This window comes from Flavobacterium piscis, from assembly GCF_031457575.1.
GTDB lineage: Bacteria > Bacteroidota > Bacteroidia > Flavobacteriales > Flavobacteriaceae > Flavobacterium > Flavobacterium piscis_A.
The window spans coordinates 1-57,494 of the sequence record NZ_JAVDWQ010000006.1; the positions used below are offsets into that span (position 1 = coordinate 1).

The 57,494-nt window shown below is 31.6% G+C and carries 61 protein-coding genes and 1 pseudogene; 15 read left to right on the top strand and 47 right to left on the bottom strand.

Going from position 1 to position 57,494, the window contains the following annotated elements; genetic code table 11:
* Positions 1-56: 56 nt before the first annotated feature.
* The 23 genes from J2W48_RS10060 to J2W48_RS10170 all read right to left on the bottom strand — a co-directional run bounded on the left by J2W48_RS10060 (position 57) and on the right by J2W48_RS10170 (position 19,765).
* A complete protein-coding gene (locus tag J2W48_RS10060; protein WP_310280859.1) occupies positions 57-617 on the bottom strand; it encodes a DUF3307 domain-containing protein in 561 nt (186 codons plus the stop codon).
* On the bottom strand, positions 605-1,210 hold the full coding sequence (locus J2W48_RS10065; RefSeq protein ID WP_310280861.1) for a transcriptional regulator: 606 nt from the start codon (positions 1,208-1,210) through the stop codon (positions 605-607). Before J2W48_RS10065 ends, J2W48_RS10060 begins: the two co-directional genes overlap by 13 nt.
* Before the next feature lie 378 nt (positions 1,211-1,588).
* Positions 1,589-1,933 carry a cupin domain-containing protein gene (locus tag J2W48_RS10070; protein WP_310280863.1) on the bottom strand — a complete coding sequence of 115 codons (345 nt, stop codon included), beginning with the start codon at positions 1,931-1,933 and terminating at the stop codon, positions 1,589-1,591.
* 304 nt (positions 1,934-2,237) lie between these two features.
* Positions 2,238-3,041: a helix-turn-helix domain-containing protein gene (locus J2W48_RS10075; RefSeq protein ID WP_310280865.1), complete on the bottom strand. Its 804-nt coding sequence runs from the start codon at positions 3,039-3,041 to the stop codon at positions 2,238-2,240.
* A gap of 83 nt (positions 3,042-3,124) precedes the next feature.
* On the bottom strand, positions 3,125-4,678 hold the full coding sequence (locus tag J2W48_RS10080) for a glycerol-3-phosphate dehydrogenase/oxidase (RefSeq protein ID WP_310280868.1): 1,554 nt from the start codon (positions 4,676-4,678) through the stop codon (positions 3,125-3,127).
* Between the two features lie 256 nt (positions 4,679-4,934).
* Complete coding sequence (locus tag J2W48_RS10085) at positions 4,935-5,774, bottom strand: alpha/beta hydrolase family protein (protein WP_310280870.1); 840 nt, start codon at positions 5,772-5,774, stop codon at positions 4,935-4,937.
* A 546-nt stretch (positions 5,775-6,320) separates the two neighbouring features.
* On the bottom strand, positions 6,321-6,941 hold the full coding sequence (locus tag J2W48_RS10090) for a hypothetical protein (protein ID WP_310280872.1): 621 nt from the start codon (positions 6,939-6,941) through the stop codon (positions 6,321-6,323).
* A 126-nt stretch (positions 6,942-7,067) separates the two neighbouring features.
* Positions 7,068-7,742 (bottom strand): signal peptidase I, encoded by a 675-nt coding sequence (gene lepB, locus J2W48_RS10095; protein ID WP_310280874.1) that lies wholly within the window; start codon positions 7,740-7,742, stop codon positions 7,068-7,070.
* 166 nt (positions 7,743-7,908) lie between these two features.
* The gene (locus tag J2W48_RS10100; RefSeq protein ID WP_310280876.1) at positions 7,909-8,805 is read right to left on the bottom strand and encodes a hypothetical protein; all 897 of its coding nucleotides are present in this window, start codon (positions 8,803-8,805) and stop codon (positions 7,909-7,911) included.
* Positions 8,806-8,919: 114 nt separating this feature from the next.
* Complete coding sequence (locus J2W48_RS10105) at positions 8,920-9,591, bottom strand: hypothetical protein (protein ID WP_310280878.1); 672 nt, start codon at positions 9,589-9,591, stop codon at positions 8,920-8,922.
* 205 nt (positions 9,592-9,796) lie between these two features.
* On the bottom strand, positions 9,797-10,444 hold the full coding sequence (locus J2W48_RS10110) for a DMP19 family protein (protein WP_310280880.1): 648 nt from the start codon (positions 10,442-10,444) through the stop codon (positions 9,797-9,799).
* 122 nt (positions 10,445-10,566) lie between these two features.
* Positions 10,567-11,124 carry a GrpB family protein gene (locus J2W48_RS10115; RefSeq protein ID WP_310280882.1) on the bottom strand — a complete coding sequence of 186 codons (558 nt, stop codon included), beginning with the start codon at positions 11,122-11,124 and terminating at the stop codon, positions 10,567-10,569.
* Between the two features lie 170 nt (positions 11,125-11,294).
* Positions 11,295-12,026, bottom strand: a complete 732-nt coding sequence (locus J2W48_RS10120) for a hypothetical protein (protein ID WP_310280884.1) — start codon at positions 12,024-12,026, stop codon at positions 11,295-11,297.
* Positions 12,027-12,459: 433 nt separating this feature from the next.
* Positions 12,460-12,843 carry a hypothetical protein gene (locus J2W48_RS10125; protein ID WP_310280886.1) on the bottom strand — a complete coding sequence of 128 codons (384 nt, stop codon included), beginning with the start codon at positions 12,841-12,843 and terminating at the stop codon, positions 12,460-12,462.
* Between the two features lie 174 nt (positions 12,844-13,017).
* Positions 13,018-14,478, bottom strand: coding sequence for a serine hydrolase domain-containing protein (locus tag J2W48_RS10130; RefSeq protein ID WP_310280888.1), 1,461 nt, complete (start codon positions 14,476-14,478; stop codon positions 13,018-13,020).
* Between the two features lie 101 nt (positions 14,479-14,579).
* On the bottom strand, positions 14,580-15,119 hold the full coding sequence (locus J2W48_RS10135) for a helix-turn-helix domain-containing protein (protein WP_310280890.1): 540 nt from the start codon (positions 15,117-15,119) through the stop codon (positions 14,580-14,582).
* A 173-nt stretch (positions 15,120-15,292) separates the two neighbouring features.
* On the bottom strand, positions 15,293-15,676 hold the full coding sequence (locus J2W48_RS10140) for a hypothetical protein (protein WP_310280893.1): 384 nt from the start codon (positions 15,674-15,676) through the stop codon (positions 15,293-15,295).
* A 41-nt stretch (positions 15,677-15,717) separates the two neighbouring features.
* Entirely contained in the window at positions 15,718-16,089 is a 372-nt protein-coding gene (locus tag J2W48_RS10145) for a hypothetical protein (protein ID WP_310280895.1), read from the bottom strand.
* Positions 16,090-16,309: 220 nt separating this feature from the next.
* A complete protein-coding gene (locus tag J2W48_RS10150; RefSeq protein ID WP_310280898.1) occupies positions 16,310-16,645 on the bottom strand; it encodes a hypothetical protein in 336 nt (111 codons plus the stop codon).
* A complete protein-coding gene (locus J2W48_RS10155) occupies positions 16,632-16,952 on the bottom strand; it encodes a hypothetical protein (RefSeq protein WP_310280900.1) in 321 nt (106 codons plus the stop codon). Before J2W48_RS10155 ends, J2W48_RS10150 begins: the two co-directional genes overlap by 14 nt.
* A 5-nt stretch (positions 16,953-16,957) precedes the next feature.
* Positions 16,958-17,701 (bottom strand): hypothetical protein, encoded by a 744-nt coding sequence (locus tag J2W48_RS10160; RefSeq protein WP_310280903.1) that lies wholly within the window; start codon positions 17,699-17,701, stop codon positions 16,958-16,960.
* Between the two features lie 142 nt (positions 17,702-17,843).
* On the bottom strand, positions 17,844-18,398 hold the full coding sequence (locus J2W48_RS10165) for a HEPN family nuclease (protein ID WP_310280905.1): 555 nt from the start codon (positions 18,396-18,398) through the stop codon (positions 17,844-17,846).
* 473 nt (positions 18,399-18,871) lie between these two features.
* Entirely contained in the window at positions 18,872-19,765 is an 894-nt protein-coding gene (locus J2W48_RS10170) for a LysR family transcriptional regulator (RefSeq protein WP_310280907.1), read from the bottom strand.
* Positions 19,766-19,846: 81 nt separating this feature from the next.
* Here J2W48_RS10170 and J2W48_RS10175 point away from each other — a divergent pair, with 81 nt between their 5' ends.
* Positions 19,847-20,467, top strand: coding sequence for an NAD(P)H-dependent oxidoreductase (locus J2W48_RS10175; protein WP_310280910.1), 621 nt, complete (start codon positions 19,847-19,849; stop codon positions 20,465-20,467).
* Between the two features lie 369 nt (positions 20,468-20,836).
* On the opposite strand, the gene J2W48_RS10180 is transcribed toward J2W48_RS10175, so the two are convergent.
* From J2W48_RS10180 to truA, 17 genes and pseudogenes are all read right to left on the bottom strand, one after another.
* Complete coding sequence (locus tag J2W48_RS10180) at positions 20,837-21,613, bottom strand: MBL fold metallo-hydrolase (protein ID WP_310280912.1); 777 nt, start codon at positions 21,611-21,613, stop codon at positions 20,837-20,839.
* Positions 21,614-21,669: 56 nt separating this feature from the next.
* Positions 21,670-22,239 (bottom strand): Crp/Fnr family transcriptional regulator, encoded by a 570-nt coding sequence (locus J2W48_RS10185; RefSeq protein ID WP_310280914.1) that lies wholly within the window; start codon positions 22,237-22,239, stop codon positions 21,670-21,672.
* Between the two features lie 169 nt (positions 22,240-22,408).
* Positions 22,409-22,846, bottom strand: coding sequence for a hypothetical protein (locus tag J2W48_RS10190; protein WP_310280916.1), 438 nt, complete (start codon positions 22,844-22,846; stop codon positions 22,409-22,411).
* Positions 22,847-23,055: 209 nt separating this feature from the next.
* Complete coding sequence (locus J2W48_RS10195) at positions 23,056-23,766, bottom strand: hypothetical protein (protein WP_310280918.1); 711 nt, start codon at positions 23,764-23,766, stop codon at positions 23,056-23,058.
* Positions 23,767-23,902: 136 nt separating this feature from the next.
* Positions 23,903-24,502 (bottom strand): annotated as a pseudogene (locus J2W48_RS10200) (tyrosine-type recombinase/integrase).
* 263 nt (positions 24,503-24,765) lie between these two features.
* Positions 24,766-25,002, bottom strand: coding sequence for a phage integrase N-terminal SAM-like domain-containing protein (locus tag J2W48_RS23090; protein WP_409025172.1), 237 nt, complete (start codon positions 25,000-25,002; stop codon positions 24,766-24,768).
* A gap of 246 nt (positions 25,003-25,248) precedes the next feature.
* Positions 25,249-26,205: a DUF6620 family protein gene (locus J2W48_RS10205; protein WP_310280920.1), complete on the bottom strand. Its 957-nt coding sequence runs from the start codon at positions 26,203-26,205 to the stop codon at positions 25,249-25,251.
* Positions 26,206-26,223: 18 nt separating this feature from the next.
* A complete protein-coding gene (locus J2W48_RS10210; protein ID WP_310280922.1) occupies positions 26,224-27,162 on the bottom strand; it encodes a hypothetical protein in 939 nt (312 codons plus the stop codon).
* An 11-nt stretch (positions 27,163-27,173) separates the two neighbouring features.
* Entirely contained in the window at positions 27,174-27,416 is a 243-nt protein-coding gene (locus J2W48_RS10215) for a hypothetical protein (RefSeq protein WP_310280924.1), read from the bottom strand.
* 1 nt (position 27,417) lies between these two features.
* The gene (locus J2W48_RS10220; RefSeq protein ID WP_310280926.1) at positions 27,418-28,359 is read right to left on the bottom strand and encodes an SPFH domain-containing protein; all 942 of its coding nucleotides are present in this window, start codon (positions 28,357-28,359) and stop codon (positions 27,418-27,420) included.
* A 294-nt stretch (positions 28,360-28,653) separates the two neighbouring features.
* On the bottom strand, positions 28,654-28,914 hold the full coding sequence (locus tag J2W48_RS10225) for a DUF4180 domain-containing protein (protein WP_310280928.1): 261 nt from the start codon (positions 28,912-28,914) through the stop codon (positions 28,654-28,656).
* A 220-nt stretch (positions 28,915-29,134) separates the two neighbouring features.
* Positions 29,135-29,635: an SRPBCC family protein gene (locus J2W48_RS10230; RefSeq protein WP_310280930.1), complete on the bottom strand. Its 501-nt coding sequence runs from the start codon at positions 29,633-29,635 to the stop codon at positions 29,135-29,137.
* The gene (locus J2W48_RS10235) at positions 29,625-29,951 is read right to left on the bottom strand and encodes an ArsR/SmtB family transcription factor (RefSeq protein ID WP_310280932.1); all 327 of its coding nucleotides are present in this window, start codon (positions 29,949-29,951) and stop codon (positions 29,625-29,627) included. Before J2W48_RS10235 ends, J2W48_RS10230 begins: the two co-directional genes overlap by 11 nt.
* 269 nt (positions 29,952-30,220) lie before the next feature.
* A complete protein-coding gene (gene lpdA / locus J2W48_RS10240) occupies positions 30,221-31,609 on the bottom strand; it encodes a dihydrolipoyl dehydrogenase (protein ID WP_310280934.1) in 1,389 nt (462 codons plus the stop codon).
* 378 nt (positions 31,610-31,987) lie between these two features.
* Positions 31,988-32,572: an NUMOD4 domain-containing protein gene (locus J2W48_RS10245; RefSeq protein WP_310280936.1), complete on the bottom strand. Its 585-nt coding sequence runs from the start codon at positions 32,570-32,572 to the stop codon at positions 31,988-31,990.
* Between the two features lie 129 nt (positions 32,573-32,701).
* Positions 32,702-34,456, bottom strand: coding sequence for an ABC transporter ATP-binding protein (locus J2W48_RS10250; RefSeq protein WP_310280938.1), 1,755 nt, complete (start codon positions 34,454-34,456; stop codon positions 32,702-32,704).
* Positions 34,457-34,543: 87 nt separating this feature from the next.
* A complete protein-coding gene (gene truA / locus J2W48_RS10255; protein WP_310280940.1) occupies positions 34,544-35,284 on the bottom strand; it encodes a tRNA pseudouridine(38-40) synthase TruA in 741 nt (246 codons plus the stop codon).
* Between the two features lie 287 nt (positions 35,285-35,571).
* On the opposite strand from truA, the gene J2W48_RS10260 reads away from it, so the two are divergent.
* On the top strand, positions 35,572-36,069 hold the full coding sequence (locus J2W48_RS10260) for a metallophosphoesterase family protein (RefSeq protein WP_310280942.1): 498 nt from the start codon (positions 35,572-35,574) through the stop codon (positions 36,067-36,069).
* A 4-nt stretch (positions 36,070-36,073) separates the two neighbouring features.
* Here the strand turns inward: J2W48_RS10260 and J2W48_RS10265 are convergent, their stop codons facing one another.
* From J2W48_RS10265 to J2W48_RS10275, 3 genes are all read right to left on the bottom strand, one after another.
* Entirely contained in the window at positions 36,074-37,759 is a 1,686-nt protein-coding gene (locus J2W48_RS10265) for a tetratricopeptide repeat-containing sensor histidine kinase (protein ID WP_310280944.1), read from the bottom strand.
* Between the two features lie 183 nt (positions 37,760-37,942).
* Complete coding sequence (locus J2W48_RS10270) at positions 37,943-38,854, bottom strand: bifunctional metallophosphatase/5'-nucleotidase (protein ID WP_310280946.1); 912 nt, start codon at positions 38,852-38,854, stop codon at positions 37,943-37,945.
* 27 nt (positions 38,855-38,881) lie between these two features.
* Entirely contained in the window at positions 38,882-39,670 is a 789-nt protein-coding gene (locus tag J2W48_RS10275; RefSeq protein ID WP_310280948.1) for a 5'-nucleotidase, read from the bottom strand.
* A gap of 47 nt (positions 39,671-39,717) precedes the next feature.
* Here J2W48_RS10275 and J2W48_RS10280 point away from each other — a divergent pair, with 47 nt between their 5' ends.
* The 13 genes from J2W48_RS10280 to J2W48_RS10340 all read left to right on the top strand — a co-directional run bounded on the left by J2W48_RS10280 (position 39,718) and on the right by J2W48_RS10340 (position 52,116).
* The gene (locus J2W48_RS10280) at positions 39,718-40,230 is read left to right on the top strand and encodes a DUF6913 domain-containing protein (RefSeq protein ID WP_310280951.1); all 513 of its coding nucleotides are present in this window, start codon (positions 39,718-39,720) and stop codon (positions 40,228-40,230) included.
* 16 nt (positions 40,231-40,246) lie between these two features.
* Positions 40,247-41,140, top strand: a complete 894-nt coding sequence (gene dapA / locus J2W48_RS10285) for a 4-hydroxy-tetrahydrodipicolinate synthase (protein WP_310280953.1) — start codon at positions 40,247-40,249, stop codon at positions 41,138-41,140.
* Between the two features lie 124 nt (positions 41,141-41,264).
* Positions 41,265-42,059, top strand: coding sequence for an outer membrane protein assembly factor BamD (locus tag J2W48_RS10290; RefSeq protein WP_310280955.1), 795 nt, complete (start codon positions 41,265-41,267; stop codon positions 42,057-42,059).
* Between the two features lie 9 nt (positions 42,060-42,068).
* Positions 42,069-42,386, top strand: a complete 318-nt coding sequence (locus J2W48_RS10295; protein ID WP_008463064.1) for a DNA-directed RNA polymerase subunit omega — start codon at positions 42,069-42,071, stop codon at positions 42,384-42,386.
* Positions 42,387-42,397: 11 nt separating this feature from the next.
* On the top strand, positions 42,398-43,645 hold the full coding sequence (coaBC, locus tag J2W48_RS10300; RefSeq protein WP_310280965.1) for a bifunctional phosphopantothenoylcysteine decarboxylase/phosphopantothenate--cysteine ligase CoaBC: 1,248 nt from the start codon (positions 42,398-42,400) through the stop codon (positions 43,643-43,645).
* 64 nt (positions 43,646-43,709) lie between these two features.
* On the top strand, positions 43,710-44,594 hold the full coding sequence (gene porD, locus J2W48_RS10305; protein WP_310280967.1) for a type IX secretion system protein PorD: 885 nt from the start codon (positions 43,710-43,712) through the stop codon (positions 44,592-44,594).
* Positions 44,595-44,638: 44 nt separating this feature from the next.
* A complete protein-coding gene (recN, locus tag J2W48_RS10310) occupies positions 44,639-46,291 on the top strand; it encodes a DNA repair protein RecN (protein ID WP_310280969.1) in 1,653 nt (550 codons plus the stop codon).
* A gap of 13 nt (positions 46,292-46,304) precedes the next feature.
* Positions 46,305-46,826, top strand: a complete 522-nt coding sequence (locus J2W48_RS10315) for a hypothetical protein (RefSeq protein ID WP_310280971.1) — start codon at positions 46,305-46,307, stop codon at positions 46,824-46,826.
* Between the two features lie 19 nt (positions 46,827-46,845).
* A complete protein-coding gene (gene fabV / locus J2W48_RS10320; RefSeq protein ID WP_310280973.1) occupies positions 46,846-48,036 on the top strand; it encodes an enoyl-ACP reductase FabV in 1,191 nt (396 codons plus the stop codon).
* A 114-nt stretch (positions 48,037-48,150) separates the two neighbouring features.
* Positions 48,151-49,149, top strand: coding sequence for a glycosyltransferase family 2 protein (locus J2W48_RS10325; RefSeq protein WP_310280974.1), 999 nt, complete (start codon positions 48,151-48,153; stop codon positions 49,147-49,149).
* A 1-nt stretch (position 49,150) separates the two neighbouring features.
* Complete coding sequence (coaE, locus tag J2W48_RS10330; protein WP_310280976.1) at positions 49,151-49,747, top strand: dephospho-CoA kinase; 597 nt, start codon at positions 49,151-49,153, stop codon at positions 49,745-49,747.
* Between the two features lie 59 nt (positions 49,748-49,806).
* Positions 49,807-51,393 (top strand): sensor histidine kinase, encoded by a 1,587-nt coding sequence (locus J2W48_RS10335; RefSeq protein WP_310280978.1) that lies wholly within the window; start codon positions 49,807-49,809, stop codon positions 51,391-51,393.
* Between the two features lie 3 nt (positions 51,394-51,396).
* A complete protein-coding gene (locus J2W48_RS10340) occupies positions 51,397-52,116 on the top strand; it encodes a response regulator transcription factor (protein ID WP_310280980.1) in 720 nt (239 codons plus the stop codon).
* 69 nt (positions 52,117-52,185) lie between these two features.
* On the opposite strand, the gene J2W48_RS10345 is transcribed toward J2W48_RS10340, so the two are convergent.
* The 4 genes from J2W48_RS10345 to J2W48_RS10360 form a co-directional block, all read right to left on the bottom strand.
* Entirely contained in the window at positions 52,186-52,602 is a 417-nt protein-coding gene (locus J2W48_RS10345; protein ID WP_310280981.1) for an OsmC family protein, read from the bottom strand.
* 168 nt (positions 52,603-52,770) lie between these two features.
* Positions 52,771-54,756, bottom strand: a complete 1,986-nt coding sequence (locus J2W48_RS10350; protein ID WP_310281340.1) for a DUF349 domain-containing protein — start codon at positions 54,754-54,756, stop codon at positions 52,771-52,773.
* A gap of 259 nt (positions 54,757-55,015) precedes the next feature.
* On the bottom strand, positions 55,016-55,765 hold the full coding sequence (locus tag J2W48_RS10355) for a shikimate dehydrogenase family protein (protein ID WP_310280983.1): 750 nt from the start codon (positions 55,763-55,765) through the stop codon (positions 55,016-55,018).
* Positions 55,765-57,162 carry a tetratricopeptide repeat protein gene (locus J2W48_RS10360; RefSeq protein WP_310280985.1) on the bottom strand — a complete coding sequence of 466 codons (1,398 nt, stop codon included), beginning with the start codon at positions 57,160-57,162 and terminating at the stop codon, positions 55,765-55,767. Before J2W48_RS10360 ends, J2W48_RS10355 begins: the two co-directional genes overlap by 1 nt.
* Between the last annotated feature and the right edge of the window lie 332 nt (positions 57,163-57,494).

Genomic DNA, 57,494 nt, shown 5'->3' on the forward strand with positions numbered 1-57,494 from the left:
AAAACAACTATTTTTCATAAATCCATAGAAAGAATGGTAAATGCCAAACCGATATATCAAAAAGACATAAAACAGATATTAAGTGTGTAACTCAAAAAAATAAATAAGCGTTCTAGCATTCCTATGTATTTTCCAGCTTCTTTTATTCCGTCATTAGGAAAGGGATAATCAAAGATGAGCATTATCTTTTTCATTAAAATAGCAGAAACATACGTAATCGCTACTAAAGAAATAAGGAATAGATAGTTTTCAGTACTAAATATAAAATTATAATCTATTCTATAATCATGAAAATAATTAATAAATACCGCTATTGCAATTCCATGCAGTATTTGGTCTATCAATAGATTATTTATAGCATTGATTTTATCCTTGATTATTATTTTTGTAATTATATCTATTGCCAGATGAGAAACAGTTAATACAATCCCAGGAAAAATATATTGTTTTTCAAAACTTGTAACTATTAAAAGCAGCAATAAATGAATTATACTATGTAGATATAAGTATTTAGATTTTAGTTTTTTAGTATCAATATCTGCAACCATTTTATTGGTTTGAAATACAAAATCCCCTAATAGATGCGCCAAAGTAATTTTTAATATCAGTTCAAGCATTGCAGTATTTTTTTAGAATATAAGTTTATAATTTCTATTATTTCGTCATAACCACCCCTTTTTAAAGCTTTATTTATTGTTGTACTGTCTTTGGATAATTTTTGAGCTATTTCTTTCTGCATTAACTCTTTGTGGGTTAAGGCATAGAATATGGTTTCTGATGTTACTGGTTTCCAGTTATCTGTTATAAAACTAAGCAATTTTAGTGTAGGATTAAAATATTCATCAAAAGCATCAAATGGACTTTTTAATATCAAGGTATTATTTTTGATTTTTTCAAAACTTTCACCGGAATGAATAAAGGCTGTTCCGTAGGATTCTGTAATTTTTTTTCCTTTAAAATCTTTTTCCCCTATTCCAATTGACATTCTTGCATCAATGATAGTGTTAGATTTTATTAACGCTTTTATGCATAATGCAATTTCTAAAGCATTTTCAACAGGAACTTCAATCTGAAAGCTGTCGCCTCTGTAGATTTCCCATTTTTCTGAGTCAGATATAATTTCCAAAAAATATTCTTTAAGTTTGGGAAGCCAAATTTCAGAATTTACTTTTCTGGAATTAACAATATCGCCTGTAATAACTGCTATCATATCATAAGTTTTATACAAATATAAATAAAATGGTCAAAAAAAGCCACTTTTGTTTAATTGTCCTTTTTTGACCAATTATATTGATTTATAAAATAAGATTGGCTTATTTAGGCCAATATGCATAAACTGGTTTAAAGAAGCCAATTTAGGATCTTTATTTATTGAGTTGAGATGTTCGTTTACCGGATAGGAAAAATCAAACAAGGAAACCAACCCAATTATAGTAAAACTAATTATATTTTAATCAGCTCTTTCTGGTTGTATTTAAACCAACTATTTAGCATTACTTGTAATACAAAGTGGTTTCATTACACAAAAAAAGCCATCAAAAACAAATGTTCTCAATAGCTTTAAAATTCTAAATCTAAGTAAATCGTTCTACTTCAAAATGATCACTTCTTCCGGAACCCTGAACAGCAAAGTACAGCCTGTTTTAGAAAATACAGAATGTGTACTTCCCGGTGGCATATACAAATAATCCCCTTTTTTTAATTCATCTTTTCCGGAGCGAACTTTACCTTCCAGAACATAAATTTCTTCTCCCGCAGGATGACTGTGCAGCGGGTAGGAGACACCGGCCTCAAATTTTAACAGGAATGTAGCGGATCTGTTTACTGCTTCATTAAAATATAAGGTTTTTACAAAAATGCCATCTGTTTTTACATTTTCTTCAACCAGAGGTTTCCAATTTATTTCGCTGGTTTTTGTGATTTGTTTTTCCATTTTTATTAATCTTTAATTAGTTGTTATTTTTTAAAATGATTTGGTCTAAACTCCATCTGTATTTTTCTATAGTAGACAAAAGAAAAACTGCCATAGAAAATACAAACATGGAATAATCTAAAGGTTCTTTTTAAACCAAAGGAAAATGACATGGCCAGTGCAAATAGAAAAGTTAGAACTGCTACACCTAAACGACAAAATCCTGATATCTTTTCATAGACTATTTTGTTAGTAATTATTACTGATACAAAGATCTTACAAGTAATCTTGCTAAAGAATAGAGAATCCTGGAAAAAGCATGTAATTAAGAATTCAGCGCTTTTTCTTTGAAAGATTTTGGAGAGGTATTGGTGTGTTTCTTGAAAAAATTCGAAAAATAAAAAGGGTCATTAAAACCTAAGGCATAAGCGACTTCTTTTACTGATAACTTTTCATAGGTAAAAAGCCGTTTTGCTTCAGAAATGATTAATCCGAAGATGACATTTTGTGCCGTTTTGTTGGTGTGTAATTTTGAAAGTTCATTTAACTTAGATTCTGTTGTACCAATCAAAGCAGCGATTTCAGCTACAGAAAGATTCTTTTCGAAATTTTTTAAAATCGCTTCTAAAAAATGAAGAAAAACGGCATCAGGTTTGTAAATTTCATCGCCCCGATTAATTTTAGTACGGTTGATTTCAATTAATATCAATTCTATTCGGCTATGAATGGAGATTAGATATTGATAAGGTATTTCAATCAATTCTTTTCTGATCTCTTCTAATTCGTTAATAATCGTTTGACTGTTATCAATACGTATCATTTCGTTCATTGCAAAATGGCAAAACAGACCGTTGTGAAAAATCAATTCCATATCATTGTCATCTTTACAAAAGAAATTATAGGTGAATTCCAAAATATATCCTTTTGCATTATTACTGTTTTTGAAAAAATGAACCTGTCCGGAAGTAATCGTCAAAACCGAATTTTCTATCAGTATAAATTCATTTTCATCTACAGAAATAGTGGTTGCACCACAAGTACAAAAAATCAGAACGTATTTTAATACGCGTCTTGGCTTTGCCAAATCTGCAGCCTGATCAAATGTTTTTAGGGTAATCATTTCCTGCATACAGCTTTGTGTTTGAAATTGATACTATCAAAAGTAAGAATATTTTTTTGCTTCAGGTTTTGAAAGTCAGGGTTTCAAATGTCTTATTGTATCAAATAACCCTGAGCTAATTTCTGAAAAGTAACTACTTGTTCTTTCTCCCATTCCGTATTTTTTCCTAATAAAGAAGCCATAATTCCCGCAACAGTTGGTGCAATTTCTATTGCTGCTCTTGCATCAAGAAAAAGCAATCTGATTCTTCTTGCCAAAACATCTTCAATAGTTAAAGCCATTTCGTTTTTTACAGCCCAAATTACTTCTGCTTTTGTATATGGATATGAAGAATGAATTTTTTCAGATAAAGAAACATCTGCAGCAATCATTTGTTGAATCAAACCAGCATCAGAACCATAAACAGCTAAATGAGATTTGATTTTATTATTAGTAAAACCATGAATTTTCAGACGCCGCGTTTTACAGCGAACAAATTTTAAATTCGAAACCTGTATTGCCTTATTGATGGTTTGTTCAGCCATGTTTCTATATGTAGTCCATTTGCCTCCTGCGACATGAATTAAACCCGAAGGAAGCACTTTAATGATATGTTCCCTTGATAACAAGGCTGTCTTTTTTTCAGAACCTACTTTTACCAACGGACGTAAACCTACAAAAACACTATTAACATCAGCATAATCAATTTTATGCTTTGCGTATTTATTAAAATGATTAGTAATAAAATGGATTTCCTCTTCCAAAGGTTTCGGCTCTAATACTACCTCTTTTACAGGAGTATCAGTAGTACCTAACACTACTTTGTCATGCCAGGGGATCACAAATAAAATTCTGCCATCAGATGTTTTAGGAATCAACATAGCAGATAAACCTTCAAAATACGACTTATTGAGTACAAGATGAATCCCTTGCGAAGGTGCTATTGTTATTTCTTCATGTCCTTCTGCTTTTTGTAATAAAACATCTGCAAAAACACCAGTTGCATTAACAATAGTTTTCGAATTAATAACAAATTCCTGATTTGATAATTCGTCTTTTGCTTTTAAACCAATTATCTTATCATCCTTTTTTATAAAATCAGTGACTCCACAATAATTTAACACCAAAGCTCCATGTTGAGTTGCTGTCTGAGCCAGGTTGATTGCCAGGCGACTATCATCAAACTGTCCGTCATAATACAGGACACCTCCTTTTAAATCAGTTGAATCCAGATCAGGTAAATGCTTTAAAGTATTTTCTTTAGAAAGGATTTTTGTTTTGCCCAAACTAAATTTAGCCGATAAAAATTCGTAAATCCATAAACCAAAACCATAATACCATTTGTCCCACCATTTATATACAGGCACTACAAAGCCTAATTTATGACAAACATGGGGTGCATTTCTTAACATTCGGCCACGTTCCAATAAAGCCTCGCGTACCAAATGAATATTGCCCTGCACCAAATATCTCACCCCGCCATGAACTAATTTAGTAGTTCTGCTTGAGGTTCCTTTAGCAAAATCGTACTTTTCCAAAAGCAAAGTCTTATATCCACGACTGGCTGCATCAACAGCACAACCAAGCCCTGTAGCTCCTCCGCCAATTATTATAATATCAAATTCGGTATTTTCACGAAGGTGATTGATTTTTTCTTCTCTATTCATTAAAAACAACAACTTTAAAATGTGCAGCGTAAATGTAAAGTAATAAAAGTTCTGCAGGAAAAATTCATATTAGATTTGCTATAAAATTAGAAGGCTTTGCCAGAGTAAGGGTGAGATATTTATTATTTTAGGGAAAAATTGCGCAGGGTTTGTCACAATACCTATTTTGTCCTTTATTTGAAATTAGCAGGTCGCAAATAGCTACTTCTAAAAACTGGCAATTTTTTACAGGTCTTTAAGATGGGGCTGGGATTTGTTATTTTTCTACTTCGTTAAGAAATAATTTCCATAGATCATTCGCAAACTTTTCACGAAATATACCAAAATGTCCTATTTCTTTTGTAGCGTAGTCTTTCGACATTAAGTGTACCCTTTTAATTTCTGAATTTTCATATTTATAAGCAAGCCAATCTACGGCTTCTTTAGGTGCAAATGCGTCATTTTCTATACTTATTGCAAGTATTTTTACTGAAATAGTTTTAAAAAACAATTCTTGCCCAGAGATATCATCAAACAGATAATTGGGTGTTCTGCCCCATTTACTCCATTGTTTTGCTACATTTTTAGGTAGATTTTCCATACCGCTTACTTTCTTAGACGGCAAATATCCAAAAGTGTTGATAAGTAAAGGGAAAAGAATATGCCAATTTACCCACATCTTGAATTTACCACTATTTTTCCAAAACTTCCAGTAGCCACTTTGTGCAGAAACTAAAATTATTTTTTGAACTTCTGATGAAGATTTTGCCAATCCAATGAGTTGTCCACCGATACTATGACCTAACAAAGTTAATTTTGAATTTGGATAATGTTCTGTGGCGTATTTAATGATTGCTTCCAAATCCACTTTGCCCCAATCAGAAGCATCATTTTGTAATTGTTTTATCGGTTGTTTCAACGAAAGCCCAATACCCAAATAATCAAACGTAATTACCGAAACGCCATTAGCAGAAACAAACTCTGCAAATTTTCTATAGAACGCTTGTTTTACACCTGTCGCAGACGAAATGATAAGTACAGCACCACTTTGTTCTGCCTCATATACATTTGCAGTAATAGTGTGTTCTTTGTCGGTTTTAATTTCTATTGTTTTCATATTTATTACTTTATTAACTTTGATGCGAATCCGACTTCTATATTAAGATTTTTGTGTTTATTGGTCTCAGAGATAGTTTAAAACTGCATTTTACTTTAGCTTCTAAAAAAATATTAGCCACAAATTACACAAATTTCACAATTTAATTAGTGCTCGTGTAATTTGTGGCTAATAAATAGAGTTACAACCTTGCTGATTTTGAGTCTGCCAGCCAAATCTATGGACTTTCAGTCCGTTTAGTTATTTTTTAGTGTCATTTGTTGGTCGGGTAGAAGACAATGCCAATGACTTGTAAGCTGTTGTGTTAAGTAGTCGTCTAACATAGCTTATAACGGTTTGTGGTTTGGTGCAGATGGGGATTTTATCACCAAACTTGCTATGATGTTTGCTTATTTGTTGGGTGTTTGTTAAAGTTCTGACTAATGTTTCACAGCTTGACGATGTGGCGAATTAAGTAAGCCTAAATTTCGGCTAATGACTAATTTCAAGTACAAAACCAACTTTAAATTAAGCCGACTTATAGCCAAAGGCGGTTAGCAATAGTTATTATTCTTCAATAGATAGGTAGATTAAGAAAAACTCAGAAATTTTATATTTTTCGTACCATTCAGCAACATTAATATTTCCTTTAGAAACTTCGCAATAACCTAAATTACCTTTGTTTGGATTATCATTTGGCGGAGTGATTAAACCAATTTGTGTTTCTTTTCCAATTTCGAACTCAATTTTTTCATCACCACCAGTGACTTCCCTGAGTAAGATTGTTCCATCTTTAAATTTTTTATTTACCTCAAAAATCTGTTTATTATAAAACCCCGGAAAGAAAAAAGCTATTTTTTCATTGTTTAATATATGTTGGGCAATTAAAGAAAATTTAAAATCTTTTCTAATTGTAGGTAATCCTTCTTTCTTAGTGTCAATAACAACTTTTTCAATTTCAATTTTCCCTTTTTTATATTTACGTACAGTGACTTTGAAATTTTTTCCAATTAATTTTTCTGAATTTATAAAACTAAAATCGAGTTTTTCGATTCCAAGAAAATTTTCCATTATATACTCCCGATTATCTTCTGAATAATCAAATTTAGAAATCATTTCAATTTTATTTTCTTGACAATAAGATGATATTGAAAATAAAGTCAATACTATAAAAATTATTTTTTTCATTTTACGCGTTTTTCATTTATAATTATAGTTACCGGTTTTTGGTTTGGCGATGGGGCGGATTTCTCGGTGGTGTGAGAGGTGTACTCCGTCAGTTTCTGGCGGAGCCATTTACTCGATTGTGCGTCGTTATTGATTCTCAACTACTGTTCCTATAATTTGGGTAAAGTCTATCAAACCAATATATCTCGAATCTTCAGAATTATGCCTGTTGTCACCGATAATAAAAATTTTTCCTTTTGGAATTGTTAAAGGTCCAAAGTTATCTTCATTCCAGTCTTTATGGTATAACTTTTTTATGTAAATATCCGCAATTCCTTGCTTTTTTATTTGCCTTTTGGATTTCAAGTTATATTTTTCTGCTACTAGGTCAGGAAGTAACGCGTTAACCGAATCCTTGCCAACTGGAACCGCATAAAATTGGTCAATTATGTTTTCTTTTTGTTTAATATCTAAGTAGTGATATTTTGGTAATTTGTAGAAATGAACAAAGTTTTTACCCTGATCTATGTCCTTTTTATTAACGTAGACTATGCCATTCTTAATTTCGAGAACATCATTTTCTTTAGCAACTAACCTATGAATACGTGTCTCCTTACCAAAGATTTCACTTTCATAATTATATGATATAAAATCATTTTGCACAGGAACTTTTGATTCTGAAATAAACACTGTTGAATTTAGTTTCAGTGTTGGTTCATTTGCGATTGAGGAATTTTTAAAAGCCTTAACTTCTTTTTGGCAACTTAAATTTGTGATGGCAAGCAATGCAATAATAAATGGTGTAATCTTTTTCGAGTTCATGGTTTGCATGGTTATAATGACTCACAACGGTTTTCGGCTTTGCGATGTTGGGGAATTCAAAATACAAATGTTCAATTCAGTGCAATAGTTCAATAGAATTCCAAATGCTCAAATTTAGTACATCTGCCCCAATATTGCAAAACCGATGTTGTGCGTTCGCTTTTTTTTACGTTATATATTTTCCGAAATAATTATTAATAGCTTCTTCGTTATACTTGTCTTCTCCACGCCAATATTCAACAAAAGTCCAATCATTTTTTCCTCTACTTGGTCTGTCATAAGTTGTTGGTTTAAGAATGTCAATACAAGCTAAAATTTCAATTAATATTTTTCTTTCGTCTTTAGTTGATTTTATTGCCGTTGTTAAGTTTTCCTCTAATGCACTTGGATAATCATTTAGTTGAGAATTTTCTATTATTGCTAAAATGTTTTTAAAAATCTCAATATCTTCTGTTGATGGTTTTGAGCTTTCTGTTGTTTGAAGTTGTTGTAAGTCAAATAGTGTATAGATAAGTTGTCCGTGTCTAACTCCGCCCCATTTTATTCTTTCGAAATTCAAAACATTTAGGTCTTCATTTTTATAATTTTCTGCCCCGATGATTCCATATTTTAATTCCCTACAAATTCCACAAGTATGACTTTCGTGTGTTACTTCTCCATTTTTTCCAAAACTTTGTCCGCTTAATGTTTTTGTATATTTATGAGGAACTAATTGTTTCGCAATAAAATATGAAGCCAAACTTGAACGCCAATCTAAACGTCTATTGGAAAGACTACTTAAAAAAGCTGTTGCAACTTTGTCAATTGATATTGTCGGAAGAATTTCAAAAATTTTGTCTAAACATTCGTTGTGAGAAATTGTCAAAGGTTCAAACATTATACCTTTTGATTTTGCATACTCAAAGTCTTCTGGATTTGTTTGCCTTTCTTTGTCGTCTATCCAACCGTTTTTCCAATAAGTATTAAATAGTATGTTTTTGGCTTTTTTGTCCATAGATTTTCTTACGTTTTTGTTTGTCAGTGTGTTGTTCGGTAAAGTGACGCACAACTCTCTGGTACTCATCGTGTTTTGGATTAAATTAAGCCTTATTTTCGGATTTGCCCAATCATCCCAAAAAAAACAACTTCCCATTAAGACAATTGCCCAAATCCGTTGTAGTAGCTGTTACCAGAGGTTTTATTCTCGGAACTTATATTTGTAATTGTCTTTTAGTTTTTTTTGTTCAGTTTCAGTTACTCTCATAAAAGCAATATTTTGTCCATATCCATATTCACTTTCGCCAAGACATTCAACAATTCTCGTTTTCTTTGCTTTTATTTTTTCTTTACAAATTTCAAATATTTTTGAGTCCAACCAATCGTCTAAATATTTTGGATTAAATTTTATAATTTCATTGTCTAGTTCAAATTCTATTGTAATTGAACCAGAAGGACTTTGCCATTTTTCTGAAATGTTTTGAGGATTGAACGAACCATTTGATAGCTTTGAAAACATTTTAATTACGTCTACATAAACATTGTTTTCAGCACAAACATCAGATTCTAAATCTAAATAAATCATTTTGCGTTTGTCAAGGCAAGCCAAGTCAAATTCGTCTAATTCCATTCCAGGGTCATATTTTTTTTCAAATATTTTGGAATACTCATCAATTCTATTTGAGTGTAACTGTTCAAATACTTCTTTGTCGCTAAGTTTTTCAAATTTTTCAAAGAATCCACATTTTCTTAAAATTGAAATATTTTGAATAACATTTTCTTTCGAAATTTTTTTCTCAGATTTCATATTATAAATTTTTCTCGGATTATCACAAGAGATAAATATCAATAAAAGCAATATTATGTATTTCATTTCCGATGTTTTTTTTTAAATCTCTGGTAATGTCCCGGTACTACAGCGGATTTGGGACTAAATTAAACCCTATTTTCGGATTTGCCACCCGAGCGATAGCGAACAGGCAAAGCAAATCATCCCAAATACAAAACCAACTTCCCATTAAGCCTATTGCCCAAATCCGTTGTAGTAGCTGTTGGCGGTTCGGCTTTTTTTTTATGTTTCAGTTGTCGATAAATTTAGTTTTATGTTTTCTAATAAAATCAACTTGTAATTGTTGTAAATTTTCAGTTTCGTAAACTTTGTAAAATTCATTGTCAAACTTATTTAATGGATTGTCTTCATAAGATTTACTAAAACCTTCTATAGTTCCATCTTGATGTTGTGTGATTTTTGGATTTTCTTTTTCAAAAGTTTCATTAGCTCGTTTTGTCAATTCTGTAAATTTATTCGCTCCAACTAATTTTAAAGCATCGGGCAAATATTTATAAAACTGTCCACTTGAATTAAAGTAAAATTGATTATAACCACCATTATTAACTTCTGATTCTAAAGCCCAAATCATATAAATTGCTTGTTTTGATTTATTCCAACTCATTACAGTTTCGAATTCATTTTTGTAATCTGCTGATTGTTTCTGCGATAAGTAGTCAAAAACTACCTGCAATAAATTATCATCAGAAGTACTGTCAATTATTTGTTCAGTCAGTTTCTTGTAAATTGGTCTGTTTTTAAACTCGTCAATTGATTGAGTAAGTTTTTCTTCAGTTTCTTTTGAGAGTTTTCCGTCGTCTTTTTTTGTGTTTCCAGAACAGCCAATTAGACTTAATATTGTCGATATAATTCCCATAATTACTAAATTTGTTTTCATTCGTCTGTTTTTTTTTAGCCTGACCACTAACGTTCTGGTGCTTGGATGTGGCGGATTTTTATCACAAAACTTCAATAGAATTACTAATGTTGAATCTTGCACAAATGTTTCATAGAAGCACTTTAGCCGCCATATTGACAAACCGATGTTGTGCGTTCGTTTTTTTCTAATTCTATAATTGAATCAATGAAATCATTAACATTCAGTTCTTTCAACTCTTGATATTTTTTTCTGTCCTGATTAGCTTTTTCAGCCATTTCATATTTCATTTGTTGGTATTTTATCCTTGCCCAATCATTTTTTCTTAAAAAATCTCGACTTAAGATATGCCTTTCCAATGCTTTGCTATTCACTGAGCATACATAAAGATGATGGTATATTGTGTCCAAGATTTCATTTTTCAAATTTCCATTTCTTTTAAACACTTCTCTATCTAAAATTCCTTGATTTCCATTGTGGAAATATCCTATTTTTTTTAATCTATTTTTTATTTTTTCAAAGTCGTCTATATTAGAAAAAACAATATCAATGTCAACTATTGGCTTTGCATCTAATTTTGGCACAGATGTGCTACCTACGTGTTCGATATTGTATTCAATCCCACCAAAGACGATTTCTATTTCACGTTTTATGTCCGTAAAATATTTAATCCAATTTGAATTATATTTTTCAAGTACCATTCTGTTTATTTAAAATGACGCACAACGTTCTGGCGCTTGGCGAAGAAGCGGATTTCGAAGCACTAAACTGTCAACCCGGCACAAAAGTTGATGCGAGGTAGAATGTCCAATTAACCACTGAGCCTGCTTTTTTGCCAAACGCCTGTGAGCACCAGTATTTCTTTCGACCGTTAACATCCCATTGGTGTTTCAATAACTATCAATTTCGTCACGGTTTTTCCGTTGTCCTTGCGTTGTCCAGTTACTCGCAAATAATAACGACTAATGTTCACGCCACTTGGGTATTCCGTTGGGGTTTTTACTTTTTCTACCAGTTTAAGCCATTCGTCTCCACATTGTTCTTTTACTTTTTGTTTCAAGTCATCTATTGATATTTTTGGGAATTTTTCATATTCTTTTTCGGAGTATTTGTCACAAATAAACTGTCCATTTCTGTTCGTTTGTAATAGTTTCCAGTCGGAATAATAATGTTTCCACTCAGTCAGGTCGCAATGCGGACCTTCGTTCATAATTGTTACACTTGTTTCGTAGCGTTGCTCAACTGTCAACCCAGTAAGTTGGTCGCTTGAAATAGAGATAAGTTGACCTTCAATTGTCTCTCCAAGTTCAGTGTAGATTTCAACTGTGTCTTTTTGAATTTGAGCAATTTTGTTGTCCTCGTCATAAATGATTAAACGACTAATAGAAATTGAAAGCTCATTAAATTTTATGGTTGTAATAGTGTCAACTTCTACTTCGTCATTTGCAAGTGTCGATAGGGCACTTGTTTGATTAGAAATACTTATCGTGTCGCTAACAATACTGTCTTTTTGGATTGCCTCAGTTTTGTTTGTCGAAGAGTTGTTACACGAACAAAGTACTGTTAATGTTAAGATGCTAAATATGTTTTGTAGTGTCGTCATAATATTGGTGCTAACGTTCCGCTACTACAGCGGTATTGGGACTAAATTAAGCCCTATTTTCGGATTTGCCAAATCGTACCAAATATAAAACCAATTTTCCATTAAGTCAATTGCCCAAATCCGTTGTAGCTGTTGGCGGATGTTTTTTTAGTTATTTATTTTCTTGTCTTTTATGAATAAACTCAATACAAAAAAAGTTATAAAAAACATTATAAATTGAATTATGAAAACTGGATATAATAGATTTGATTCTGCATACCTAAAACCAAAACTAAATACTGATACCGGAAATGTTAATAGTAATCCATAAAGTGACCAATCTCCATAAAATAAATCTTTTGGATAAACTGAACAAACAGATAAAGTTCCAAGTGTAACATAAAATAGAGAGATTTTAAATGCTAATTTTCTGTCTTCAATTATTTTTAGAAACTTATTCATCTTTCTGATTTATGTTCATTTTTGTTTTTACTTGAAATACAATTTCCCAAAATACAATCGAAAACAATGCATTACATATTATTGATGTTAATATGTCATAAGCGTCATATTTTGAAAATATATGTAAATCTCCAAATTTTAGAGCAAAAAATAAACTTAATGAAGCAATAACAATTGAGAAAAGTACATTTAGTAAAATCGTCCACTTCAATATGGAAAATGAGTAAATAATGTTTATAAAAGTAAATCCAAAACCTAAAGTTATAAATACTTTGTTTATCCGTAGTGCGCTGTCTAATGAGATTAAAAATGAAGTTGCAAACCAATATATTGTTAACATTACTAAATAATAAATAACTCTATTTTGTACTTTCATTTTTTGTTTTTTACGTTCAGTTTCTCGAAAATATCCGCTAACGGTCAAGTATAAGCGTAGTGCGGGATTAGAAGCACTTCACTTTCAGTTTGCCAATATGTTTGTTAATATTCAATACGTTTGAATTTAGTACTTTACCCCGCATTACGCTTATACAATGTTAGGCAACGTTTTCTATCTTTTATTCCACAATTCATTTCCAAGATAAAGTCTTTTGGTCAGTAATTCTTCATAAATTTTATCGACATTATCTCCGTTCAAGAAAATCAAATATCCATTTTTAGATTTAGGAAACCATATTGCTAATGTACTTACACCAGGGTCTTTTCCTGTATGCAATAAAGCAAATTCATCATTGCTAAAATCAGTTAGAATTTCCCAACCCAATCCGAAGAAGTCATTTTCTTTAAGTTTTATTTGATGTTTTATCATTTCTTGATACAGATTTTCAGAAAGTCCAGCTCCATTGATTATATATTCTAAAAACTTTCCATAATCTACAACCGTAGTTAAAAGGTTTGCCGCAGCACTTGCTTCATAGTATTTTACGGTTTCTATTTTTTCTTCGTTCTTGTTGAAGTTTTGGGCATATCTTGTTTCGTCCATTTCCGAATCCCACCAAAAGTGAGTATCCGACATTTTTAGAGGGTTAAATAAGAGTTCTTTCGCAAGTTCTTCAATGCTTTTGCCAAGTTTGTTTTCAATGGCTTTTCTCATGTATTCAAAACCTTCTCCGGAATATTGGAATTTTGTTCCGGGGTCAAATTGAAAAGTAAGTTTGCTTTCTTCATTCATATAACGCCAATTTGGAAAGCCTGTTTGGTGCGTTAAAATGAGTCTAGGTGTTAATTTCTTATATCTTTTATCATTTTTAATATCCGGGTCAATCCAATATTTATATAGAGGCTCGTCTAACTCCAGTAATCCGTTGTCAATTAGTTTTAATGAAGTTAAGGCAACAATGGGTTTTGTCAAAGACGCTACTTTAAAGATGGTATTATACGGTGCAGTTGTTTGCTTATCCAATGTTCCGTAGACGTCAACTTTGGTCAATTTTCCGTTTTCTATTATTCCTATTCCCAATGTAGGAACATTGTTGTCGTTTAGTAACTTTTCAATATCATTTGTTGAATTTTCAACAAATGAGTCTTGATGGTCGTAACTCAGAACTTCGCTTAATTTCCAAATCTCGTTATCCAGAATCCAAATATGAGTGAATTTTGCTGTACTGGTCCATAAATCTTCTTTACCGTTTTCCCTTAAATAGAAATGATGAATTCCTTTCTGTATGGCACCATATAGTTCTCCGTTGTTATAGAGTGGAAATACTTCCAAACTATTTGTATCTACTTTACGAATTGGTTTTTTTTCTGAATCAGAACAAATGAATTTTTGGGTATTTTCAAAGAAGGCATTTTTATCTTGGAATCCACTTTGGTCGTGGTAAAATTTTAAATCTTCGGTTATGCGACTTTCTAAATAATCCAAATCACACTTGTTAAACCCACGTTCAAAGAAAATGCTGTCTTGCTTTTTGAGTTCAATAAATAAGTCTGAATTTTTATCTGTTTGTGCCTTGACACTAAAAATAGATAAAGCAAGAAAAGCTACACTAAAGAAAATTTGTTTTGTCATCTTTAATAATTTTTTTCTGCAAAAATGCGATAACTGATAATTTTCCCTTTAAAATTTACCCGCCAATATCCTGACAATATTCCGCCATTTTCGAGAGAGGCTCATATAATACTGAAATTCAGTCTGAAAAATAGTTTCCCTTTTTTGTCAATCTCTGCCGTATTTCTGATGATGATTAACACATTTGACAAAACCAATAAAATCATAACAACCAGAATAAAATTACCTCCAAGTGAAAACCAGTTTTTCATAAAGGAGCTTAGCATAAATATAATAACAGCAAAGATTAGCCATAAAATTTGAATGGAAACAATTTGCTTTGCCAATGGATTAAATTGCTTTTTGGCAAACATTATAACAAGTGGAATAATAATATTTGCAGGTGGGATTATAGTGAAAGGCAATGAAGAAAGGTTGATAATCTTTATTAAGGTGGAGTTAATTTCAATTTGGGCTTCTTCTTTTTCAAGCAATTCATTTTCTTTTATTCCTAAGGTCTTCGCTAATATTTTAAGTGTTTGTCCTTTTGGTTCATTCCCCGATTCAATACGTTGTATGGTTCTTATAGAAATCCCTGATTTATCAGAAAGTTCTTCCTGTGTCAAGTTAAGTTTTTCTCTGTTCTTTTTCAGTTTTGACATTCGAAGTTTTTCTTAAATGTTGCCTAACGGTTTGCAGCTACACGCCAGGCAGGGTAATATAAGTAAAAATGATATTGAGTAAACATAACGTCAAAATTACAAAAATTATTTTCACGAAGTAAAAAACCCTGCTTGCGTGTAGGTGCTGTTAGCGGTTCGTTGTTTTTCGCTTTCTAATTCTCTTCTTCAACCATGTCAAGATAGTCTTCTGGTGTTGCATCTTCAAATTCCTCTTTGCCTGGAGTGTATTCTTCAAATGCTACTAAATTGTTTGGCGGATTGTTCTTTAAGTTTCCTCCTAAATCGTGTTCCCAAGTCCAACCAAGTTGCCATTCTGTTCCACGACCACCATGAGTAATTTCATAAGTCCCACAGCTTCCATAATGATGGTGGGCTGAAGACCTACAAGTCCATAGTCCTGTGTTTGAGTCTAACGTGCAGTTCTTTTCTCTTGATGGTGTCCAGCATACGCCTTTTTTGTAGCGTCTTGCTAAATTGTTTGCCATTCTGCCTGCAATTACTTTGTCTTTGTCTGATGCATAAAATACTTTTCCCATTTTAATTTTGTTTCTAATTTATTATTTTTTAGTAACTTATGTTATTTAATGTCGGTTTTGTTTTCAAAATAATCTTCTTGAGAAGCATCCATATAGTCCTCTTTCTCAATTTCTGAATCCTCTTTAAAGATAGGCTGAGCATTTTTATGACCTCCACCACCAACATCAGGTCTGTCCCTATCTCTTCTTATATTTTCTCCTCTCTGTGTATCAAGTTCATTTCTTCCACAACTACCCATGTGATGATGTCCAGCAGCCATGCAAGTCCACATCTGGGTTGTTTCATTGTAAACACAAGATGATTCTTTGGAAGGAGTGTAGCAAACCCCATCTTTGTAATGTTTCGCATAGTAAGTTGCTAAGTTCATTGCCTCACTCTTTTGAGGAGCTGTTCCATAAAAGTGCTTTCCCATAATTTTATTTTTTCTTTTAATTTTATGCTTACTCTAATCGGTTTTCAGCTTCCCCGTTTATTTTATGTCGTCTGTCTGTTACAATGACCGCTAACGTTCTCGCGCTACACGCAGTTTGGGATTAAATCTTATCTCTCGGATTTGCTAAATCTTTCAAATACAAACCAATTTTTCCATTAAGCAAAATGCCCAAATTGCTTGTAGCGTGTGTTGGCAGTAGTTATTTTATGTTTAATTCGTCAATTATTAATGTTTTTTGCCTTTCTAAAGTTAATTTTATAAAACTTAATTCTTCGTTAAATTCGTCTTTTGAAAATAATTGAATTGATAATTCTAAATCGAAACATTCGAAAAAATTATTTTTTAAGTTCTCATTTTCTAACCTCATAGTTTTCCATAAATCTGAATTTGTTTTATGTTTAGTGACCAAAAATAAATCACAGTCATTTGGTTTCTCAACATTTCTTGCTACTGAACCAAAAATAAATGCTAAAAAAAAGTGTTCAGTATTTATATTTTTAGAAATCCATTTATGGTATTTTTCAGAGTTCTTCATTACTCATAATCTTTCTTATAAATGTTTTCAATGGATAGACACTTATTTTATGCCCATTTTCGGCTGTTTTATATCCTTCGCCTGTTATTTGACACCAAGGTTCACAAATAACTAAGTTTGCTCCTTTTTCAATAGCTTTTGTCACGACATCTGAAGAAACAAGATATTCACTACTTGTTGGTGTATAAACAATGTAATTTTTAGATGAAGATTTAAGTGAAAAACTAAGCATAAATTCACTCAGTATTTTTACTTCTGAAATAACTGGTTTTTCGATTAGTATACTTTTTAGATATTTTGCTGGCATTTTTTTTAGTTTTTAAGGTCGTCTAAGATAGTTTTTACATTACTTTCAATGGAGTGTATTTCGTGTATGATTTCTTCACGCCTTTTTATAGTTGTTTCCAAAATATTAGAAGGATAAGGAAATTCTGAATGCCTTTCACTTGGGTTTTTAATAAAATGTTCATACGATGTTGTGTGTTTTATAAAATTAAGATATATGTTCAAGTCATCGTTTGAAGAAATAAGGTGTGAATAACTTTTGATTATTTCAGATATTTTAGAATTGTTCTCAACAATTATTGTTTCTCTCATTCCAAGCCAAAGATTTGCAGAAACTTCTTTTTTAATATCGTCATCTGGAAAAGATTTTGGACCAAATGAACTAAAAATACTTTCATTAATAGATAAATATGCAATTATTGGGTCATAATATTTTTCCAATTGCTCTTTTTTGCTTTTAATTAAAGTAAGGATTAACTCTTTTCTAATTGATTCTTTTGTTTCTTTTCTGATTTTTCCAAGTGTGACTAAGTTTGTTATAAAAAGAACAAATAAAGGAATAAAGAATACTGAAAAAGTTTTCCATTCTTCTAAATTGTAACCCATATATTTTTCAGGTACTTTAGTATTCTCAACTATTTTGGGCTGTTCTATTTTAATTACAATTGTATCATTTTTGATTTGTTTTGTAACAATAGTTGGCTTCTCCTTTCCAAATGAAAAAGAAAAACACATTAAAATTGATAATATAAATAGTCTTTTTTTTAGCATTCTTTATGATAATTACTGCCAACGTTCTCGCGCTACAGCGGGTTTGGGACTAAATTAAGCCCTATTTTCGGATTTGCTAAATCTTCCAAATACAAAACCAACTTTCCATTAAGCCAATTGCCCAAATCCGTTGTAGCGTGTGTTAGTGGCTGGTTTTCTTTTTGTCATTTTTTGGTTTGGTCGATGTTAAATAATCGTCTGCAATTTTAAGCGCAAGTTTTTTTAATTCGTCTATTGTAAAGACTATTTCAAAATCTATTAAGTCATTGTTTGTATTCCACAATTTTAATCCAATCCATTTACCATTTTCATTAATACCTTCAATATTTTGATGAGCAATTCCGTTTCTCATTTTATTTACAAACCATAGTTTAGTGCAATTTCGTAGGTCATTTTTGTGTCCCACTTTAGTCATTATTTCAGCTAAACTATCGTTTGTAAGTTCGTTTTTACCTGAACCTTTAATTGTGAATCCAATTTTGTTCGGTAGATTGGATAAAAATGCGTCATCAATTTTTCCTTTAAGAGCTATGTTGGATTTTTTTTCGTTTTCTGAAACATTTATAATTAGTCCAAGCAAACAATTGAGTAAAAATGTAACTTCTTTGTCTTTGTTTTCAAAGTAAGAAAAATTATCGTTAAGCAAATCTTTAGTTCTTTCAACAAATTCAATTTTATAGTTTTTTATTTCACTCATTTTTTTAAATTTTGTGTAGAAGCATGTTTCTTTTTTGTTGCGTTAGATGCCTGACTCTGCGCCAAACTAGCCACTAACGTTCTCGCGCTTGTGGCTGTTGCGGACTTCGAAGACGAGTATTTTCGGCTGAACGAAAATACGATTAAAAAACGATAATTCCACTAAATTCCGCAATAGCCACAAACGTGTGTTAGCGCTTGTAACAATATGCGCAAACTTTTACCGCTTCTATTTTATTCTCTAAATTGTCTTTTATGTTTTAGATGAGAATTGTCTTGAGAATTGTCTTGAGAATTGTCGGCTAAAGAAAAACAAATATTAATAAGCTTTGAAAAAACTTTTAAGTTTTCAAAATAGGAGATAAATGCTTTTAAAATTTAGTATTCTCAAACGAATATTAGTTAAGTGTTTGATTTTTCAATATTTTAATTTCTAATGTTCATATAATATTAGTTGTGTTCTTAAAAACTAATTTAATAAGGTGGTAAATTAGTTTTTTTCATCTTCTCTATAAAAAGGTTAATTTCTTTCAAGTTATTATTCTTCAGCTTGAATGAATAAAATAGTTTTTGCTCTATTATTTTAGAAGACTTAATTGGTGTTTTAATTAAATTTTTGTCTAACTCTTCATCACATAAATGTTTAGGAACTATACTAAATCCGCTATTATTTTTTAAAGTTTCTATTATGTCCAAATAAGAGGGTAAAATATATCTTGGAACTATTTTAGGATTAGTATTAAATCTAGAATCCCAGAACTTTTTTATATCATTTTGGTTATTGTCATATGTAAACCAAGTTTGCTTTTGTAGCCATGTGATGAATTGCTTATCATTTTTTTCAATATTCTCTGGAATAACAATAGAATTGGAGCAAATTAATTCTAACTCTTCATTCTTTATGTATGTGAATTGATGGTCGTAAGTATCGTGTTTTTTTATTCCAACCAATAATTGAATTTTTTCCATTTCAAGAGCTTCAATCAATTCTTTTTCATTTCCAAAATGGGCCACTATATACATCTCAAAAGTATAAATATGATGAATTAATTCTTTCTTGAAAAAGTCTGTGGTACAACCAATTGTTATTGCAGATCGTTGTTTTTTTGTTCTTTGACTTGAATAATACTCTACTTTTTCTAATTCATTTAATGGATTATTAATTTGTGAATATAAAAATTTCCCATATTCGGTAGGTGCTAATTTCCGAGTAGTTCTTTCAAATATTTTTTTTCCAATATGGCTTTCTAGGGCAGATAAATGTTTACTAACTCCAGGTTGAGTCATATTTAATTTTTTTGAAGCTTCTGTTATATTTTTACATTCATATATAGCGCTAAAAGTTCTCAACCATTCTAAATTAATCATAACATATATTATAAATAAGTAAACAAAAATAATTAAAATTATCAATGTGTTGACTCTATATTTGTAAAAAAAAAAGAAAAAATGACAAAAACATTAGTAATAAATTATACACCTAGAAAAGGCTCTTACACCCAAATTTTATTTGATGAGTTTGTGGAACTAGCAAAAGGAAAAACAGAAATAAAACATTTAAATTTAGCTGAAACTCCACCAGAATTATTATTAGAGAAAAATTTGAATTTAATAATGGAATGGAATATGGGTAAAAGAGACTTTTCAGAAATAGAACTCTTAACTCTATCTAATCATCATAAACTTATAGATGAAGTTATTGCAGTTGATAATATTGTATTGGCTTTTCCTATTTACAATTTTACAATGCCAGCAACAGTAAAGGCTTGGATAGATGCTATTGTCGTTAGTGATAAGACATTTTCTTTTAGCCCTGAAACAGGTTTTAGTGGTCTTTGTAAAGATAAAAAGGCTTTATCAATAGTAGTTAGTGGATTCGATTATAATAATTCCGATAATATCAAGGAATTTGCTTCATCTACAATAAAACAAAATTTTGATTTTATGGGTATCTCTTCAGAACAGATTTCAGCTTTTGGGGTTGACCAAAATAGAGACCAATTAAATTCAATTCTTGAAAAAGCGAAATTGGAAATAAAAACTTTGATTGATAGATGGTTTCCAAATTAATACTAATGTTTCAGCGTCTCGCTCAGTTAGTATCTTATGAAGGTGAATATTCTCGCCTATACGAAAATATTATAAAATAGGTTAATCTCCTAAATTTGCAAATTGTGCGAGACTTGTATTTTGAGTATTTTTAACTTTGAAAAAGCTAATATAAAATGCTTTTTTATATAAAATTAGAACTTCTACTTATACGTTTTAAATATCGGAATATTTTCGTCAAGATTCTGATTTTTAAAGTTATAAGCGATAACGTTTGCGTGTATGCCCAGTGGCGGATTTTATACTCTTATCTTTCGGTTAAGCACTAAGATAGCTGAAATTCCAAAACTTTCAGGCTGGCACTTTCCCTGCCATTGGGAATACACGCTGTTACCTACTGGCTATTTCTAGTATTTCTCCATCTTCAGGGATAGAAACTTTATCTATTAATTCATTATTTGTTAATATGTTTTTTAATTCCTCCCGAGTCAAAGGGCAATGATTTATGGATTCCATATGGTTTGCAATAACTTTTCCGGATGAGTTTCTTACAAATTTTATAATATCATCGACATTCATAATTAGTTGCTTGAAAATATCGAATTGAGCAGCCCCACAAGCCAAAACACTAATTTCAGGTTTGTAATTATACAGTACTTCGTCAACCGAATCCGTGTATATGGTGTCTGAAGTTAGGTAGATTGATTTTTGATTAGGAAGTTTGATAAAAAACCCAATTACATTTCCCATTAATTTAGAAACAAATCCATACCCGTGTTTGGCTGGGATGCCTTCAATAGTACCTCCTAAAAAAGCTTGTTTTTCCCAATATTTTAATGTTTGAACAACATTTAAGCCTCTTTTCTTAAATGCCTTTTCATCTTTTAGGCTACAAGTAACAGGAATGTTTTTTTTGGTCAGGAATTGTATTGCTTTACTATCTATGTGGTCAGGATGCTGATGTGTTATTAAACAATGAGTGACTTTTTCAAGTATTAAATTGATGTTTTTAGGCAGTGGAACGGTAGGGTTTCTTCTGGCTTTATGTCTAAAAAGTGTAAAACTTGGCATAATTCCTTGTTTTCCTAGCATCGGGTCAATTAAAATAACCTCTTTTTCCGTTTCAAGAATCATTGTTGCATTCCTGATTTGATGGATTTTTAACATAGTATAAATATTTATGCAAATCTCTATTTTATAAACTTAATTTCCATTGATTCAAATCAAGAAGTACGTTTTCTTATTCTACTTAGTGTTTCTGGTGTTATATTTATGTAAGAGGCGATATGATATTGAGGAATTAACTGAAGCCACTCAGGTTTGTACACGCATAACTCTTTGTAAAGTTCATCAGGTGTTTTGGTCGTTCGATTAAAGTCTAACATTTCCTTTTGATTTAATAATTTTTTAAAAGAGGATTCAACAATGGATTTTCCACATTCGTATTTTTCTAGCAAATCAAAGAAAGAATGTCGTTCTATGCTTAAAACTTGTATATCAGTAAGACATTCCTGATTTTTTCTGGTGTTAGAGTTTTGACTAAAAGATAATAAGTCAGATATAAACTGAGGTTTTACATAAAAATTGATATTTATTTCTTTTTCTTGATTAGAGTAATATTCTCTAACTAAACCTTTATTAAGAAATCTGAGTTTATTCTCCTTAGTATCTGCTTTTAGTATTAAACTTCCTTTATCATAATTATCTACTTTAAATAAAGAAAATAGCTCCTCCAATCCGTGTTCATCCAGTGGGTATTCAGTTTTAAAGAATTTGGAAATTTCTGAAAACATAGTTTTTTTTAGATTGTAGGTAACATTTCGGGGCTTGGCGTCAGTTGCGAACTTCGGAACTTTATATTTTCCGTTAAAGATAAAATTTCTTGCGAAACGTAAATGTGAACTTACAGCAAAATTCGCAATTGCGAGAAACGGCTATTGTGTGCAGTTTTTTATTACTCTTTTATTTCATCAACGAGAGAATATCTACACTTCCATATAAATCATCGTTAAGAGATGCTGTTGATTGTTCTGTTAATTCTTGTAATAAAATCTTAAGATATCCATTTGCTTGAGCACTCACAGGCTTATCTTCATATTCTTCCATAAAATATTTATATGTTTTATTGATTCTGTCTGTATGTATGTCAGAGTATTTTTTTACAGCATCTTCGAATGAAATCATTTCTAATGAGTTAGTTACTCTTAAATTAGTATAAAATGAAGAGAATGCAAACCAATAATGATAAGCAATAAGCGTGTATAAATTTCCAGCGCTAATTAAACCATCTTTGTAAATCGACTCTTGTATTCCGTTAACACTTTTTGCATAGTTTGCTAGTCTATTTTCGTGTTCAATAATAAATTGAGCCTTTTTAGGTTTTCTGTTAAATATATTCATTGACTTAATATTTTTAAAAATTCCGTTTCCTTTTCTATAGTTCTTTCAGAAATCTGTTCGTCTTTAAAATTGCACACAACGTTCTCGCGCTTGTGGCTGTTGCGGACTTCGAAGACGAGTATTTTCGGTTAAACGAAAATACGAATTGAAAACGATAATTCCACTAAATTCCGCAATAGCCACAAACGTGTGTTGTACGCTGTGCTTTATTACTCGTTTTGTTCTAAATTTCTTAATCGCCAAAATTCTTTATCTTCTTTCACTTCCCTTTGTTTTTTCAGTACAATTTTAAAAGAAAAATAAAATGAAATGAATACTAAAATACAAGTTATAACAAAAACAGTTTTAACTAGAAAGCTATCATTCCACAATTCAAAAAGCTCCTTTAATATGTAAAATTCAAAGACATAAAGTGCAGAACTTAAAACTAAATATAAAAGAAATAAAGTCAAAACACTTACAAAGTCCCAAAACCAAGAATTTCTCATCTTATGATTTAATTCAGCAGGCAGATAAAAAGGTAAATATGATATATTAAAATCATTAAAATAATGTCTATCCAAATCATCTAAATTTAGTTCAGTTTTGTTAATCATATTAAAGAGAACTTTTGCTTGATGCATTAAATGTTCTCTTCTGTATTCTCCAACAAATACAATTAAATATACTATTGCGAAAATTGGAGGAGTAAATATTTTAACAACTTTTAAATCTGTTATGTCTATTATTCCGAATTTAATTGATGTTAGTGTGCTTTCTTGCAATAAATAGTATACGAAAAGGATAAGAACTAAGTACATTAAGTATTTATAAACTAATTTTGAAGTTTCCTTAATGTTGTCTATAACTATATTTAGATATGCTTTTACAGTATCTATTTCGTTATTATTATAGAATTTAATTAGTGTTTCAGTAGTCATTTGTTAGTTCATTTTTTTTTGCATTGCGTACAACTAGCATATAGGTCTGACGATGTCCGACTTATCACTCCTAAATTTGGTGGCTATGTCTGACAAATGTCAGTGTTTATTTATTTTCAAATATAAAATATTAATTCTATAAATTATCAAACGGACTTTTTATTTGTTGAATACTTTTCGTACTAATGTGTGCGTAAGTTTCGGTGGTTCTGCTGCTATTATGACCTAATAATTCTTGAATATACCTTAAATCAGTACCGCTTTCAAGCAAATGGATAGCGAAGCTATGGCGTAGTTAATGTAAACTTACAGGTTTTGTTATGCCAACTTTTTTGAGCGCTTGTTTTAATACACTTTGCAGACTTTTTTCTGAATAGGGTTCGCCAGGAATTACTCCTTCAAACAAATATTTTGTGGGTCTAAATGAGGAGTAATACTCTCGAAGCATTTCTAATATTTTTGGAGACAAAGGGGCAATTCGGTCTTTTTTGCCTTTGGCGTTTCTGATTAATACAATGTTTCTTTTAGAATCGATGTGAACTGGTTGTAAGGCCAATAATTCACCACATCGCAAGCCACAACTGTAAATTAAACTCAACATTGTTTTGTGTTTCAGATTGCTGTGTGCATTCAAAATTAGTTTTACCTCTTCTTTGCTTAAAACATTCGGTAATTTCTTTTCGCGTTTGGGACGATGAATTTTTTCAACTTCTATTTTTTTATTGGTCTCAGAAATAGTTTAAAACTATGCACTTTAGTGCATTTAGCTTTAGCTTCTAAAAATATTTTAACCACAAATTACACAAATTAGCGCTAATTAATTTGTGAAAATTTGTGTAATTTGTGGCTAATAAATAAGTATTGCAACCTTGCAGACTTTCAGTCTGCCAACCAAACCTCTGCACTTTCAGTGCAGAGTGGTTTAGTTACAATAGTACTAAAGAATAACTTGATAGCATTTACAATCTGATTTTGGTAGGAAGAAGATATATTATTTTTTTAAATAAACTCATTATTATATGTAATGACATCTTCATTAGTAATTTCGGAAATAGATAATTCACGATGAAAAATTAGAAAAGATTTTAAAGCTTCCGAATATGTTTTTATTGTACTGTGACTATACCGTTTTGAGGCTAACCAATAATTAAATTTTTGAATAGCCTGAAATACTTTCCTCTGAAGGTAATGAGAGACACGTTTCGGGAATCCTAAAATGCATTCGATTGACTTCATTGTCCGGCAGATGCCATACTTTTTTGGTTTTAAATATTGCTTTCTAACTTTTTCGAAAATTTATACTTGTTTATAAATATGTTTCTTGAAAATCTGTGCATGAGAGACAGCAGCGATATCCTTTCGTGAAGAGAAACGGAACAAAAGATTTAGCGAACAGCCCGACCCGCTTTTTCTGCGGGGCATGTCATAAAAAAATCCGATTTGCTTATCACAAACCGGATTTAATAATTTTTGGAAACTGAACTAAAATGTTATATCATCAGCTATATTTCCGCCTTGCTCGGCAGCAAATCTTGCAGCATATTCTTTTTGTTTTTCCTGTTGGTAGTTTGAAAACTCCGTAATCTCTTCAGAATTCCAGTTTTGATTTTGCTCTGTCAGCCACTGCATGGCAACGGACTGAAAATCGGCAAGATTGATTCCGTAAGTATCAAGTATCCATTGTGCACCGTCCATTCCGTAATCGTAGGCTGCCTGTCTTGCACCGGCCAGTTCTTCGTAGAAATAACGATCTGTTTTTAATTTTTCAAGATTTGTGGCTCCATCTTCAGAAACTGCTGCTTGTAAGTTTTCTAATTGTGGAAGTACAGGATTCTCAGCATAATACTGACCAAACAAAGTGGTAACAGTAAAAGAGGTGTCTTCAGCCATACGTTGTGGCCAGATGGTATTTAATTCTTCCCAGATTGCCGGCTCAATACCCATTGCTTTGCAAACTTCGGTATAATCTACACCGGAACTCATTTTAATGCACATTGCGGTATAATCTTTTAGAGAAATGCCATGTACGGGTTCTAAATACGGATTGTCATTAGTTGTTTTTACAAATCCAGAAGTTTGTACCCCGGAATATTTCATGGAATTGGCATTTTCAAATCGAATCATCTGGTCGTTGTCACAATTGTTCCATTCTTTATAAACGTCTCTTCTGTAATTGGTGTAGGTGTTTTTTACATCTTTATCCTCCATTACTTCTCCGCTGTCACGCTCGTCTTTAATCCAGGCTTCTGATCTTCTTTCTACTTCGGCATCAAAATCTTCTACATCATAGTGGGTTCCATGAAGTGTTTCAGGGTCATATTCTGTTTCCTGGTATTCGTTATCAAAATCATCTTCTGTTGAAATTGAAAATGGAGACTGATTATTTTCCTGATCCTGTGCTTGGTCATTAGTTTCTGAACCAAAAAGTTTTTTAAACATTTTTTGCATTTTTTTAGATTAATAATTTATTTGATTTTCGTATAATTTTTCATGATGCTCTTTTAAATCAGGTGTAATTTTGTTCCACTCATCATACATGGCGCGCAAGTAAATACGATATAATTTTGGGGCATTTTTTATAGATTCCTGTCTTTGGTTTTCCAGTTCCTCCATTTGGACTTGTTTTTGAGCCAGAGCATTTTTATCATTTTCATGAATTCTGCTTAGGCTTAATTCATGTTTTTTATGGTACAAATCCCTTTCTTTATTGTATTCTGTCTGGTATATTTCATATAAATGTGCCGTTCTTTGCTCTGCCAGATTTCTTGCAAAAATTTGTAGCATTCTTGCCTGAGTGCTTGGCTCAAATGTATTTTGGGTTTGGCAATGCATGCAGGGAATGTAAGTATCGATAAAGAATATTTTTTCGATTGTGATATTTCCTCCGCACTGTTTGCAGTTGAAACTGTTTTTTATGGAATTGTATTCGGTTAATACTTTTTGGTATTCAATTTCGAGATCACGCTCTTGTGTTTTTTCTAATTGATTTTGCCAGTACTGATATTTTTCTTCAAATTTTCTATGGTGTCTTTCGGAACATTCGGTTCTGAAATTGGACAATAAACTATGATGCGGATTTAAAACGGAAACCTTAGCATTAATGTTTTCATACAAATCAATGATTTTCTCGTCATAAACATCACTTGCTTTTTGCCTGATGTTCGAAAGTTGACCATTAACGCCCGCATAAACCCTGTGAAAAGTCCTTTTATATATGTCTTCATCATTTGCCATAAGGTCGTTTAGTTCCGGTATTGCTGCAGAACAGAGTTCCTCCATTTTGGCTTCCAGTTTATCCAGAAATAAAAATAATCTTTCTTTAGACTCATCAAGGGTTTGAAGCCATTCCGGCGATGTTCCTGCTTCTCCTTTTTTGTTGTTAAATAATCCTAACATTTATTTTCTTTTTAAAGTGAATTGTCCTCTTTTTTAATATAGATACCATCGGTGAGTTTTACACTGATAAATTCAAATCCACAGTAACCACAATGTGTAATTCCGTCATGTTTGGTACGTCCCGCACCGCAATTCGGACATGTTCTGGCATCCATTTTTGCATCACTTATTTCCGTTTTTCCACCGTAATTTTCTTGTTCCCGGGCTTTCTCTTTTAGTCTGTCCAGATAAGAACTAATTTTTTTCTCCTCCATATTACAGTAAGTTTAGTAATTCGGATTTCTTTGCTTTAAACTCATCTTCGTCAATTAAACCGGCATCAAACAATGTTTTGACTTTTTGCAGTTTAGAGGTAATATCTTCTTTTACTTCCGGTTTATTTTGCTGCATCTGGTTCATCATAATCCCCATAGCCAATGCATTTTGTGTAGCATCATGAATGGCCGTTCCTTTTTCGCCAATGGCATTTGCCGTGTTGAATTTGGTAAACTTATCCATATCTGTCACCATATTCATATTGGTAATTTTATCATAATGAGCGGTAACTTCTTCCGGAAGCGTGACACTTGTAACTACAAATTGGGTAAGCTCAATTCCTAATTGAAGAAAATAAGGTTTTAGACAGGGTTCTATTTTTTGGCCGAGTACTGTTATGTTTCCTGCAATGTCTGTTACCGAAATATTTTCATTGGCGAGCACTTCTCCAAATTTTGGGGCTACAAAATCTCTTAATTGTTGCTGCAGTTCAAAAATGGTCAGCTGCCCGTGCGTTCCGGCATACTGACGAAAAAATACAGGCACATCCACAATTTTTAAATCAAAACTTCCAAAAGCCCTTACCCGTACCTGACCGAATTGTGGATCGTTGAGCAGAATAGGGGCAGGGGTTCCCCATTTGTTATTGATAAACTGATGGGTGTTAAAAAAATAAATATCAGCTTTAAACGGACTTTCAAATCCGTATTTCCAGCCCTTTAAACGGCTTAAAACCGGAATATTTTCTGTAGATAAAGTGTGCATTCCCGGGGCAAAGACATCTGCAAGCTGTCCTTCATTCAAAAAGAGTGCATGCTGGCTTTCACGTACCGTTAATTTGGCCCCATTTTTTATTTCTTTGTCCTCATCATGAAATTTCCACATCAGTAAATTCGGATCAGACGTAGTCGCTTCTATGATTTCTATAAAAGGTAATTTCATATTTTAATTTTTTAAGCCTTAAAAATAAGAAATTTATTATGGAAACAAAACGTCTAATTTTTTTTTTATTACCTTTTATATTTAACTTTTCTAAAAATAAAATATCCGATTTGCGGAAACATATCGAATATAAAGCATTTTCTAAGTAAAGTAGTTATATAATTATGGATGCTGGCCTCATTTTGTAGTTTGAGTTTTAGAAGCAGAACTATTAATTAGTACTATAATCATTTGTCCTGCTGTTCACTAAATCTTTTATGCTCCCGGGCTCGCTACAGAAGGATATCGCTTCCATCAGATCAGGGTAGAGGTGTTTTTATAAGCCCGGGCTGTTATGGAAGAATGTAAATCCTGACTTGAAATCGCCGGTAAATTATATTGACAGTTTTTTAAACCTTCATTTAAAGTAGCTGTAAAGTTAATTTGTCGCCCGTTATTACTCTCAAAAATAAAATCCCTGATACTTTTGCTTTGGTATTTTTCAAAGTCACCCACAATAACCAGACGAACACGGAAGTTGGAAAACTTCTGGAGCATTTCACCCGCAAAATTCATTAAAAGGGACTTTCATAAATTATTTAGTTTTTTATTGGTGGTCTCAGATATAGTTTTAACTATGTATTTTAGTGATTTGCTTTAGCTTCTAAAAAAAATTAGTCACAATTTACACAAATTAATTAGTACTAATTCGTGCAAATTGTGGCTAATAATAGTGTTACAACCTTGCCAACTTTTAGTCTGCCAGCCAAATCAGCCGACTTTTAGTCCAAGTGATTTATTCTTTTGAAGCAAAAATAGCATCCAAACCTTCCATGGCTATGGTAAACCCTTCCTTAAAGCCCATTTCAATTATTTTTTCCAGATCAGACAGGTTTTCATGCTTGATGGCTATGTCAACAAAGGTGGAGCCATTTAGTTCTGTAAAACTGACATCCCAATCTGAACGCGGTAAATCTGTATTTAAATTACCTTCGCTATCGCAAAAAGCATCCAGATATTTAAAGTTTGTTTTAGGTGTTATGGAAGTATAATCTGCCAAAGCCCAATGTTCTTTGCCTTCTGGTCCAACCATGGCGTATATTCTCTGTCCACCTTCCCTAAACTCCATTTTTTTGGTTCTGGATTTCCATGGGGCAGGAGCCCACCATTGGTCCAATATTTCAGGTTCTGTCCAGGCTGTCCAGACATTGGCAAGTGATGCATTAAATTCTCGTTTTACATTAACCGTGCTGTTTTCTTTGTCTACGGTAAAGTTCATTAAAAGATTAGCTTTCATTTTCTTTAGATTTTAAATTAATTAATACCTGATCCAATTGATTGAAACGATTTTCCCAATGTAGCTTAAATTGTTCCAGCCAATTATCAATTTCTTTCATTTTGTCAATTTTTAATTGGTAGAAGATTTCTCTTCCCGATTTGTGTTGCTGCAGTAATTCACATTCGTTTAAAATCTTAATGTGTTTGGAAACTGCCTGTCTTGTTGTATCAAATTGTTCCGCTATTGCATTAGGCGTTAAGGCTTGTGTTGTAATTAGTACTAAAATTGCCCTGCGTGTCGGATCAGCAATAGCCTGGAAAATATCTCTTTTCATTTTATCATTTATTAAATACGCAATCAATCAGTTGCAAATATACGCAACTTTTTGGTTGCTAAAAAATATTTTTAACTTTTTATTTTCTTTATAGAATTCTTATGAAAACGAGCCGCATGAGGGATAGCAGCGATATCCTTTTGTGAAGAGAAACGGAACAAAAGATTTAGCGGATAGCCCGACCCGCTTTTTCTGCGGGGCATGCCATAAAAAAAATCCGATTTGTGAAAACAAATCGGATTTTATATTGAAAAACTATGTATTAGAAATTACAAATGGATAACTTCGCCGTAAGCATCAGCAACCGCTTCCATAACAGCCTCGCTCATTGTAGGGTGAGGGTGGATAGATTTTAGGATTTCATGACCTGTGGTTTCCAGTTTACGGGCAACGACTGCCTCAGCAATCATATCTGTAACACCTGCACCAATCATGTGGCATCCTAACCATTCTCCGTATTTGGCATCGAAGATTACTTTTACGAATCCGTCTGGAGTTCCAGCCGCTTTTGCTTTTCCTGAAGCTGAGAATGGGAATTTACCAATTTTTAATTCGTATCCTTTTTCTTTTGCTTGTTTTTCAGTAAGGCCTACTGAAGCGATTTCCGGAGTTGCATACGTACAACCCGGAACGTTTCCGTAATCGATTGGGTCTACGTGTAAACCTTTAATTTTTTCCACACAGTTGATTCCTTCAGCTGAAGCTACGTGAGCCAATGCCTGACCAGGAGTAACGTCTCCAATTGCGTAGTAACCAGGAATATTAGTTGCGTTGTAAGCGTTAACTAAGATTTTATCTCTGTCAACAGCAATTCCAACTTCTTCCAATCCGATGTTTTCGATGTTTGTTTTGATTCCTACTGCAGAAAGTACAATATCAGCTTCCAGAATTTCTTCTCCTTTTGCTGTTTTTACAGTAGCTTTTACACCAGCCCCGGAAGTATCAATTTTCTCAACAGAAGAGCTGGTCATGATTTTTACTCCTGCTTTTTTCATTGAGCGTTCCATTTGCTTCGAAATGTCTTCGTCTTCAACAGGAACTATGTTTGGCATAAATTCAACAATAGTAACTTCCGTTCCCATTGAGTTGTAAAAATGGGCAAACTCAACTCCAATTGCTCCTGAACCTACAATAATCATAGATTTTGGCTGTGTTGGTAATGTCATTGCCTGACGGTACCCAATTACTTTTACACCATCCTGAGGTAAGTTTGGTAACTCACGGGAACGGGCTCCAGTAGCAATAATGATATGGTCAGCACTGTATTCGGTAACTTTATTGTCTTTATCCGTAACGTCAAGTTTTTTTCCTGGTTTCAATTTTCCAAAACCTTCAATAACGTCAATTTTGTTTTTTTTCATTAAGAATTGAACACCTTTGCTCATTCCTTCAGCAACTCCACGGCTGCGTTGTACTACAGCAGAGAAATCTTTGTCAAACTCAGAAACTGTCAATCCGTAATCTGAAGCGTGTTTTAGATAATCAAAAACCTGAGCAGATTTTAGTAATGCTTTTGTTGGGATACATCCCCAATTTAAACATACACCACCTAAATTTTCTTTTTCAACTACAGCTACTTTAAAGCCTAATTGAGATGCTCTGATAGCTGTTACATATCCGCCGGGACCACTTCCTAAAACAATAACGTCGTATTTCATTTTAAAGTTTTTTAATTTGTTTTTAATGCTAAAATGCAGTCGCTAACGCTCGTGTCATTTTTTTGGTTTTTAGTATTAAATACCGAAAATGAGGTTTATAATTCCGAAACTCACTTTCCGATTTTTTCTTTGTTATTTGTGATTGCGAATTTAAGGATTTATTTTAAAAAATGGTTTAAATTTTATTTTTACCGCTTCAGATTTTGACCTTTTCACAGAGATTCAGTAAAAAGTTATATAAAAAAGAGAAAATGGAGTTTGTTTTTCGGCTTTTTTTAGCAAAAATGCAGGATGGGTAAAATCAGAAAATATCCTGTGTTGATTATGAATTCTACATACCATATTTTAAATTTACCATCAGCCATCAGCCATCAGCCATCAAATTTTAATATGTCCCCAGTTTTCACCGCTGGCAATACGCCTGATTTGCATTTCGCTTACGCCAAATTGCTTGGCAATCATTTTTAAACGTGTTTTTTGCTCAGGTCTTGCCAGCATTTTTTTGATAAGCATCACTTTAGTTGTAGTTAATTTTCTGCCATCAGCTTTTATATTGTGTTCAATCAGGTTTTTTTTTGCCTGAATAACGTGAGGGCTTTTACGACTGTGTTCCATCATTTCAGATCTGGTGGCCCAACGCAAATTGCTTACATCATCATTATTTCTGACATAATCCAAATGAAGGACATAGGTTTGTTCATCTGATTGTTTCGGAATAAAATATTGAGCAACTAATTTGTATAAAAAAAGGTATTTATTGATAGTTTTTCCTTCTTTTTTAATTTTAAATCGAAAAGTTGGGTAACCATCACTCAGGCTTCCTTTTAAAATGCGGCCATTTTCTATTTCATCAGAAAAACTGACCAATCGGCCTTTATTAGAAATTGCATATCGAAGTTGCATCGAAGCATTAACTTCTATTTCTTTAAATTGTTCGTTTGGATAAATTCTAATTTGTGGCATTTTAATTTGAATTTAGATTCTCAAATGTACTAAAATTATATTCAAAGCAGGCTAAGCTGTTTGTCTCAGAGTCTTTTTTAGGATTACGCTAACACAGTTTTAACTTTTTAAGGATTAATTTTTTAATTCTCAGTTGGCTACAGAAAATTGAGAATCATATAAGTTTCTGTAATATCCTTCATTTTTATTTAGTAATTCCTGATGGGTTCCCTGTTCGACAATTAAGCCTTTATCCATCACTACAATTTTATCCGCATTAACGATTGTGGCTAATCTGTGTGCAATGATTATTGATGTTCTGCCTTTGGTAATCGTCTCAGTTGCGCGTTGAATTAATTCTTCAGAATAGGTATCAATAGACGAAGTAGCTTCGTCCAGAATCAGAATACTCGGATTGCTGACATACGAACGCAAAAATGCAATTAACTGGCGTTGACCGGACGAAAGCATAACACCCCTCTCTTTTACATCAAAATCATAATTATCAGGTAAAGTCATAATGAAATCGTGAACACCAATTTTTTTGGCAGCGTTAAGAACCTGTTCACGGGTAATTTCGGGATTGTTTAAGGTAATATTATTGTAAATTGTATCGGCAAATAAAAAGACATCCTGCAAAACCACTGCAATTTGTTTTCGTAAGGATGCCAAAGTGTAATTTTCTATATTATGACCGTCAATGAAAATGCTACCACTGTTGATTTCGTAAAAACGATTCAATAAGTTGATAATTGTTGATTTACCTGCCCCGGTCGAACCTACAATAGCAATTGTCTGACTCTTATCAACAGATAAATTAATCCCTTTGATTACTTCCTCTTCCGGAATATAGCTAAAGCGGACGTCTTTAAATTCTATGCTTCCATCAAAAACAGGAGCTTCCAGGGTTCCGGTATCCTGAATATGGTCCTGAGTATCTATAATATCAAAAACACGATTGGCAGCAATCATTCCTAATTGCATCTCATTGAATTTATCTGCAATCTGGCGTAGTGGGTTAAACAACATCCCAATAAACATGGTGTAAGAAAATAAATCTCCAAAGGTGGTAAAATTATCGCCATTCAAAATTTTAAATCCACCGTAAACAACAACTAAACCTAAGGTAATTGACGAAATAATATCGGCAATCGGAAAAAATATCGAGTTGTATAAAATTGTTTTTATCCAGGCAACCCGATGTTTGTCATTGATGTTTTTAAAGTTTTCGGCTTCGATTTTCTCACGATTAAAAAGCTGAACAATTTTCATTCCGGTTACACGTTCCTGAACAAAAGAGTTCATATTTGCAATCTGAGTTCGTACTTCCTCAAAGGCAACCTGCATTTTACGCTGAAAAATTCGGGTAATGTAAACTAAAATTGGCATTGCTACAATTACAATCCAGGTCAGTTTCCAGTTCATGTAAAACATAAAAATTAAAACCACCAGCATTTTCATCAGGTCGCTGATAATCATAAATAAACCCTGACTGAAAATACGGGCAATCGATTCAATATCAGATACTGATCTGGTCACCAATTGTCCAACCGGAACCAAATCAAAATACTTCATTCTGAAACTTAGTATATGTTTAAAAAGTTTATTCCGAATATCTTTTACAATATCCTGTCCAAGCCAGTTCGCCCAAAAAACAAAATAAAACTGAGAAAACACTTCCAATAAAAGTACAATCCCCATTAAAATAATGTACATTAATAAACCGCCTTTATCATGCGTATTAATATAACCATCAACAGTTTGTTTTAACAAATAGGGGCGAAGTGCTGCAAAAATCGATAACGACACTGCAAAAAGAATAACACCATAATAGCGCCATTTGTAAGGTTTTGTATATTTTAAAATCCGTTTGAATAATCCGGTATCAAATGCTTTTGCTTTCATTTATTTTTTAGGAGCTGTTTCCTGCTTTTCGTTTCAATCTTTTTGTTTTTAAAGAAAAAACAAAAAGGATTTTCACTGCAATCAGGGCTATTTTATAATGTAATCGTAATCAATTTCGGTTAAATACAAACCATGTGCCGGAACCGAAAATCCTGCTTTTTCTCTGTTTTTACTGGCAATAATGTTTTCAAAATCTGCAAGCGAAATTTTATGTAAACCAATGTTTATCAAAGTACCTACTATGGCACGAACCATATTTCTCAAAAACCTGTTTGCCGAAATCGTAAAAATCAATCTATTATTTTCAATTTTCCAATAAGCCTCAAATATCGTGCAATCAAATGTATTTACATCTGTATTTACTTTAGAAAAACATTGAAAATCGGTATGGCTGAGTAAAATTTCAGCGGCTTCATTCATCAAAGCTACATCTAAATTTTGATAAAAATACCAACTCAATTCTTCTAAAAACGGATTTTTAACAGTATTAATATGGTACTCATACGTTCTTTTGGTAGCATCAAACCGGCAATGTGCATCATCATGAACTAAAACAATATTAAAAACCGCAATGTCTTTTGGTAAATAAGAGTTGAGTTTATGAATTAAATTCGGAACATCTATCGGTTTTTCAAAATCAAAGTGAGCGTACATCTCCTTTGCGTGTACACCTGTATCAGTTCTTCCTGCACCCATTGCATTTATCGGGGAACTCAATAAAACCGAAAGCGCTTTATTTAAAGTTTCCTGAACAGATGAGGCATTGGGCTGAAATTGCCAGCCGTGATAATGGGTTCCGTTATAAGCAAATTGAATAAAATATCTCAAAGTGAAGGTTCAAAGGTTCTGAGTCGCAAAGGTACAAAGATTTCTTTATAGGTTCAAGTAGCAAAGGAACAAAGGTTCATCGGTTTTTGATAGGGTAAATCGTAGAGACGCACAGCAGTGCCTAACAATAGCAGGTAAAGATGATTGTGCAATCATTTATTAAATCAGATTAGCACACTATTATGTGCCATATAAGAAAAAACTCAGAATCTTAGCAATTTAGAACCTTAGTCCCTTTTAAAAAACCTTTGTACCTTTGCGACTCAGAACCTTTGTACCTTAAAAAAATGAAAAAAATCCTCCTTCTTTCAGATACTCACAGTCATATTGATGATACTATTTTAAAATATGTAAATCAGGCTGATGAAGTTTGGCATGCCGGGGATATTGGAGATCTGAATGTTACGGATACCATAAAAAAGCTAAAACCATTACGCTGTGTTTATGGAAATATTGACGATGCGAAAGCAAGATTAGAGTTCCCGTTGCATAATAGGTTTTTATGCGAGAATGTTTCTGTTTGGATTACCCACATTGGAGGTTATCCGGGAAAATATAATCCTAATATTAAAGAAGAAATGAAATTGAATCCTCCAAAATTATTTATTTGCGGACACTCACATATCTTAAAAGTAATGTTTGACAAAAAAAACAATTTATTACACATGAATCCCGGTGCTGCTGGTAAAAGTGGCTTTCATCAGGTTCGAACTATGTTACGGTTTGTAATTGATGGAGATAAAATAAAAGATCTGGAAATTATTGAAATAGAAAAACGGATATAAAAAATTAAACAGGAACTTTTATTTTTATAGAAGTTCCATGATTTTTTTTTGATTTTACATCAAATTGACCATTCATATTATTTATTCTGGCTTTTATCTGGTTAAGTCCGAAACCTTCAACAAAATTAAATTCGTTAATATCAAATCCTCTTCCATTATCATTAATCTGAATATGTAATCCATCTGGATTTTCAGTTAACAGAATCTGCGCTTTGTTGGCCTCACTGTGTTTTATTATATTATTTAAAAGTTCTGAAATGATAAAATAAATCCTGGTTTCAAACTTTTCATTATATCTGTTTTTGATTGAAATATTATTTAAGTATTCAAAATGTAAAGTAGAATTCGAGTTTTTTTCGCATAAATCATCTAACGCATATAATAATCCAAAACGGACTAACAAAGTAGGAAGGAGGTCATGCGACAAGTCCCTCACTTTATCATGTGTTTCATCTAATATAAATTTTGTTTTTACAATTTCATCTGCCACGATACTATGCTGTGATAAAAAAACGTTCAGGTGCATCCCTGCCGAAGATAATGAAGCACTTATGGTATCGTGCAAAAACAATGCTATTTTTTTACGTTCATTTTCCTGACCGTCAATACTGGCATTTATTATATTTTGATGAATTTTGTTCTGAATATTTTTAATCCTGTTCTTTTGTTTTAGTTTTGTATTTTGATAAAAAAAGTAAAATAAGATAATGCTGATAATAAATAATGAAAGCATTATTGTGATGATCTTTTTATTTCTGGTCTTTTCTGTATGAAATTGTTTTTCTTTTTGTTTGCTTTGTACCTCTATTTTGTCAATCTCTCTTTTGAATTCATCAATTTCCAGATTAATTCCTGCTACATTTGCTTTTCTTATCCGTTCTTCTGCATTAAAATCATCCGTTATTTCGTTATAGGCTTTTAAGTTTTCATAAGCTTTTTCAAAATCGCCATTTTTAGATAAAAATTTTGCATATTCCTGATGAACAAAAGACAAATCTGATTTTTCATTATATTTCACTCCGCTTTCAATAGCCTTCTTAAAATTAAACTCTGCGTTCTGATTGTTGTTAATATGGCTGTAATACATACCATTTAACATATATAGCACTACTGTTATGGAATTATCATTGTATTCTTTATAATGTTTGTTGGTGTATTCTAAATAAGGTAAACCTTCATTGAAGCTGCCAATATCAAAATAAGCCCATGCAATGTTTAGTTTGGTAAAAAGTATTTGTGCAGTATCTTTAGTAGTCTTGCTAAAATATAAAGATTTAATATAATAGTGTATCCCTTTTTCATATTGTTTTTTATTAAAACAATAAATGTTACCTAAATTATTGTAAATCCAGTTTTGAAGTTCAAAATTTTCAGTCTTTTCTGCATAAATCAAGCTTTTCTTATAATAGAATAATGCTTTTTCAGGTTCGGTTAATTCATCGAAATTAGCAGCAATTGTATTATAAGCCCTGGCAGTTAAATTATTGTTTTTAGCAAGTATGGAGTGACTTAAAAGTGACCTTGCCTGTATTAGCGACTTTTCATATAAACCTTTGTGTAAGTTTATGGTAGCTTCATTATAAAGTTTTAACAGCTGCTTTTCTGAATAAATTTTTTGTTGGCCATAGACACTGATACTGTAAAAGGATGTTAAAAATAGATATAGTATTAGCGATCGAAAGATGGACATAAAAAATTTTTAGGGGCTAAAAATACATTTTAATATTCTTAAAATCAAATACGCAACTTATTTTTTAGGACTTTTCTTTAAAACAGAGTTTCGATCTGAATAAATATAAAATAAATCATTAAAATCAATTGATGAACTTTATATCTTGTTTTAAAAATTGATTCCTTCAGTGTTATATTAAAATTATACAATAATTGATTTACCCTGATTTGTATGCGCTTTGTTATTATCAAAATAAAAATCTATTCTGCCTAAATTTATACCGTAGCATCCAACCTGATTTACTAATACGTCTTGTCCCGCTTTATTTTTTGCAATTGTAGGCCTATCTAAAAATGTATGTGTATGACCACCAATAATTAAATCAATATCCTGAGTTAATTCAGCTAATTTTAAATCGCAAATTTTTGAATCATTATCACGGTATTTATAGCCTAAATGTGAAAGACAAACAACTAAATCACATTTCTCTTCATTTTTTAATAACTGAGTCATGTCCTGCGCAATTTCTACAGGATTATTATATATAGTCTCCTTATACATTTGTTTATCTACAAGTCCTTCAAGCTCAATTCCTAAACCAAAAACACCCACTTTGATTCCGTTTTTATTAAAAATTTTATAGGGTTTTACAAGTCCGTTCATTACTGTATTTTTAAAATCATAATTAGAACAGATAAATTCAAAAGAGGCGTGAGGCATTTGAGCGTATAAACCATCAAGTCCATTGTCAAAATCGTGGTTTCCTATTGTTGAGGCATCATATTTCATCATGCTCATCAGTTTAAATTCAAGTTCGCCCCCATAATAATTAAAGTATGGAGTTCCCTGAAAAATATCACCTGCATCTAACAAAAGGACATTTGGATTTTCCTTACGAATCGTTTCAATAAGAGCAGCTCGACGGGAGACCCCCCCTTTATTTGCATTACGGGGATCATCAGAAGGAAAGGGATCGATATGACTGTGAACATCATTTGTGTGTAAAATAGTCAAATGTTTAAGATCATTATTTCCAAAACTGTTTAATGATAATCCTAAACTTAACAGGGCAGTGCTTGCCGCTGTTTTTTCGATAAATTCCCTTCTTTTCATTTTGTTCGTTTTGGCTGGTCGTGTGTATTATTTTGAGTATTCTTCTGTAATTCGGATGTCTTTTGCTATCGGAATTGTATCCACTTCTTTAAAATAATCTATTAAAACATTTCGAAGTTTATAATTCAAATCATATTTTTGAACACTTTTCAGGAAAAAATTCATGTTATCTCCTCCATTTGCTAAATAATCATTTGTAGCTACGTAATAAATTTTGTGATTATCAAGAGGTTTTCCCTGAATCAGGATATCTTTTGCGGTATTATCTTTTGTTATGGTAAAAGTCATACCAGATAAAGGATGTGGCTTTTTCTCCTTAATAATATATAAAGCCATTTCTAAAATTTGTTCACCTTTTAAAGCTAAAACAACCAGGTTATTCTCAAAAGGCATAATCTCAAAAGCAGTTCTGGTAGTTACATTCCCTTTAGGCAAAATAGATCTGATGCCACCATGATTTAAAAAACATAAGTCGATGTTTTTTTTTTCGCGGGTTTTAAAAACTTTATTCCCCCTTTCTAAACATACATCGGCCATAAGGTCTCCAATGTTGCTCTGCCATTTGCCAATACTTTTATCCATTGTTTCCGGACAATAGGCCAAAATGTTATCTAAATCCGCATTTATATGATTCCTGTAAGGTGCTATAAAACTTTCAATTTCTGGATCTTGTTCAGTTTTTTCTGTTACCGGAAGCTGTTTTCCATCTATCTTAGTCAAATTGTAATTTTTTTGACTACAAGAGATTAAAGAAAAAAGTGTTAAGAATATAACAAAAAGTTTTAAAAATCCGTTATACTTTTTTAGTTTTACCATCTTAAATGCAACTTAAATAATTAATTTTGTAATCAGGCAAAAGTACTATGTTTTTAAATTATATAAAGGAGTTTTTTGTAAAAAAATCATTAAAAAATAACTTGCATAATGATAAAATAGAAGTCTTTACAAAGAATGTGCAGACAGTTGGTCTGTTGGTTGATGAAAGCAAATTCAGGCAGTCGAAAGAATTAATTAACGAATTAACCCTGCAGGGAATTGCTCCTGAAGATATAAAGATTGTTGTTTACAGGAGTAAATTCAATAAACAGGAAGTATATTTATTTCCTGCTTTTGGAAATAATCATATAGATTGGAAAGCGAAAATTAAGGAACCTTTTCTGACTGAATTTATAGAAGCTGAATTTGACCTATTGATAAGTTATTATGATATTGAAAATTCTATTTTGATGATGTTAACAAGTCAGTCTAAAGCTAAATTTAAAGTAGGGTTTTCTGCAATAGATAAAAAAATAAACCGGTGGATGATCAGCACTGATTTAGAAAATTACAAACTTTTCATATCTGAATTGTTTAAGTATTTGAAAAATATAAAATAAAAATATAAATTAAAATATGCAATCATTAATAGGAACTGGTGTTGCACTTGTAACTCCATTTAAAAAAGATTTCTCAATTGATTTTGAAGCATTACAGCGAATTGTTAATTTTTCAATTGACGGAGGAGTTGAATATCTTGTTGTTATGGGTACTACAGCAGAAAATGCAACTTTGACACAATCTGAGAAGGAATCAGTTATTAATACAGTAATTGAAACTAACAACGGGAGATTACCTTTGGTTCTTGGAGTTGGAGGAAATAATACGATGCAGATTGTTGAAGAATTAAAAACAAGGGATTTTTCTGCATTCGAAGCAATTCTTTCAGTTTCACCTTACTATAATAAACCGACACAGGAAGGAATTTATCAGCATTTTAAAGCTATTGCTGAAGCCTCTCCAATTCCGGTGATTTTATACAATGTACCTGGCAGAACATCAAGTAATATGTTGCCGTCAACTGTAATTCGGTTAGCTAATGAATTCAGTAATATTGTAGCGATAAAAGAAGCTGCCGGAGATATGGCACAGGCTTTACAACTGATTAAAAATGCGCCAAAAAATTTTCTTGTGATTTCGGGTGATGATATGATTGCCTTGCCAATTGTACTCGCTGGCGGAGCAGGGGTAATTTCAGTAATTGGACAAGGTTTTCCTAAGGAATTTTCAGAAATGATTCGTTTAGGATTGAACAGAAAAGTAAATGAGGCATTTAAAACGCAATACTTTTTATCAGATTGTATTGATATGATTTTTGAACAAGGTAATCCAGCGGGAATCAAACAAATCTTTCAAGCTCTGGGTATTGCTGATAATACTGTGCGTTTGCCATTGGTATCTGTAGATGATTTATTAGCCAGGAGACTAAATGAATTTGTTAAAAAGAGTATTAAAGTAGAGCAGGATTAAGGCTATTTTATTATCCCAAAATATATTTTGTAGTAGCTAAATTAATAACTAAATTTGCCACCGGAACTTCGGTGTGATTTTGCTTTGGCATAATTGTCTAAGAAATCATAATAAAAGTAAGAAAATGAAAAAAATAGTATCTCTGTTAATTGTTGTTGTCCTTTTTTGTTCTTGTAGTGATTACCAGAAAGCATTAAAAAATGAAGATGTAGCGGCAAAGTTCGAAATAGCCACGAAAATGTATGAGGCAGGCAAATATAATAAAGCAATCCGCCTTTTTGAACAATTAGCACCTTCGTATAGAGGAAAACCTCAGGCAGAAAAGTTATTTTATATGTTTTCTCAATCCTATTACAAAACGAAACAATATTATTTGGCAGGTTATCAGTTCGAAAGTTTTGTTTCCGGTTATCCACGTAGTGAAAAAGTACAGGAAGCCGCTTTTTTAGGAGCTTATAGTTATTCAAAATTAGCTCCGGTTTATAGTTTGGATCAAACAGATACCGTTAAGGCATTAGATAAATTACAGACTTTTATTGATAATTACCCAAATTCAGAATATATTGCTCAGGCAAATGAAACAGTTAAAATCTTAAATGGGAAATTAGAGAAAAAAGCATATGAAAATGCAAAAGGGTATAATACTATTTCAGATTATAAATCAGCATTAATTGCTTTTGATAATTTTATTGCAGATTTCCCTGGAACACCTTTCAAAGAAGATGCATTGTTTTACAAATATGATTCCGCATATCAATTGGCAATTAACAGTATTCCTTCAAAAATGGAAGAACGTTTAAATGTTGCCAAAGTAGCTTATAACAATCTGGTTAAGTTTAATAGCGCTACAAAATACAAAAAACTGGCTGACGAAATGTTAGCCCGGGTTGAAACTGATTTACAAAAATTTACTAAATAAAAAAAAGTCATGGATTTAAAAAAGACGAATGCTCCTGTAAATACGATAACATATAACAAAACTGTTATTGAAGAGCCAACAGGAAATGTGTATGAAGCAATTACCATTATGGCTAAAAGAGCAAACCAAATTAATTCTGAAATTAAAAAAGAATTAACCGAGAAGTTAGAAGAGTTTGCTACTTATAATGACAGTCTTGAAGAAGTTTTTGAGAATAAAGAACAAATTGAGGTTTCTAAATTTTACGAAAAATTACCTAAACCTCACGCTTTAGCCGTTCAGGAATGGTTGGATGGTAAAACATACCACAGAAGTTCAAATAAATAAATTATAGTATAATGTCAGTTTTAAACGGGAAAAAGATTTTACTGGGTGTTTCTGGTGGAATTGCAGCCTATAAAACAGCCTCATTAGTACGACTCTTTATAAAAGCAGGTGCACATGTCCAGGTGATCATGACACCTGCTTCTAAGGATTTTGTAACTCCATTAACGTTATCTACGTTATCAAAAAATCCTGTACATTCCAGTTTCTTTACTCAGGATGATAACTTGAGCCAGGATAGCGAGCAGGCGAAGCAGGATGCAGTCTGGAACAATCATGTTGAATTAGCTCTTTGGGCCGATTTGATGCTAATTGCACCGGCAACAGCAAACACGTTGTCTAAAATGGCAACAGGAAACTGTGATAATCTTTTAATTGCTACATATTTATCTGCCAAATGTTCAGTGTATTTTGCTCCGGCAATGGATTTGGACATGTATAAACATCCTTCTACTATTGCAAGCTTTAGTGCTCTGAATCAATTTGGAAATATCATGATTCCTGCTGAAAATGGTGAATTGGCAAGTGGTTTGTCCGGAGAGGGAAGAATGGCAGAACCTGAAAATATTATCGCTTTTCTTGAGGCTGATTTAGAAAGCAAATTGCCATTAAAAGAAAAAAAAATACTCATTACCGCCGGACCAACATACGAAGCAATAGATCCTGTACGTTTTATAGGGAACCATTCCTCAGGAAAAATGGGTTTTGATATTGCAAACACTGCTGCCAATTTAGGTGCGCAGGTTATTTTGATTGCGGGACCAACACATTACAAAGTAAAAAATACATCGATTAAAGTTGTAAATGTTGTTTCTGCACAAGAAATGCATGATGCATGTCATTTGTATTATAACGATGCTGATGTTGCGATTGCTGCAGCTGCGGTTGCTGATTACCGGCCAAAAGTAATAGCTTTACAAAAGATTAAAAAAAAGGATGAAGAGTTTTCGATTGAACTTGAAAAAACAAAAGATATTTTAGCATCATTGGGAGCAATCAAGAAAAATCAGTTTTTAATTGGCTTTGCATTAGAAACAGAAAATGAAATTGAAAATGCTAAGTTGAAAATTCAGAAAAAAAACTTAGATTTGATTGTTCTGAATTCCTTAAAAGATGAAGGGGCCGGTTTTAAAAAAGAAACCAATAAAGTTACTTTTATTGATAAAAATTTTAAAATTGAACCAATGGATTTAAAAACAAAAGAATCTGTTGCTGTTGATATTTTAAATAAGGTTTTAGAACATTTTGATGTACAGAAATAATTTCTGTTTATCGCAAAAAATATAAAAAGCAATCCTGTGCAGTCCTAAATGACATTATCTACTTATGAATAAATTAGTTACTATTATAGCATTTTTAATTTTTGGTTTTGCACAGGCACAACAGTTAAATTGTACAGTAACAATAAATGCGGAGAGATTACCAAACCCAAATCAGCAGGTATATAAAACACTTCAGACTTCTTTGTCTGAGTTTATAAATAAAACCGACTGGACAGGTTCTGTTCTTAAACAAAATGAGCGTATTAATTGTTCCATGTATATAACGCTTTCCTCGCATAGTTCAGATCAGTTTTCAGCAACTATACAAATACAATCTTCAAGATTAATTTTCAATTCAACTTATTCGTCACCTGTTTTCAATTTTAATGATAAAGATTTTAATTTCAGATATACAGAATTTGAGCCTTTATTATTTAATCCCACTACATTTGAGTCTAATTTAATATCGGTAGTGTCTTTTTACAGCTATATGATTTTAGGAATGGACGCAGATACCTTTGTGTTTGGTACAGGTAATTCTTATTTTGAAACTGCTCAAAACATTGCTAATATTGCCCAGCAAGGAGGTTCAAAAGGCTGGACCCAGTCAGACGGAGTTCAAAATCGTTATTTTTTAATTAACGATATGCTGTCTCCAACCTATTCAGATTTACGGCAGACAACATTTGCTTATCATGCTGGTTTAGACGTAATGAGCCAGGATTTAAAAATGGCCAAAGAAAAAATTAAATCTTCTTTATTGCTCATAACCAAAGTGAATTCAGTTAAACCAAATGCCTTTTTAACAAGAGTATTTTTTGATGCTAAATCAGATGAAATTGTTTCTATATTTTCAGGCGGACCCACTATTCCAATTACAGATCTTACTGATGTATTAAATAGAGTTTCGCCATTGAATTCTGCCAAGTGGTCACAAATTAAATTTTAATAGATTTTCATTTATTTTTCTTCATTAACATTTAAATTTAGCTTATGATTACGTCACTGTCAATAAAAAACTATGCTCTGATTGAAAAATTATCTATAGATTTTTCAAAAGGGTTTTCTATAATTACAGGTGAAACAGGAGCAGGTAAATCTATTATATTAGGAGCTTTAGGACTGGTTTTAGGAAAAAGAGCCGATTTGACATCACTAAAAAATAAAGAGGAAAAATGTGTAATTGAAGCACAATTCGAAATTTCTAAATACAATTTAAAAGAGTTTTTTGAGGCAAATGATCTGGATTATGAAGATGACACAATTATTCGACGTGAAATTTTGCCTTCTGGAAAATCACGCGCTTTTATAAATGATAGTCCGGTAAATCTTCAGGAATTACAAGATTTAAGTTTATTTTTGATTGATATTCATTCGCAACAGCAAACTCAGGAATTATCAGATGAGAACGTTCAATTTAAAATAATTGATGCTATTGCGAATAACTTTGATAGTATTTCAGCCTATCAAAAAATATTAAAAGCTTACAAATCAGATAAATCAAAATTAAATGCTTTACTGAAAAAGCAAAGTGATTCAGGAAAAGAGCAGGAGTACAATACATTTTTATTGAATGAACTGATTGCAGCTAAATTAAAATCGGGAGAGCAGGAAGAATTAGAAGCAGATTTTGAAAAGCTGAATAACGTTGAAATTATCAAAGAATCCATTGATAAATCATTAATAATTGCCAACGAAGAGCAATTTGGAGTTTTTCATAATCTGAATGAAATCAGAACTTCTTTGCAAAAAATAGGGTCTTTTTCACCGGAATATCAAACCTTATTTGAAAGAATTACAAGTGTAGCCATTGAATTTGATGATATTTCGAGAGAATTGCAAAATGCCTCAGAAAAATTATTAAACGATCCGGAGAAACTAGAATTAACCAATCAGAAATTGCAATTGATTTACAATTTGCAAAAGAAACATCAGGTAAATTCTGTAGATGAGCTAATTCAGATTCAGGCTAATTTAGAAAGTGCTGTTATTGAATTAGGAAATATCGAAGAAGAAATAGCTTCATTATCAAAATCAATCGAAGAGAAAACTATAGAATTAGATGCTTTTTCAACAACAATTCATCAAAACAGATTCAATGCCATTCCGGTTTTATCAAATCAGTTAATTTCTATTTTAGAGACTTTAGGAATGCCGAATGTTCGTTTTAATATGGAACTTTTGCCATCTGAAACATACTTTCAAAATGGAAAAGACGAATTACAATTTTTATTCTCTGCCAATAAAGGAACCGATTTCGGATTGTTGAAAAAAGTAGCTTCAGGAGGGGAAATGTCTCGTATAATGTTAGCTGTAAAAGCAATTTTAGCACAATATTCAAAACTCCCTACATTAATTTTTGATGAAATTGATACTGGAGTTTCAGGAGAAATTGCCATTAGAATGGGCGAAATTATGAAAGAAATGAGCACTAAAATGCAAATATTTGCCATTACGCATTTACCACAAATTGCAGCAAAAGGCGATTCGCATTTTAAAGTATTCAAATCTACAGTTGGAGACGATACACAATCAGAATTAAAATTATTAGCTCAGGAAGAAAGAGTTTTAGAAATTGCTCAAATGCTTTCTGGAGCAAATATTTCTGATTCGGCATTAAATCACGCAAAACAATTATTAAATTAAGATAACTTGAAATATGGAAAGTTTAAGCTTCTACGAAAATCAATTTATTAAAGCAGATTCATTAATATCTGAAGGAAATATTGCTGATGGTAAAGAAATGCTTGAGGAAATTTTAGCTCAATATCCTGATTTTGGAAAAGCCCACAATCACTTAGGATGGATTTATTATAATAAGTTAAGTAATTATGATAAAGGAATTTATCATTATAAACTGGCGATGAAATTTGATCCCAAGTATCCCGCACCCTATTTAAACTACACTTATTTGCTGATTGATATTGGCAGATATGCAGAAGCAAAAGAGCATGTTGATTTTACATTTAAAAATTTAGAAAATGTTGATTACTCTTCGTTTAATAGTGAATTAGGAAGAATGGCTGAGTATGAAAGTGAATATATTGCAGCTTATAATTATTATAAATTAGCGAAGAAGAATGCGCTAAACCCAAATTTTATAGACAATATGGATACCAACATGAAAAGGGTTAAAGATAAAATGTCTATTTTTGAAAAATTAAAACTGAAACTGAATTAATACGATAAAGAATTACAAGATGATTATAGAACCTAGAATGAGAGGATTTATTTGTTTGACAGCACACCCAAAAGGATGCGAACAAAATGTAAAAAATCAAATAGAATATATAAAATCAAAAGGTCCAGTCGAAGGAGCCAAAAAAGTACTGGTTATTGGTGCTTCTACAGGTTTCGGACTGGCTTCAAGAATAACAAGTGCTTTCGGATCTGATGCAGCGACAATTGGAGTTTTTTTTGAAAAACCACCAGTTGAAGGAAAAACAGCTTCTCCCGGTTGGTACAACTCAGCAGCTTTTGAAGCTCAAGCTCATAAAGCAGGGTTATATGCAAAAAGCATCAATGGAGATGCTTTTTCAAACGAAATAAAAAGACAAACTTTAGATTTAATAAAAGCTGATTTAGGTCAAATTGATTTAATCATTTACAGTTTGGCATCACCAGTACGTCAACATCCGGTTACAGGAGTTTTACATCGTTCAGTTTTAAAACCAATCGGACAAACTTTTACAAATAAAACTGTTGATTTTCATACCGGAAACGTTACAGAAGTTTCTATCGCACAGGCAAATGATGAAGATATTACTAACACTGTTGCTGTAATGGGCGGTGAAGACTGGGCTATGTGGATTGATGCTCTAAAAGCTGAAAATTTATTAGCTGAAGGGGCTACAACAGTTGCTTATTCTTATATTGGACCATCATTGACTGAAGCAGTTTACCGAAAAGGTACAATTGGTCGTGCAAAAGATGATTTAGAAGCTACAGCATTCTCTATTACAGATAGTTTGAAATCAATAGGAGGTAAAGCGTATGTTTCTGTAAACAAAGCATTGGTTACACAAGCGAGTTCTGCAATTCCGGTTATTCCGTTATATATATCTCTTTTATATAAAATTATGAAAGAAGAAGGAATTCATGAAGGTTGTATCGAACAGATTCAGCGTTTATTTCAGGATAGATTATACTCTGGATCTCCTGTACCAACAGATGATAAAGGAAGAATCAGAATCGACGACTGGGAAATGCGTGATGATGTTCAGGCAAAAGTGGCTAAACTTTGGTTAGAAGCAACTACGGAAACTTTACCGGGAATTGGAGATTTGGCCGGATATAAAAATGATTTCTTAAATTTATTTGGATTTGAATTTGCTGGAGTTGATTATAAGGCTGAAACAAATGAAGTTGTAGAAATTGAAAGTATAAAATAAACACAAATCATGTAAAGAAAACCATCAATCGAAAGTTGATGGTTTTTTTATGAATATAACATATCTTTGCACAAAATTTAAAACACTTACCACTTTAATAACTCATATTCCATTATGATTTTTTCTTTAATTATACCCGTGTATAATCGCCCGGATGAAGTTGATGAATTGTTAGAAAGCTTATCAAAATCTGATTATAATGAAGCATTTGAAATAGTTCTTGTCGAAGATGGCTCTTCAGTTCCGTGTAAGGATGTAGTAATGAACTATCAGGGGAAATTGAATATTTCATATTACTTTAAATCGAATTCCGGACCTGGTGATTCAAGAAACTTTGGGATGCAAAAAGCCAGAGGTGATTACTTTATAATTTTTGATTCAGATTGTATTATTCCGTCTCAATATTTAACAGAGGTAAGAAAAGAACTAAATGAAAAGTATGTAGATTGTTTTGGGGGACCTGATAAAGCATTAGATAGTTTTTCGGATATTCAAAAAGCAATTAATTTTGCTATGACATCCTTTTTAACTACGGGTGGAATCCGTGGAGGCTCTGAAAAAATAGATAAATTCCAACCCCGTAGCTTTAATATGGGAATATCCAAAAAAGCATTTGAAACTTCAAACGGTTTTGGTAACATTCATCCCGGAGAAGATCCTGACTTATCGATTCGTTTATGGAATTTAGGCTTTGAAACCAGGTTGTTTAAAGATGCGTATGTATATCATAAAAGGAGAATTGACTGGGAAAAATTTTCTGTTCAGGTAAATAAATTTGGAAAAGCAAGACCAATATTAAACAGCTGGTACCCAAAACATAACAAAATAACTTTTTTCTTTCCATCTTTTTTTGTTTTAGGGTTATTATTAGCTTTTTTACTGTTAATTTTTAATTTTGATTTTTTATTACAATTATATTTTGTATATTTCATTATAATTTTTCTTACATCCAGTATTAAAAATAAAAACATAAGAATTGGGTATCTTTCTGTTATTGCAGTCTGGAAACAATTTTATGGATATGGTACCGGATTTATAGAATCTTTTTTTAAAATTATTGTTTTAAGGAAAAAGCCACAAGAAGCTTTTCCAGAAATGTTTTTTAGAGTATAAAATGACTAAAATTATAGGCCTGACAGGTGGAATAGGTAGTGGAAAATCTACGATCGCAATTTTTTTTAATGAGTTAGGAATTCCGGTCTATATTGCTGATGAAGAGGCAAAAAGAATCATGCAATCTCCGGAAATTGTTGAAAGAATAAAAAAAACTTTTGGAGATGGCGTTTTTGAAAATGAAGTTTTGGACAGAACCAGATTAGCAGCAATAGTTTTTAATGATGCTAATAAATTAACGGAATTAAACAAGATTATTCATCCGGCAGTAAATCAGGATTTTAAACAGTGGTTGATAAAACACAAAAAATATTCCCATGTTGTTTATGAGGCAGCAATTTTATTTGAAAGTGGTCGTTACAAAGATTGTGATATTGTCATTACGGTATCAGCACCTGAAAAAATCAGAATTGACAGAGTTGTAAAAAGAGACAATACAACACCTGAGCAGGTTTTAAGTCGTATAAAAATGCAATGGAAGGACGAGGAGCGTATTTCTAAAAGCGATTTTGTTATTAATAATGAAAGTATTAAAATTGCTAAAGAAGAAGTTCTTAAAATTCTTAAAATTTTAAATATTAAACAAAAGGAGTCTTAAATGTTAATATTTGGTTAATGTATTATTTAGTATATTGTTAAAATATTAATTTTGTCTCGATGAATAAATTATTTTTTAGAATACTTGTTTTATTGATGAGCTTATCCTTAATTGGGATAATTCTGGTTCAGGTATATTGGTTCAATTCTTCATTTGAGAATAATGATGAACAGTTTAAATATCATGTAAGTCAGGTAATTAGTAATGTTTCGGATAAGTTAGAGCAACAGGAAGAGTATAGTTTTTATGACAGGATTAATCATATAAAGGATAGTACAGGCAAAATTCCTCAGAAAGAAGATTTATTAGAAATTTTATTTGTTCAGAGAAACACTAAAACAAATAAAACAATTGTATATAAAAATAGTATCACTTCTGAAAATTTTGATATTAGTGGTTCTTTATTTAATAAAAAATTTAGCTCAGACAGATTCAAAAGCTTTAGTTCCAGAAGGTTAACTGAAGTTTATAATAACAACAATGGTATTGATAATACAGCTCTAAATCAAAGCACAATTCCGGATATAAAAATTGAAAAAGATGGAAATTTAGATATTTTAAATAAAGCTCAACTACAAATTTCATATAAAGACTACGCAGCTATATTACCTATAGATGAAAGAATTTCAAAAGAGAAATTAAAAAATTTATTGAAAAAGGAACTTGTTGAACATGAAGTTAAAACCAAATTTGAGTTTGGAATTTATAGTAGTGGAATTGCAACAAAAATTAAATCGGATGGGTTTCATTACGACAAAGATGCAACTTATTCTATTCCGATTTTTGCAGATAATGAAGGAAATAGCAAATATGAATTATTAGTGACTTTTCCTCAAAAAAAGAAGTTTTTATTATCTCAACTAGTAAGTATTACTATATTATCGATAATTTTTACGCTTATTATCATAATAGCTTACACAAGTGCATTGAACCAATTGATACGTCAAAAGCAGATTTCTGAAATTAAAACAGATTTCATCAATAACATGACGCATGAATTTAAAACTCCAATTGCTACAATAAATTTAGCTCTGGATGCTATTAAAAATCCTAAGATTATAGAAGATAAAGAAAAAGTTTTTCGATATCTCCAAATGATTCGGGACGAAAACAAACGTATGCATGCCCAGGTTGAAAATGTACTTAGGATTTCTAAATTAGAAAAAAAAGAACTTGACATTACTAAAGAGCCAACTGTTATTCATGATGTAATTGAAGATGCTATAGAGCATGTAAATTTAATATTAGAAGATAAACATGGTACAGTTGTAAAACATTTAGATGCGGCAAGGACAACTTGTCTTATTAATGAAGTGCACTTTACAAATGTTTTGGTCAATATACTGGAAAATGCCATTAAATATTCTCCGGATGTGCCTGAAATAGAGATTTTTACAGAAAATATTAAAGATATGATTCTGATAAAAATAAAAGACAACGGATTAGGAATGAGTAAAATAGCTCAAAAGAGAGTTTTTGAAAAATTTTATAGAGAGCATACAGGAGATTTGCATAATGTTAAAGGTCATGGTTTAGGACTTGCTTATGTAAAAAGAATTGTAGAAGATCATAATGGTCAGGTTTATGTAGAAAGTGAAAAGGGAAAAGGTAGTACCTTCATAATAAAAATACCACTAATAAATTAAAATATGGAAAATATCAATAAAAGAATCCTTTTAGTAGAAGATGACCTTAATTTTGGTGCAGTTCTTAAAGATTATTTAATGCTAAACGACTTTGATGTTACTTTAGCAAAGAACGGTATGGAAGGCTTTGAGAAATTCAAGAAAGATGTATATGATCTTTGTATCCTTGATGTAATGATGCCTTATAAAGATGGTTATACTTTAGCAAAAGAGATTAGAGAAAAAAATAGCGAAGTGCCAATTATTTTTTTAACAGCAAAGTCTATGAAAGAGGATGTGTTAAAAGGGTACAAAGCTGGTGCTGATGATTATCTTAATAAACCTTTTGATTCAGAAGTTTTATTAATGAAAATAAAAGCAATAATTCAAAGAAAATCTGCTGATACAAAAGCAGAACAAGTACAATTTGAGTTTAATATAGGTAAGTTTCACTTAAATTCTAAACTTAGGTTTTTAACCTTTGAAAATGATGAGCCTATAAAATTGTCTCCAAAAGAAAATGAGTTATTAAAAATGCTTATTTTGCATGAAAATGATTTAATGCCAAGAGAATTGGCTTTAACTAAAATTTGGAGAGATGACAATTACTTTACTTCCAGAAGTATGGATGTTTATATCGCAAAGTTGAGAAAATATCTAAAATCCGATGAAGATGTTGAAATTTTAAACATCCACGGTGAAGGTTTTAGATTAGTTGTTAAAAGTAAGGCTGTATCTGAATAATATTAAAAAAGCTCCTAATTGGAGCTTTTTTTATGTATTGTTTCCAGTGAAATTATTCTAAAGACAATTTTAAATCAGGTTAACAGATAATGTAATTTCTGTATTTAATAGTTTTGAAATTGGACAGATTTCTTTTGCCTTTGTAGCAATTTCAGTAAATTTTTCAGCAGTAATGGATGGAACTTTTCCTTTTAAATCCAAATGGATTAAAACGACAGAACCATCTTCAAAATTTACGGAGGCTTCTGTTGATAAGTCATCGGCAACAAAGCCTTCTTCATTTAATAAAAAACTTAATTGCATTGTAAAACAACCAGAATGAGCTGCAGCAATAAGTTCTTCAGGATTGGTTCCTACACCGTCTGCAAATCTTGTTTTAAATGATAACTGCGCATTATCCAATGTTGTACTTTGTGTACTAATAGTTCCTTTGCCTTCCATGCCAGTTCCCTGCCAGTTAGCTTTTGCTTTTCTTGTAAATTTCATTTTATAATGTATTTATAATTAATAATAAAATTGGTTGATTTTTAATTGTATATAATATCAAATATAATCAATATTTTGCAGTATCTTTTTATAGCTTTATTAATTGTAAGTAAAAAGGGTGTAATGAAATTTTTCATTACACCCTTATGGTTAGTATTAAATTGGAACTTATTCCTGATTCAGGTTTCTTAATTGTTTCAGTTTATCTTTCCAAACGGCGAGGCTTTCTTTATGAATAGCAATGTTTTTACGGACTTCAAGAACAATTGAATTTTCTTTTTTTGCATTTTTAGTGTTGGTAAAAAACTGGATATTATTCTCTAATTGAAAAATTTCGTTTTGTACCTCATCAATCTTGCGCATCAAGAAAATCTTTTCATTGTCAAGTTTTCTGATATCATTACTTTCTGATAATGAGTCAATTCGGTTAGAAAAACGCATCATTTCGGTTTCTTTTTTACTCAAACTTAATTTATCAAAAAGAGCATCTAAAATTTTATTGAATTTTCCTTCTATGTGCCTTCTGGTAAAAGGTACTTTTCCGAATCCTTTCCATGTTTCGATATGCAATTTAATAGCATCTAAATCTGTTTTATGATCTCCGGTAAGCTCATAACTTCTTAATGTATCCAAATATGCTTTTTTATTATCAAAAGAGGCCACCTCATCTACATTTTCTTCAGACTTATGTTCTTTTAATTTGTTGAAATAATGATTACAGGCATCTTTAAACTCTTTCCAGATTTTATCTGAATATTTTTTTGGGACATGTCCAATTTGTTTCCATTCTTCCTGAATTTGTTTCATGATTGGAGTGGTGGTAGCAAAATCAGTACTTTCCTGTAATTCTTTTGCTTTGGCAACAAGAGCCATTTTTTTATTTAAATTGTCGTTTTGGTCTTTTTTAATGTCTTTGTAGAAAGAATTTTTAAAAGAATTGAAGTTTCTAACAGCATTTTTAAATGCGGCCCAAGTATCTTCGTTTACTTCGGATGGTACTTTTCCAGCTGCAAAAAACTCGTTTCTAAGCGCTTCTACTTTTTGTATTTGTACCAGCCATTGTGAATGAGAATTTACTTTTTCAGTACCTAAAACTTCAATTTTAGCAATAATTTCCTTTTTGGCCTCCAGGTTTTGTTGTTCATTTTCTCTCTGACTTTCAAATAAAAGTTCTCGTTTGTCATGAATTTTTTTAGTCAGTTCACTGAATTTATTCCAGATTGCATCGCGGTGTTCTTTAGATACAGGTCCGATATCTTCTTTCCAGATTCTGTGTAAATCCTGTAATTCACGAAATGCTTTACTGATATCAGTTTCATTAACTAATTCTTCAACCCGAATAATTATTTTTTGTTTTTGTTCTAAATTATATTTAAAATCTAAGTCCCTGGCTTCACGATCTAAGTGTAAATAATCATAAAAATTCTCTACATGAAAGTGATAATTGTTCCAGACGTGGTTGTATTTATCTTTAGGAATTGGCCCTGCATTTTTCCATCGTTCTCTTAAATCATTAAAATGTTTAAGTGTGTCTTTAATATTTTCCTGTGGATTTATAAGTTCTTTCAGTTCTTCAACTATGGCCAGCCGATTTTCTAAATTTGATTTTAAATTGGTTTGCAAATGTTTAAAATGATCATTCCTTTTTTCCCTGAATATATTGTAATACTCATCAAATTTAGATTTGAGGGGAGAATGATATTGAAATTCTTCATTGGGATCCTGGTTTGAAGCATTAAATTCTTCTTTTTTCTCTTCAAGAAGATGGCTGTATTGCAATAAAAATGATTTTTTAATTTCCTCAATATGATCTTTTACAGACATTACATTATCTGTATTAACTAGTTTCTTTAATTCGTCAACAAGAGCATCCAAAGCAAATGTATGATAATCCTGCAGCGGTATATCTGTACGCTGTTTTATCATTTCATCTTCACTTTCTTCTGCGTTTGAATTGGCAATATCATCTAGAGCAATTTGATGACTGTTTTCAATACTATTTCCAGTTATTGCAATCTCATTTTCACTATTTGTTTCTGAATCCGAAACTGAAGTTGCAGTTTCAGGTATTGAATCAATTTGCGTAGCATCATTCACATCGATTTCTAATTTTCCATCTGCATCTGGCAGGTTATCATTCTTTTCTTCTAACATTTTTAAATGTATAAGGTTCATATTTTAAATATAGCGAAAGATAGTAAAGGAGTTTCTAAATACAAAATAATTCATTTATTTATACTTGTTTTGTTTTAAAAATCTTACTGTTTGCATATAAAAAGTAATTTAAATTTAATAAATTTTATTTAAAACATCAAGATCTATTTGCAACACATTACAATGTTTATAGTTCCTTATAAAATAAAAAGACCACACTTTTAGTGCAGTCTTCAATCCTAATTGAGTAAATAAAAATTTATTTATTCCAGATTTCCCACGCTTTTTCAGCCTGAAAAATTAGCATATCATAGCCATTTTTAATTATAGCCCCGTTTTCTCTGGCTTTTTTTAGAAATTGAGTTTCAGCCGGATTATAAATCAAATCGTAAGCGATATGTTTATCAGTAAAAAAAGCATACGGTAAATTGGGTGATGCTTCAGTATTGGGACTTGTGCCGACAGGTGTACAATTTATTATGATCTGAAAATTATCAAAAGTCGTGGCATTGATAAGATCGTAATCAATAATATTTTCTTTAGCTTCTCTTGATACGAAGGTATAAGGAATATTAAGTTCGTCTAAGGCAAAAGCAACGCCCTTTGATGCTCCTCCTGTACCCAAAATAAGCGCTTTTTTGTGATGGGGCAGCAATAATGGCTTTAGTGATTTTTTGAAACCATAATAATCAGTGTTATATCCTTTTAATTTTCCGTTTTTGGTAAATTTAATTGTATTTACAGCACCAATTAAAGCTGCTTTTTTTGAAAGTTTATCTAAAAAAGGAATTACTTGCTCTTTATACGGAATCGTAACATTTAAACCTTTTAAATCAGGATTGTTTTTAACTAATTCAGTAAAATAATTTATTTCTGAAATATCGAAATTTTCGTAGCTGTTACCTGCAAAGACTTCATCACTAAATTTTTCAGTAAAATACCCTTTTGAAAAGGAATAACTAATATTGCGTCCTAATAAACCAAAACGTCTTTTTAAAATATCAATCATTATTGTTTTCTATGTTTTTCAATATAATTTTTCACCATTTTTTTTGCCCAGACAACGGGAAATAAATCTTCAATCAAGATGTAATTATCAAAATTTAAGCGTAATCCGTTGCTTAAATGAAATTTTGCTTTTGTATTATCCTGTAACATAAAATACAAGCCTGCCAAACGATATTCGATTTCGTTCTCTTCCGGAAAATATTCAGAGGCCTGCAGTAAAGTTTGAATTGCGCTATCAAATTCTCCTAAAAATTGAAGGATATCAACCCAAAACAACCAGGTATCCAATGCATAATCTCCAAATTCGACAGCTTTTCTATATCCAAATTCAGCTTCTTCAAAAAAGTTCATTTGTTTGTTTATAGTCGCATACCGTTTCCAGTACAAACGATTTTGATTGTCGATTGCTAATGCTTTGTTAACAAAAAACAAAGCTTTTTGAAAATTTTTCTGACGAACATAGAAATCTGTTATGGCAATCCAGCCTTTATCAAGAAGTGGATCTTCATGAACGGTTTGGTTATAATACTTTAACGCCAAAACAGTATTACCTAATTTTTCATAACATTTTCCTATTCGCAATAGTGCGTACGATGTAGCATCATCTAATTCGATAGTTCTGTTATAGCTTTCGATCGCCTCATTGTATTTTTTAAGACGTTCATTTGCTTTCGCTTTTTCCATGAAGGCACCTAAAAACTCATCGTCAATAAGTGTTGCATAATCAAACGCCCGAATTGCGTTTTCATATTCTTTTACACCATAATGTAATCGTCCAAGTTGATGCCAGGCGATTTCACTATATGGGTTTTTATTGATATAATCATTAAGATATACTATGGCTTCCTGATTTTGATCTAAAAACTCAAAACAATACACTACATTATATAATGCAGATTGATCTTCTAAATCTTCTTCAAGACATTTGATGAAACTTTCTTTTGCCATCTCAAGGTTATCCATAAAAAGATATTCCATTCCGATAAGATTATACACATCAGCGAAATCGTCAGTATATTGCAAAGCAATTTTTAACATTTCTACCGCTTTTTCGTGTTGGTCTCTTTTAGAGCAGATATTGGCTTTTTGAATGTAAATTTCCTCGTTGTTCGGTTCGATTGCATACAACTCATTTAAAAGCTTTTCAGCAATCTCGAGTTTGTCGTCATAAACCAGCATTTCTACTTGTACTAATTTTAAGCCTGTAGATTTTGGGTGTTGGTCTAATGCAAGTTTTAAGGCCTTTTTTGCTAAATTAGCCTTGCCTATGTCTAAATAATGAAGAATAATTTCTTCAAATTCTTCAGAATCAAAAAAGAGTACTTTGTTAGTTTTTAACATCGACTCAAATTTGGATAAGGATAGGTTATAATCTTCTTCTTCGTTGCTTAATTGCATACTTTGTGTTTTTGAAATTAGCCTGTTATAAATTTAGGCAACCATATTCTTGTGAGAGGAAAGGAAATTAATTGTTTTGAACAATTTAATTAACAATATGGACAGAATTTATATCCTGTTTTAAGTTTAATCTTTAAAATCTATAAAGATTAATTTGATTATTATTCTAAATTTTATTTTAATCTGAATGCCTGGCCCTGATTACTTCACTGTGTTTTTTGTTTTAATAGGGTTCAGAGAACTTCGTTTGAAGCGATATCCCTTTTTTTCTTTAAAAATATAAAAAGATAAAGCGAATAACAGGAAATAGCCCCTAATTCTAATTCAACTTA

What these genes read in the sequence shown, in the direction of transcription:
- J2W48_RS10290 (WP_310280955.1), top strand. Translation starts at nt 41,265, where the DNA reads ATGAAAAAAATAGTATCTCTGTTAATTGTTGTTGTCCTTTTTTGTTCT.
- J2W48_RS10220 (WP_310280926.1), bottom strand. Translation starts at nt 28,359, where the DNA reads ATGAAATTACCTTTTATAGAAATCATAGAAGCGACTACGTCTGATCCG.
- coaE (WP_310280976.1), top strand. Translation starts at nt 49,151, where the DNA reads ATGACTAAAATTATAGGCCTGACAGGTGGAATAGGTAGTGGAAAATCT.
- J2W48_RS10155 (WP_310280900.1), bottom strand. Translation starts at nt 16,952, where the DNA reads ATGCCAGCAAAATATCTAAAAAGTATACTAATCGAAAAACCAGTTATT.
- J2W48_RS10225 (WP_310280928.1), bottom strand. Translation starts at nt 28,914, where the DNA reads ATGAATTTTGCGGGTGAAATGCTCCAGAAGTTTTCCAACTTCCGTGTT.
- J2W48_RS10355 (WP_310280983.1), bottom strand. Translation starts at nt 55,765, where the DNA reads ATGATTGATATTTTAAAAAGACGTTTTGGTTTATTAGGACGCAATATT.
- J2W48_RS10080 (WP_310280868.1), bottom strand. Translation starts at nt 4,678, where the DNA reads ATGAATAGAGAAGAAAAAATCAATCACCTTCGTGAAAATACCGAATTT.
- J2W48_RS10325 (WP_310280974.1), top strand. Translation starts at nt 48,151, where the DNA reads ATGATTTTTTCTTTAATTATACCCGTGTATAATCGCCCGGATGAAGTT.
- J2W48_RS10260 (WP_310280942.1), top strand. Translation starts at nt 35,572, where the DNA reads ATGAAAAAAATCCTCCTTCTTTCAGATACTCACAGTCATATTGATGAT.
- J2W48_RS10140 (WP_310280893.1), bottom strand. Translation starts at nt 15,676, where the DNA reads ATGGGAAAAGTATTTTATGCATCAGACAAAGACAAAGTAATTGCAGGC.
- fabV (WP_310280973.1), top strand. Translation starts at nt 46,846, where the DNA reads ATGATTATAGAACCTAGAATGAGAGGATTTATTTGTTTGACAGCACAC.
- J2W48_RS10120 (WP_310280884.1), bottom strand. Translation starts at nt 12,026, where the DNA reads ATGACGACACTACAAAACATATTTAGCATCTTAACATTAACAGTACTT.
- lpdA (WP_310280934.1), bottom strand. Translation starts at nt 31,609, where the DNA reads ATGAAATACGACGTTATTGTTTTAGGAAGTGGTCCCGGCGGATATGTA.
- J2W48_RS10265 (WP_310280944.1), bottom strand. Translation starts at nt 37,759, where the DNA reads ATGTCCATCTTTCGATCGCTAATACTATATCTATTTTTAACATCCTTT.
- J2W48_RS10270 (WP_310280946.1), bottom strand. Translation starts at nt 38,854, where the DNA reads ATGAAAAGAAGGGAATTTATCGAAAAAACAGCGGCAAGCACTGCCCTG.
- J2W48_RS10295 (WP_008463064.1), top strand. Translation starts at nt 42,069, where the DNA reads ATGGATTTAAAAAAGACGAATGCTCCTGTAAATACGATAACATATAAC.
- J2W48_RS10195 (WP_310280918.1), bottom strand. Translation starts at nt 23,766, where the DNA reads ATGACTACTGAAACACTAATTAAATTCTATAATAATAACGAAATAGAT.
- dapA (WP_310280953.1), top strand. Translation starts at nt 40,247, where the DNA reads ATGCAATCATTAATAGGAACTGGTGTTGCACTTGTAACTCCATTTAAA.
- J2W48_RS10215 (WP_310280924.1), bottom strand. Translation starts at nt 27,416, where the DNA reads ATGGAGGAGAAAAAAATTAGTTCTTATCTGGACAGACTAAAAGAGAAA.
- J2W48_RS10125 (WP_310280886.1), bottom strand. Translation starts at nt 12,843, where the DNA reads ATGAAAGTACAAAATAGAGTTATTTATTATTTAGTAATGTTAACAATA.
- J2W48_RS10185 (WP_310280914.1), bottom strand. Translation starts at nt 22,239, where the DNA reads ATGTTTTCAGAAATTTCCAAATTCTTTAAAACTGAATACCCACTGGAT.
- lepB (WP_310280874.1), bottom strand. Translation starts at nt 7,742, where the DNA reads ATGAACTCGAAAAAGATTACACCATTTATTATTGCATTGCTTGCCATC.
- J2W48_RS10115 (WP_310280882.1), bottom strand. Translation starts at nt 11,124, where the DNA reads ATGGTACTTGAAAAATATAATTCAAATTGGATTAAATATTTTACGGAC.
- J2W48_RS10210 (WP_310280922.1), bottom strand. Translation starts at nt 27,162, where the DNA reads ATGTTAGGATTATTTAACAACAAAAAAGGAGAAGCAGGAACATCGCCG.
- J2W48_RS10060 (WP_310280859.1), bottom strand. Translation starts at nt 617, where the DNA reads ATGCTTGAACTGATATTAAAAATTACTTTGGCGCATCTATTAGGGGAT.
- J2W48_RS10085 (WP_310280870.1), bottom strand. Translation starts at nt 5,774, where the DNA reads ATGAAAACAATAGAAATTAAAACCGACAAAGAACACACTATTACTGCA.
- J2W48_RS10315 (WP_310280971.1), top strand. Translation starts at nt 46,305, where the DNA reads ATGGAAAGTTTAAGCTTCTACGAAAATCAATTTATTAAAGCAGATTCA.
- J2W48_RS10340 (WP_310280980.1), top strand. Translation starts at nt 51,397, where the DNA reads ATGGAAAATATCAATAAAAGAATCCTTTTAGTAGAAGATGACCTTAAT.
- J2W48_RS10075 (WP_310280865.1), bottom strand. Translation starts at nt 3,041, where the DNA reads ATGCAGGAAATGATTACCCTAAAAACATTTGATCAGGCTGCAGATTTG.
- J2W48_RS10145 (WP_310280895.1), bottom strand. Translation starts at nt 16,089, where the DNA reads ATGGGAAAGCACTTTTATGGAACAGCTCCTCAAAAGAGTGAGGCAATG.
- J2W48_RS10250 (WP_310280938.1), bottom strand. Translation starts at nt 34,456, where the DNA reads ATGAAAGCAAAAGCATTTGATACCGGATTATTCAAACGGATTTTAAAA.
- J2W48_RS10275 (WP_310280948.1), bottom strand. Translation starts at nt 39,670, where the DNA reads ATGGTAAAACTAAAAAAGTATAACGGATTTTTAAAACTTTTTGTTATA.
- J2W48_RS10165 (WP_310280905.1), bottom strand. Translation starts at nt 18,398, where the DNA reads ATGAGTGAAATAAAAAACTATAAAATTGAATTTGTTGAAAGAACTAAA.
- J2W48_RS10350 (WP_310281340.1), bottom strand. Translation starts at nt 54,756, where the DNA reads ATGTTAGAAGAAAAGAATGATAACCTGCCAGATGCAGATGGAAAATTA.
- J2W48_RS10150 (WP_310280898.1), bottom strand. Translation starts at nt 16,645, where the DNA reads ATGAAGAACTCTGAAAAATACCATAAATGGATTTCTAAAAATATAAAT.
- J2W48_RS10135 (WP_310280890.1), bottom strand. Translation starts at nt 15,119, where the DNA reads ATGTCAAAACTGAAAAAGAACAGAGAAAAACTTAACTTGACACAGGAA.
- J2W48_RS10245 (WP_310280936.1), bottom strand. Translation starts at nt 32,572, where the DNA reads ATGCCACAAATTAGAATTTATCCAAACGAACAATTTAAAGAAATAGAA.
- J2W48_RS23090 (WP_409025172.1), bottom strand. Translation starts at nt 25,002, where the DNA reads ATGAAGTCAATCGAATGCATTTTAGGATTCCCGAAACGTGTCTCTCAT.
- J2W48_RS10335 (WP_310280978.1), top strand. Translation starts at nt 49,807, where the DNA reads ATGAATAAATTATTTTTTAGAATACTTGTTTTATTGATGAGCTTATCC.
- J2W48_RS10280 (WP_310280951.1), top strand. Translation starts at nt 39,718, where the DNA reads ATGTTTTTAAATTATATAAAGGAGTTTTTTGTAAAAAAATCATTAAAA.
- J2W48_RS10360 (WP_310280985.1), bottom strand. Translation starts at nt 57,162, where the DNA reads ATGCAATTAAGCAACGAAGAAGAAGATTATAACCTATCCTTATCCAAA.
- porD (WP_310280967.1), top strand. Translation starts at nt 43,710, where the DNA reads ATGAATAAATTAGTTACTATTATAGCATTTTTAATTTTTGGTTTTGCA.
- J2W48_RS10345 (WP_310280981.1), bottom strand. Translation starts at nt 52,602, where the DNA reads ATGAAATTTACAAGAAAAGCAAAAGCTAACTGGCAGGGAACTGGCATG.
- J2W48_RS10160 (WP_310280903.1), bottom strand. Translation starts at nt 17,701, where the DNA reads ATGCTAAAAAAAAGACTATTTATATTATCAATTTTAATGTGTTTTTCT.
- J2W48_RS10230 (WP_310280930.1), bottom strand. Translation starts at nt 29,635, where the DNA reads ATGAAAGCTAATCTTTTAATGAACTTTACCGTAGACAAAGAAAACAGC.
- recN (WP_310280969.1), top strand. Translation starts at nt 44,639, where the DNA reads ATGATTACGTCACTGTCAATAAAAAACTATGCTCTGATTGAAAAATTA.
- J2W48_RS10100 (WP_310280876.1), bottom strand. Translation starts at nt 8,805, where the DNA reads ATGAGTACCAGAGAGTTGTGCGTCACTTTACCGAACAACACACTGACA.
- J2W48_RS10235 (WP_310280932.1), bottom strand. Translation starts at nt 29,951, where the DNA reads ATGAAAAGAGATATTTTCCAGGCTATTGCTGATCCGACACGCAGGGCA.
- J2W48_RS10170 (WP_310280907.1), bottom strand. Translation starts at nt 19,765, where the DNA reads ATGATTAATTTAGAATGGTTGAGAACTTTTAGCGCTATATATGAATGT.
- J2W48_RS10180 (WP_310280912.1), bottom strand. Translation starts at nt 21,613, where the DNA reads ATGTTAAAAATCCATCAAATCAGGAATGCAACAATGATTCTTGAAACG.
- J2W48_RS10130 (WP_310280888.1), bottom strand. Translation starts at nt 14,478, where the DNA reads ATGACAAAACAAATTTTCTTTAGTGTAGCTTTTCTTGCTTTATCTATT.
- coaBC (WP_310280965.1), top strand. Translation starts at nt 42,398, where the DNA reads ATGTCAGTTTTAAACGGGAAAAAGATTTTACTGGGTGTTTCTGGTGGA.
- J2W48_RS10175 (WP_310280910.1), top strand. Translation starts at nt 19,847, where the DNA reads ATGACAAAAACATTAGTAATAAATTATACACCTAGAAAAGGCTCTTAC.
- J2W48_RS10090 (WP_310280872.1), bottom strand. Translation starts at nt 6,941, where the DNA reads ATGAAAAAAATAATTTTTATAGTATTGACTTTATTTTCAATATCATCT.
- J2W48_RS10205 (WP_310280920.1), bottom strand. Translation starts at nt 26,205, where the DNA reads ATGTTTAAAAAACTTTTTGGTTCAGAAACTAATGACCAAGCACAGGAT.
- J2W48_RS10105 (WP_310280878.1), bottom strand. Translation starts at nt 9,591, where the DNA reads ATGAAATACATAATATTGCTTTTATTGATATTTATCTCTTGTGATAAT.
- J2W48_RS10070 (WP_310280863.1), bottom strand. Translation starts at nt 1,933, where the DNA reads ATGGAAAAACAAATCACAAAAACCAGCGAAATAAATTGGAAACCTCTG.
- J2W48_RS10110 (WP_310280880.1), bottom strand. Translation starts at nt 10,444, where the DNA reads ATGAAAACAAATTTAGTAATTATGGGAATTATATCGACAATATTAAGT.
- J2W48_RS10065 (WP_310280861.1), bottom strand. Translation starts at nt 1,210, where the DNA reads ATGATAGCAGTTATTACAGGCGATATTGTTAATTCCAGAAAAGTAAAT.
- J2W48_RS10190 (WP_310280916.1), bottom strand. Translation starts at nt 22,846, where the DNA reads ATGAATATATTTAACAGAAAACCTAAAAAGGCTCAATTTATTATTGAA.